General features: G+C 65.1%; 44 protein-coding genes and 1 rRNA gene (1 of these 45 running past the window's edge). 20 read left to right on the top strand and 25 right to left on the bottom strand.

The window, feature by feature from the left end; all coding sequences use genetic code 11:
• The 6 genes from E4P29_RS22845 to E4P29_RS22870 form a co-directional block, all read right to left on the bottom strand.
• Positions 1-123, bottom strand: a 16S ribosomal RNA gene (locus E4P29_RS22845); the annotation flags it as partial.
• A 489-nt stretch (positions 124-612) separates the two neighbouring features.
• Complete coding sequence (locus tag E4P29_RS22850) at positions 613-2,013, bottom strand: plasmid pRiA4b ORF-3 family protein (protein ID WP_135047298.1); 1,401 nt, start codon at positions 2,011-2,013, stop codon at positions 613-615.
• Positions 2,014-2,230: 217 nt separating this feature from the next.
• Positions 2,231-2,779, bottom strand: a complete 549-nt coding sequence (locus E4P29_RS22855; RefSeq protein ID WP_135047299.1) for an LpqN/LpqT family lipoprotein — start codon at positions 2,777-2,779, stop codon at positions 2,231-2,233.
• Positions 2,780-2,949: 170 nt separating this feature from the next.
• Positions 2,950-3,789: an HAD family hydrolase gene (locus tag E4P29_RS22860; RefSeq protein WP_135047300.1), complete on the bottom strand. Its 840-nt coding sequence runs from the start codon at positions 3,787-3,789 to the stop codon at positions 2,950-2,952.
• Positions 3,790-3,817: 28 nt separating this feature from the next.
• Positions 3,818-5,035 (bottom strand): metallophosphoesterase, encoded by a 1,218-nt coding sequence (locus E4P29_RS22865; RefSeq protein ID WP_135047301.1) that lies wholly within the window; start codon positions 5,033-5,035, stop codon positions 3,818-3,820.
• Positions 5,036-5,136: 101 nt separating this feature from the next.
• Entirely contained in the window at positions 5,137-10,071 is a 4,935-nt protein-coding gene (locus E4P29_RS22870; RefSeq protein ID WP_135047302.1) for an AAA domain-containing protein, read from the bottom strand.
• Between the two features lie 216 nt (positions 10,072-10,287).
• On the opposite strand from E4P29_RS22870, the gene E4P29_RS22875 reads away from it, so the two are divergent.
• From E4P29_RS22875 to E4P29_RS22885, 3 genes are all read left to right on the top strand, one after another.
• A complete protein-coding gene (locus E4P29_RS22875) occupies positions 10,288-10,890 on the top strand; it encodes a dihydrofolate reductase family protein (RefSeq protein WP_135047303.1) in 603 nt (200 codons plus the stop codon).
• Positions 10,891-10,904: 14 nt separating this feature from the next.
• Positions 10,905-11,576 (top strand): TetR/AcrR family transcriptional regulator, encoded by a 672-nt coding sequence (locus E4P29_RS22880; RefSeq protein ID WP_032371643.1) that lies wholly within the window; start codon positions 10,905-10,907, stop codon positions 11,574-11,576.
• Positions 11,577-11,990: 414 nt separating this feature from the next.
• Entirely contained in the window at positions 11,991-17,468 is a 5,478-nt protein-coding gene (locus E4P29_RS22885; RefSeq protein WP_135047304.1) for a carboxyl transferase domain-containing protein, read from the top strand.
• Positions 17,469-17,517: 49 nt separating this feature from the next.
• On the opposite strand, the gene E4P29_RS22890 is transcribed toward E4P29_RS22885, so the two are convergent.
• From E4P29_RS22890 to E4P29_RS22905, 4 genes are all read right to left on the bottom strand, one after another.
• Positions 17,518-17,727 carry a hypothetical protein gene (locus tag E4P29_RS22890; RefSeq protein WP_135047305.1) on the bottom strand — a complete coding sequence of 70 codons (210 nt, stop codon included), beginning with the start codon at positions 17,725-17,727 and terminating at the stop codon, positions 17,518-17,520.
• Between the two features lie 96 nt (positions 17,728-17,823).
• Entirely contained in the window at positions 17,824-18,699 is an 876-nt protein-coding gene (locus E4P29_RS22895; RefSeq protein ID WP_135047306.1) for a pseudouridine synthase, read from the bottom strand.
• 3 nt (positions 18,700-18,702) lie between these two features.
• A complete protein-coding gene (locus E4P29_RS22900; protein WP_135047307.1) occupies positions 18,703-19,545 on the bottom strand; it encodes a rhodanese-related sulfurtransferase in 843 nt (280 codons plus the stop codon).
• 18 nt (positions 19,546-19,563) lie between these two features.
• On the bottom strand, positions 19,564-21,216 hold the full coding sequence (locus tag E4P29_RS22905; RefSeq protein ID WP_135047308.1) for an alkaline phosphatase D family protein: 1,653 nt from the start codon (positions 21,214-21,216) through the stop codon (positions 19,564-19,566).
• A gap of 127 nt (positions 21,217-21,343) precedes the next feature.
• On the opposite strand from E4P29_RS22905, the gene E4P29_RS22910 reads away from it, so the two are divergent.
• The gene (locus tag E4P29_RS22910) at positions 21,344-22,816 is read left to right on the top strand and encodes a cryptochrome/photolyase family protein (RefSeq protein ID WP_135047309.1); all 1,473 of its coding nucleotides are present in this window, start codon (positions 21,344-21,346) and stop codon (positions 22,814-22,816) included.
• A 575-nt stretch (positions 22,817-23,391) separates the two neighbouring features.
• Positions 23,392-24,819, top strand: coding sequence for an HNH endonuclease signature motif containing protein (locus E4P29_RS22915; RefSeq protein ID WP_135047310.1), 1,428 nt, complete (start codon positions 23,392-23,394; stop codon positions 24,817-24,819).
• Positions 24,820-24,951: 132 nt separating this feature from the next.
• On the opposite strand, the gene E4P29_RS22920 is transcribed toward E4P29_RS22915, so the two are convergent.
• Complete coding sequence (locus tag E4P29_RS22920; RefSeq protein WP_135047311.1) at positions 24,952-26,013, bottom strand: iron-siderophore ABC transporter substrate-binding protein; 1,062 nt, start codon at positions 26,011-26,013, stop codon at positions 24,952-24,954.
• A gap of 101 nt (positions 26,014-26,114) precedes the next feature.
• On the opposite strand from E4P29_RS22920, the gene E4P29_RS22925 reads away from it, so the two are divergent.
• Both E4P29_RS22925 and E4P29_RS22930 read left to right on the top strand, forming a co-directional pair.
• Positions 26,115-26,939: an SDR family oxidoreductase gene (locus E4P29_RS22925; protein ID WP_135047312.1), complete on the top strand. Its 825-nt coding sequence runs from the start codon at positions 26,115-26,117 to the stop codon at positions 26,937-26,939.
• Positions 26,936-27,430 carry an SRPBCC family protein gene (locus tag E4P29_RS22930; RefSeq protein WP_135047313.1) on the top strand — a complete coding sequence of 165 codons (495 nt, stop codon included), beginning with the start codon at positions 26,936-26,938 and terminating at the stop codon, positions 27,428-27,430. The genes E4P29_RS22925 and E4P29_RS22930 overlap by 4 nt, the downstream gene beginning before the upstream one ends.
• A 2-nt stretch (positions 27,431-27,432) precedes the next feature.
• On the opposite strand, the gene E4P29_RS22935 is transcribed toward E4P29_RS22930, so the two are convergent.
• On the bottom strand, positions 27,433-27,942 hold the full coding sequence (locus E4P29_RS22935; protein WP_135047314.1) for a DinB family protein: 510 nt from the start codon (positions 27,940-27,942) through the stop codon (positions 27,433-27,435).
• Positions 27,943-28,042: 100 nt separating this feature from the next.
• On the opposite strand from E4P29_RS22935, the gene E4P29_RS22940 reads away from it, so the two are divergent.
• Positions 28,043-29,077, top strand: coding sequence for an NADPH:quinone reductase (locus E4P29_RS22940; RefSeq protein WP_167735587.1), 1,035 nt, complete (start codon positions 28,043-28,045; stop codon positions 29,075-29,077).
• A gap of 1 nt (position 29,078) precedes the next feature.
• Here E4P29_RS22940 and E4P29_RS22945 read toward each other — a convergent pair whose 3' ends face one another.
• Positions 29,079-29,552, bottom strand: coding sequence for a phosphoribosyltransferase (locus E4P29_RS22945; protein ID WP_135047315.1), 474 nt, complete (start codon positions 29,550-29,552; stop codon positions 29,079-29,081).
• A gap of 84 nt (positions 29,553-29,636) precedes the next feature.
• Between E4P29_RS22945 and E4P29_RS22950 the strand changes: the two genes are divergently transcribed.
• The 3 genes from E4P29_RS22950 (at position 29,637) to E4P29_RS22960 (ending at position 32,331) form a co-directional block, all read left to right on the top strand.
• On the top strand, positions 29,637-30,305 hold the full coding sequence (locus E4P29_RS22950) for a class I SAM-dependent methyltransferase (protein ID WP_135047316.1): 669 nt from the start codon (positions 29,637-29,639) through the stop codon (positions 30,303-30,305).
• Between the two features lie 10 nt (positions 30,306-30,315).
• On the top strand, positions 30,316-30,678 hold the full coding sequence (locus E4P29_RS22955) for a VanZ family protein (protein WP_135047317.1): 363 nt from the start codon (positions 30,316-30,318) through the stop codon (positions 30,676-30,678).
• A 231-nt stretch (positions 30,679-30,909) separates the two neighbouring features.
• Complete coding sequence (locus E4P29_RS22960; protein WP_032364905.1) at positions 30,910-32,331, top strand: stealth family protein; 1,422 nt, start codon at positions 30,910-30,912, stop codon at positions 32,329-32,331.
• Here E4P29_RS22960 and E4P29_RS22965 read toward each other — a convergent pair.
• A complete protein-coding gene (locus E4P29_RS22965) occupies positions 32,328-33,239 on the bottom strand; it encodes a phosphodiesterase (RefSeq protein WP_135047363.1) in 912 nt (303 codons plus the stop codon). The genes E4P29_RS22960 and E4P29_RS22965 overlap by 4 nt on opposite strands.
• Before the next feature lie 158 nt (positions 33,240-33,397).
• Between E4P29_RS22965 and E4P29_RS22970 the strand changes: the two genes are divergently transcribed.
• Positions 33,398-34,207: an alpha/beta hydrolase gene (locus E4P29_RS22970; RefSeq protein ID WP_135047318.1), complete on the top strand. Its 810-nt coding sequence runs from the start codon at positions 33,398-33,400 to the stop codon at positions 34,205-34,207.
• A gap of 69 nt (positions 34,208-34,276) precedes the next feature.
• Here the strand turns inward: E4P29_RS22970 and E4P29_RS22975 are convergent, their stop codons facing one another.
• Both E4P29_RS22975 and E4P29_RS22980 read right to left on the bottom strand, forming a co-directional pair.
• Entirely contained in the window at positions 34,277-35,404 is a 1,128-nt protein-coding gene (locus tag E4P29_RS22975; protein WP_135047319.1) for an acyl-CoA dehydrogenase family protein, read from the bottom strand.
• A gap of 16 nt (positions 35,405-35,420) precedes the next feature.
• Positions 35,421-36,596, bottom strand: a complete 1,176-nt coding sequence (locus E4P29_RS22980) for an acyl-CoA dehydrogenase family protein (RefSeq protein WP_135047320.1) — start codon at positions 36,594-36,596, stop codon at positions 35,421-35,423.
• Positions 36,597-36,674: 78 nt separating this feature from the next.
• On the opposite strand from E4P29_RS22980, the gene E4P29_RS22985 reads away from it, so the two are divergent.
• The 4 genes from E4P29_RS22985 to E4P29_RS23000 are packed head-to-tail and all read left to right on the top strand — an operon-like array spanning position 36,675 to position 39,999.
• Positions 36,675-37,229 (top strand): histidine phosphatase family protein, encoded by a 555-nt coding sequence (locus tag E4P29_RS22985; protein ID WP_135047321.1) that lies wholly within the window; start codon positions 36,675-36,677, stop codon positions 37,227-37,229.
• Between the two features lie 14 nt (positions 37,230-37,243).
• Positions 37,244-37,726, top strand: a complete 483-nt coding sequence (locus E4P29_RS22990; RefSeq protein WP_135047322.1) for a RidA family protein — start codon at positions 37,244-37,246, stop codon at positions 37,724-37,726.
• 39 nt (positions 37,727-37,765) lie between these two features.
• Positions 37,766-39,256, top strand: a complete 1,491-nt coding sequence (locus E4P29_RS22995; protein WP_135047323.1) for an ABC transporter permease subunit — start codon at positions 37,766-37,768, stop codon at positions 39,254-39,256.
• Positions 39,253-39,999, top strand: coding sequence for an amino acid ABC transporter ATP-binding protein (locus E4P29_RS23000; RefSeq protein ID WP_135047324.1), 747 nt, complete (start codon positions 39,253-39,255; stop codon positions 39,997-39,999). The genes E4P29_RS22995 and E4P29_RS23000 overlap by 4 nt, the downstream gene beginning before the upstream one ends.
• Positions 40,000-40,034: 35 nt before the next feature.
• Here the strand turns inward: E4P29_RS23000 and E4P29_RS23005 are convergent, their stop codons facing one another.
• From E4P29_RS23005 to E4P29_RS23020, 4 genes are all read right to left on the bottom strand, one after another.
• The gene (locus E4P29_RS23005; protein ID WP_135047325.1) at positions 40,035-42,107 is read right to left on the bottom strand and encodes a xanthine dehydrogenase family protein molybdopterin-binding subunit; all 2,073 of its coding nucleotides are present in this window, start codon (positions 42,105-42,107) and stop codon (positions 40,035-40,037) included.
• Positions 42,104-43,117 (bottom strand): xanthine dehydrogenase family protein subunit M, encoded by a 1,014-nt coding sequence (locus E4P29_RS23010; RefSeq protein ID WP_135047326.1) that lies wholly within the window; start codon positions 43,115-43,117, stop codon positions 42,104-42,106. Before E4P29_RS23010 ends, E4P29_RS23005 begins: the two co-directional genes overlap by 4 nt.
• A complete protein-coding gene (locus E4P29_RS23015; RefSeq protein WP_032401318.1) occupies positions 43,114-43,614 on the bottom strand; it encodes a 2Fe-2S iron-sulfur cluster-binding protein in 501 nt (166 codons plus the stop codon). Before E4P29_RS23015 ends, E4P29_RS23010 begins: the two co-directional genes overlap by 4 nt.
• A gap of 108 nt (positions 43,615-43,722) precedes the next feature.
• Entirely contained in the window at positions 43,723-45,525 is a 1,803-nt protein-coding gene (locus E4P29_RS23020; protein WP_032364895.1) for a DEAD/DEAH box helicase, read from the bottom strand.
• Between the two features lie 277 nt (positions 45,526-45,802).
• Between E4P29_RS23020 and E4P29_RS23025 the strand changes: the two genes are divergently transcribed.
• On the top strand, positions 45,803-47,590 hold the full coding sequence (locus E4P29_RS23025; RefSeq protein ID WP_167735588.1) for a long-chain fatty acid--CoA ligase: 1,788 nt from the start codon (positions 45,803-45,805) through the stop codon (positions 47,588-47,590).
• 90 nt (positions 47,591-47,680) lie between these two features.
• On the opposite strand, the gene E4P29_RS23030 is transcribed toward E4P29_RS23025, so the two are convergent.
• Positions 47,681-48,298, bottom strand: a complete 618-nt coding sequence (locus E4P29_RS23030) for an alpha/beta fold hydrolase (RefSeq protein WP_027498000.1) — start codon at positions 48,296-48,298, stop codon at positions 47,681-47,683.
• Positions 48,299-48,379: 81 nt separating this feature from the next.
• On the opposite strand from E4P29_RS23030, the gene E4P29_RS23035 reads away from it, so the two are divergent.
• The gene (locus E4P29_RS23035) at positions 48,380-51,829 is read left to right on the top strand and encodes a bifunctional RecB family nuclease/DEAD/DEAH box helicase (RefSeq protein WP_135047327.1); all 3,450 of its coding nucleotides are present in this window, start codon (positions 48,380-48,382) and stop codon (positions 51,827-51,829) included.
• On the opposite strand, the gene E4P29_RS23040 is transcribed toward E4P29_RS23035, so the two are convergent.
• Together E4P29_RS23040 and E4P29_RS23045 are read right to left on the bottom strand one after the other, a co-directional pair.
• Positions 51,799-53,013: an alanine racemase gene (locus E4P29_RS23040; protein WP_135047328.1), complete on the bottom strand. Its 1,215-nt coding sequence runs from the start codon at positions 53,011-53,013 to the stop codon at positions 51,799-51,801. The two genes, E4P29_RS23035 and E4P29_RS23040, sit on opposite strands and share 31 nt — an antisense overlap.
• A gap of 83 nt (positions 53,014-53,096) precedes the next feature.
• Positions 53,097-53,738, bottom strand: a complete 642-nt coding sequence (locus E4P29_RS23045) for a helix-turn-helix domain-containing protein (protein WP_135047329.1) — start codon at positions 53,736-53,738, stop codon at positions 53,097-53,099.
• A 75-nt stretch (positions 53,739-53,813) separates the two neighbouring features.
• On the opposite strand from E4P29_RS23045, the gene E4P29_RS23050 reads away from it, so the two are divergent.
• The gene (locus E4P29_RS23050; RefSeq protein WP_135047330.1) at positions 53,814-55,127 is read left to right on the top strand and encodes a D-arabinono-1,4-lactone oxidase; all 1,314 of its coding nucleotides are present in this window, start codon (positions 53,814-53,816) and stop codon (positions 55,125-55,127) included.
• A 61-nt stretch (positions 55,128-55,188) separates the two neighbouring features.
• The gene (locus E4P29_RS23055; protein ID WP_135047331.1) at positions 55,189-56,676 is read left to right on the top strand and encodes a molybdopterin-dependent oxidoreductase; all 1,488 of its coding nucleotides are present in this window, start codon (positions 55,189-55,191) and stop codon (positions 56,674-56,676) included.
• Position 56,677: 1 nt separating this feature from the next.
• Here the strand turns inward: E4P29_RS23055 and E4P29_RS23060 are convergent, their stop codons facing one another.
• Complete coding sequence (locus E4P29_RS23060) at positions 56,678-57,619, bottom strand: adenosine deaminase (RefSeq protein WP_027498006.1); 942 nt, start codon at positions 57,617-57,619, stop codon at positions 56,678-56,680.
• A 10-nt stretch (positions 57,620-57,629) separates the two neighbouring features.
• Positions 57,630-57,671 carry the final stretch of an enoyl-CoA hydratase/isomerase family protein gene (locus E4P29_RS23065; RefSeq protein ID WP_135047332.1) on the bottom strand. Its footprint extends 750 nt past the window's final position, so 42 of the gene's 792 nt are visible here — the last part of the coding sequence; its start codon lies off the right edge, out of view; the stop codon is at positions 57,630-57,632.

Genomic DNA, 57,671 nt, shown 5'->3' on the forward strand with positions numbered 1-57,671 from the left:
GATCACCCACGTGTTACTCACCCGTTCGCCGCTCGTGTACCCCGAAAGGCCTTACCGCTCGACTTGCATGTGTTAAGCACGCCGCCAGCGTTCGTCCTGAGCCAGGATCAAACTCTCCGTAAAAGACCTGCGAAACAACAACCCCCGAAGAGGCTGCGAATCAGTCAAAGACATCAAGTCAAATCACTAGCAAATAAACTCAACTAGCATTTTCAAACAACACCCGACAACAACCACCACAAGCGGATGGCTGACACATCGAATGCTTTCACCAAATAAAATTCGGCACTGACATTCATCGACACACTGTTGAGTTCTCAAAGAACACGCACACACTCGAACCCCACGAACACACGATCCGTAGGCCTCAAGGGCAACTGTTCCAGCCTATCCCAGCTTGGTCTCGGACACAAGGCCCGACTCTTGGGGGATAAAACCTGCCGAGCCACACGTCCAACCTCGTTCACCCAGTCCGTGAAGACCGGGTCGGTGTCCGTCGCTCTGACTCGACAAAAGTTACGCCACCAACCCCACACACGCAAATCGGCAGGTCAGCGCGCTGGAGACGCGCAGAGCCGGCCGAAACAGCACCGAAGACCTCCGAATCGGCGGTCAACTGGACAATGCGTCGCGAGCAAAGCGGCGGGACCAACTCGGTGAGTCCGATACGCCTTCCCGAAAATAGAAGCTCGGACCATGGGCACCGATGAGGTCGAGAAAGCTCATGGTCGTCTGAGCTGCGAACTTGGCGTCGAACACACCGGAATCCTCACTGGCCCAGCCTAATTCGGAGACCGTCTCGATCAGCATCTCGTTACGGTGGACCGCTGAGGCCGATGCGGCCAGGGAGATCAGGAACAGTGTCGCGGCATCGGTCTCGTATGCCTCTCTCCCCAATGGCAGTCGAGAGGCCGCATGTCGCCACATGCCGATCGGGTCGTCGGCCAGCGATTCGCCGAGCTTCGTGCGCAGCAGTCGCCCCTTGGCGATGCGGGTCAACCCGAGAAGTCGAGCTGCCTCTCGCAAGTCGGTGACCTGATGATGGTCGATCTCGCGGCTGCTCGACCCCACCCACCCCAGGCCCCAATCGAGCTCGTCGCGGATCGCTGCCACGAACGCGGGCTTGAGATAGCCGGCATCGGTGAGGACAGCCCCGCCGTCGCCGACCTTGCGGAGAAACCAGGTGAGCTTGGCCATCGCGATCTCGGCAACCGGCAGGTCCACCGAGCTCTCGACGGTGAGCTCGCACCGGGGCAGCAACGCCATCAGCGACGGCACCTGTGTGGGTCGTACTCTGTCGAACAGTCGCCCAATGGCCGGTGCGGCCGCGACAGCTTCGGCAAGCGTCGTCCTACCGACATCTGCGGAGTGCAGCACGCGGTTGACCGCATCGACCTCGAACCTGGCCGGGTCGAACGTCGGACCCCATTGGGAGAGAAGTTCGGGGTCGGACGAATCGGCGGCGATGTCCAACGCCTGGTTATAGCGCGACGGACCGCCCGAAGACTCGGGAGGACACGCGCGGGCACCGTCGAGACAGATCGATCGAAGGTCGTCGATATCGGAGTCCTCGTGTTCGAGCTCGATCGTGTGGGTCCACCCGTCACCGAAATCGTATTCGTACGTCATGACGGATCCCGGGTGCGTCAACACCTCGTCGACGCGTACCCGCTCCTCGCTGGAGGCGTCGTCGTCCGGCTCGTCGTCGAGAATCTCCTGCATCTCGAACCGTCGGGTTGCCCCCGCGGTTCTGACGCTGAATGCGTGCAGGTGTCGGTCTTCCCAGCCCATGGCGATCTGCAGCACCGAATGCAATTCCGACAACAGCAGATCCGATCGCACTCGCACTCGTCGCCAGATCGACGGCCGTGTGTGATCGATACTCACCCTCAGCACCAGATTCGCCAGGCCACGCGCGGTGCCCTCCCGAGTGCCGTGTTCGGCCGGCTCGTCGGCTTCGGGGATATCCGGTACCACCGACAGGTGCCGAACGCGGCCGGTTCTGATCGACATGCAAACGACCCTAGCCGGATCGGACCGGCAGACCCAGGTGTCGGTACCCGCCGCAACCGAGCACCGTCCGAGGCGATGGAGCGGACAGGCATCGCCTTCCCTCATGCGACACCGACTCTGCGCACCGTGGAGTGCTTCGCCTCGGTCACGGTGGCGTCCGCCCGACCGCATCTTTCCTAGCCTTACAACAAGGCGTAGCCCTGGAAAATCGGAGTGTCTACGCCGTGGGAAGCGTCAGTCCGTCGTTGATCGCGGAGACGTCGAATGCAAGCGCATCCAGCTGGGATTCGAGCGTCGTCACAGTCAACTGGACCAAATACTGAGTTCCCTCGCCCACCACTGCGTAGCGCGTCGTCACCGCAGCGTCGAGCCCTTGGGCGACATAAGTGCCCCGGATGAACCGTGACGGCCAACCGACCCACGACGCCGCACTCGCCTCCTGCTCGACCCACCCGGGCATCGCACGCCCGTCACCGAAACCCAACGCCATCAGCGCTTCCGGGTCGATGGCGCGAGAGAGCTTCCCGACCAGCAAGACAGCGTTCGGCGCGAAACCGTTCTCCACCAGGTTCGGCTCGACGGTCACTTGGGTCGCACCGGGAAACTGCGCCGGATCGAGCGTCTGCCACCCCGCGGGAACCGGCACCGTGATGCCGAGTTCGGCCGCCGCAGCGCCGTCCATCGGCAACACCTGAAGTGCATGAGCGTCGAGATACTCGGCGATCGTGGTGGGTTCGGACGGTCGGGACGTGGGAGAGTCGTTCACTGCAGGCCCTTCGTGGTCGTCGATTCGGCACGACCGAGGCTACCGGCGTCCACCGAACCTTCCTCGACGACTCCGTCCAGCAGCGCACTGTTGTTCGGAGACAACGCCATCCGTGATGTCGGACCCAGGTGGGTCGAAGGCCGGTCGACCGAGAACAGTATCGCGAACGACTACCGCTGCACTCGACGCTCGGTGAGTTCTTCGAGATAGCGAGCAACCGCATCGTCCTCGTGCGAATGCAGTACACGATCGGCCACAGCGCGCACCGGCTCCGCAGCATTCGATGGACACAGCGCGGTACCGGCCCACGCGAGCATGGGAAGGTCGTTGCGCGCATCTCCCACCGCTGCCACGTCGTCCTGAGCTACGCCCCACTGTTCGCACAACTCCGCCAGAGCAGTGGCCTTGGATACCCCGGCGGCGGACATCTCGATGTACGGTGCCCCGGAGTGCGTCAGCTCCACACCGACGAGACCTGCCTCGGCCACCAACGCGTACAATTCCTCGCTCGGCGTATCACTGTGTCGTGCAACAATTTTGACTGTCGGCTCGATGTCGGCCGACAAACCGTCCTCCGACAGCTCCATCTCGTTCGGGTGGCGGTGATGGTCGGCGAAGACGCACAGCTCCGCGTATCGCGACTCGGCGACAAAACGAGTGGCACCCACGGTTGCGAACGCCACACCGGGAACCAGAGATCGAACGGCGGAGGTGACAGCCGCGACCGTCTCCGTCGGCACCGACCTGGTCGCGACGATCACCGGGCTGCCATCGGCAAGATCCAGCACCACCGCACCGTTCGCTCCCACTGCCGTACCGGTGAACCCGCACGACGCCGCGAGCTCGGCGATGGAGTGCCGCGCCCGCGCCGTCGCCCACACCACTCGAATGCCTGCAGCTTCGGCCGCTGCCATCGCAGCTGCCGTCCGCGCCGACACCGTTCGGTCCGAACGAAGTAGTGTGCCGTCGAGATCGGTTGCGACTACCTGGATCTCTCCCGTGTGCCTCACCCGTCCGATACTGCCAGGTGCCGACGCGTCAGCCTGCCACCAACGTCAGGACCGAGATCTCACTCGGTGCGAACACTCGGAACGGCGGTCCCCAGAATCCCGACCCCCGGCTGGTGTACAGCTGCGTTCGCGCACCGTGCTTGCTCAGTCCGTGCACCACCGGCTGGTCCAGGCGAACCAACGCCGCGAACGGCCAGATCTGACCGCCGTGGGTGTGGCCGGACACCTGCAGATCGACGCCCGCACGTACGGCGTCGCCGATCTGTTTGGGTTGGTGGGCCAACAGCAACACCGGGATCGACGGATCGGCCCCGGCCAGTGCCCCAGCCAGATCGGCACCGTGGCCGGGGGCACCCGACCCTGCTGCCGTGGCGTCGTCAACACCGGCGATGACCAAGGCATCGTCACCTCGATGCAGCACGACATGACGATTGTGCAGCGCGTTCCACCCGATGCTCTGCATGTGGTCCAGCCACTCCTGCGCCTCACCGAAATACTCGTGATTACCGGTGACGTAGACGCGGGCGGCGGACGCGCGCATCGATTCCAGCGGCGCAGCCTGTTGCCTGCGCGTGGACACGGAACCGTCGGCAATGTCGCCGACGTGCGCGAGCACGTCCGGTTCGAGCGCGTTGACGGCGTCGGTCAGTCGCCTCGACCACACGGTTCGGTTCACCGGACCGAAGTGGGTGTCGGTGACCAGGACGACTCGCAGGCCGTCGAATCGGGCACCGAGCCGGGCAATGCTGATGCTCGTGTGCCGAACGCGCGGAGTGCGCATGGCCTCGTAATGGCCCCAGAGGGCAAGGCCGACGATCACTGTTACCGTCGCCGCCGCCGTGATTCGCGACCGCAATGGATCGTCGACACCGGCCGCCCACAGCCCGAGCCTGAGCAACAGTGAGAGCGCCGACCATACGAACGCGATCCAGGCGAGACCCAGCAGGACGTCGCCGAGACGCGCCCAGGCGTCCTTCCTGTCCCCCTCGATGCCGGGCCGGTGACCGAGATACATCGCGGTGGGCAAGGCGAGCGCGGCAGCGATCACCAGTGCCGCGCCGAGCAGCCGAACCACCGGCGGCCACTGCGCACCCGCGAACAGCACGGTCCACATGGGCAGCCCGAACAGCACCGCACACAGGGCAACGACCGTGGCCGGCACCATGATTCGCCGACGAAGTGTTCGGTCGGGCCGTTCGGGCACCGCCCTGTCGGCGTGCAGCCCCTGCGTCTGTCGATCTGCCATCGGCGGAGACCCTCTTTGCTCGAACGTGCGCGAATACCGCGAACCAGACTACGACGGTAACGAGCTGCACGCTGACGGGCCGCGACTCCCGCGGACTACACCTACGGGCTTCGGCGCGAGGTGTATCCCCGCAGTCCGTTGAGAGGCAGTTGGTGCTCGGCGACCACCTCGTCGACCGAGCTCTCGGACTCCTCGACGCCACCACTCGATTCGACTCCGTCGACCGCGCCCCGCACTTCTTCGGAGCTGTCGACCGAATCGGATGCACCCGGTCCGTCCGAGTCCGCAGCTGCAGCAGGCTCTTTCGGTGCTGTCGGGGGTGTGGACGCGCGCGGAGCTCCGGTCGCGTCGATCGTGCTCGAACCGTTCGCAGCACTGGTTCCGTTGGTCAACCCCGACCGTCTGGATGTGCCGGTTCCGTTCGTGGTGTCGGTGTCGACGGTGTTGTCGGTAGGTATGTCGAGGCGGGGCATCGTCCACAGAGACAGCACCGAATCATGCCGAACGGGTGCGTTCGTTCGTGTCGCAGCCTCGAAAGCCCCGGAATCGTCGAACTGCGAGGACTCGAGCGGTACCGGTGTCCAGGTCTCCTCGGACGCCGTTCCGCCTTCCGCACCAACGGCACCGGGCTTGATTCCCAATCGCGCGAGGGTGAACCACAGACTGTCGAGAGCACCGTCACGATCGAGGTGGTACTCCGATTCCCGCACGCGCCAGAACGTCCACCCGCATCGCTTGAGTTCCTGCTCGCGTTGCAGATCCGCCGATCGTTGCGCGGGGGTGGTCGAGAACGAATCGACGTCGCATTCGACGGCGAGGCGAGAGGACTCCCCCGTGACGACGAGCGCGATACGCCGATTGTTCACTTCGACACCGGGATTGACGTGGAAGCCACGCTCGACGAGGTCGTTGAACAGCTGCTGTTCCAGCAGCGTCTCGAACGGGGCTTTCCTGATCTCGCGCGAGACGTTCTGGGGCATCGGATCGGCGGGAGCGGGTGAGACCGACGTGACGTAGGAGAGCAGAGAGTTACGCAGGTCTGCTCGTTTGAGGCGATCGACGGTGACCGAATGGAACAGCCACAACTGATCCTGCGCCCGCGACGCGGCCACGTTGAACCGACGCTTGTACTGGTTCGAGGTCAGGGTGGCGAAGTTCTGATCCGGTGCCACCACCATCGACAGGAACACGACGTTGCGCTCGTCGCCCTGGAAGTCCGGTGGCGTGCCCACTCGCAAGCGGCGTTGTTCCCACTGTTCGATGCCGATACGTTTGATCAGCTCGTTGCGAATCTCGTCGACCTGCGACTGCCCCTGCAGCACAACGACTCCGAAGGTCAGGTCGTCGTACGCGGCATCGGCGAGGCACTCGGATATCTGCTCCGCGATGGCAATGGCCTCGGTCCGGTTGACGAGCGAGGCGTTCTTTCCGGTGACCGTCGCCCCGCGAACGTACGTGTGCCGAAGCGGCGGCAGTCGATCGGAACCGAACTGCCGCACCGGCACGAGTGGCGAGTCTCCGTAGAACTGCTGACTCGACCAATTGATGATCTCCGGCATCGAACGGAAGTGCTCTCGTAGTCGCACCACCTGACCGAACCGCGTGCGTAGCATGGAGAACAGACTCGACCGCGGTGTCAGCGTCGCCCGCACGTGCTCCGGTAGATCCGGGAGATATACATCGAGGCGGTCGAACACGTCCTCGAGCGTGCCGGCCTGAGGGACATCGGCGGGCGCGCACTGCCGGTCGTCTCCCACCACGATCACCCGAGGCGCGAGGTACAGCAGGAACAGGCTCGTGATGTCGGCCTGGCTGGCCTCGTCGACGATGACGACGTCGAAGCTACCCGGCACCGGTGGAATCGACGCGAGCACCTGGGAGAGCGGCATGACCCAGGCGGGCACCGCGCTCTGCGCCTCTCGCATCGCCGATCGTGCTGCACTGCGGTAGGTTTCGGCGTACTTGCCGGCACCCGAACCGATACTGGAAATGTGCTCGCGGTAGGTCTGCAGTGCGCGAACCTCGACCGCCGTCATCCGCTGCAGGCTGTTGAGCCAGGCACTCGCGGCAGCGAGACGCGTCGTGAGATAAGCGAGGTCGACATCCGCGGCGGCCAACTCCGCTTCGAGTTGCTGCTCGAGACCCCCGTGGTGCTGCTCACCGACCCATTCGCGCGCACGACGCCACGCCCACGCCTTGGACAGCTGCCAACTGAGCTCGTCCCATTCCGGGTCTGCCGCGGTGTCCTTGACCAACTCGAACAGGGCCGGCGCGACTGCCGACAGTGTGGCCGACATCGACTCGAGCAGCAGCTGATTCTCCTGCTCCGCGCAGGCCTGAGCGTAGGCGGAGACCGCGCCCGCCAATTCCGCAGGATCGGCAGCGCCGAGGGCCGTCACCAGATTCAGACCTTCGGGCGACGGTCCCGCGTCGATACGAGTGGCCACCGCGAACTGCAGAGCGTCCAGCTCGGCGCGGGCGATGTCGATGTCGACGCGCGCGGAGATGGCCGCAGCGGCTCCGGCTATCTCCTGAGCTTCGGCGAGGCTCCGAATCCACGGCGCCGCAGGCGACACCGTGTAGAGCCGGTGTACCAGTGCGTCACGAGCGGCAACCACTGCCGCTACGGAACGGAGTCGATCGGCAATCTGCGCAACGGTGTTGACGCGAATCGATCGCGGGCCGTCGAGCGGGACGACGATCGCCAGATCTGCCAGCAACACCGCCGCCGTCTGCACGGTGTCGAGAGCCCGGATATGTTCCGCGACAAGGCGAGCAGCCACAGCAGTCGTCGCCGGTTGCCCGTCCACGGTGGCGACGATGCCGAGAGCTTCGACGGTCTTCTGCTCCTCGCTACGCCGAAATCGCGGCTTCCATTCGATTCCCGATTCCAGCGCAGCTGCGAGCGCATCCATAGCCTGCAGAGTCGCAGCAGACGTGGACGAGCACTGCACGTCGTGCGCGCCGATGTACCGGTCGGACGCTGCGGCAGTGGCAACGAGGTCGTCGATTCCGCTGACCCGCGACCACAGGTGAGACGCTTCGCCGGACAGCACCGAGTCGGTCACCCGCGCATACGTGGCATCGAGCTCCGCGACCACTCGCACGCGAGCCGCCAATTCCTCGCAGAGAGAACGGATGTCGGACGAGACCGCTGGTTCGACGCCGCCCAGCAACGTGATCAGGTCGGCAGCCAGCGGCGAGACGGCGTCTATCGGCGTATCCACACGCCGGCACAGCGCTGCGAGTTCGGCCGAATTCGGCAGCATCGTTTCGGGACGCGGCAGCACCTGGCGCGATCGTTGCTCGCGGGCTCCGTCGGAGGTCGCAATCAGCGCTCGGAGTTGATCGACCTGGGCACCGTCGAACGGTGGCCGGTCGGCGAGCAACGGCCCGGGCACCCACTCGTGGGCGCCTTCGGCTGCTTTGACCTTGCGTACGATCGACGCCACCGTGCCGTCGTACCCATCCGAAACATATTCGTGCACAACGGTTTCGGATTCACGAAGGGCGCTGACACGGTTCCGTAGTTCCGTCCGACGAGCGAGCGCGGCCGCGCGGCGGGTGGTGAGCCCGTCGATCTTCTGCTGCTCACTGGCTTCGTCGAACGAGGTCTTACGCTCGGCGATCTTGGCGACGCTGCGATTCAACTCGTCCGAACCACCACGGGAGAGGTCGGTGATCGAGACGCAGAGCTCCTGCAACTCGGGCGGCAGCTTGTCGCGCAGGACCCGCAAAGCTTGTGACTTTTCACTAGTGACCAGAACCCTCTGACCACGCGCCAGCAGCCCGGACATCAGGTTGGCGATGGTATGGGTCTTTCCCGTCCCGGGCGGCCCTTCGACCACGACACCGCTGTCGCGTCCGAGCCGTTCGATGATCTGCGACTGCTCGGCGTTGGCCGGCAGCGGAAACAGAGGATCTTCGGCCAGCGCCGCCGACGCGCCCGCTCCGGTCCGTTCGAGCCATGCCATCCGATCGGCCGGCTCGATCGCGTCGACCAGTTGCGCGAGGCCGAGCGGAACCGGTGAGTCGGGGGCGTCGAGATCGGCGATCATCTGCTCGTAGTACTCGATCAGCGCGAACGAGTCGCGGGTACGGAGCACGAGCGCAGGCGAGACCGTCAGCGTTCGATCGTCGTCGATGTACGCGAGAGCTCCCGGGGGCCCGAGACGATCGAGCACCTCGATCTCGTGACGGGGAACTCGCGTCGCCCATTCCCGCAAGAAATCTTCGACGCCCTCACCGAGGGGCGAGCCGACGTTGCCGTGCAGCTTCTCGGCCAGAGCCACCGAGCCGGAGGTATCGAAGTCCTTCGATCCGGTGAGCAGCTGACCGTCCTCGAGACGCGGGGCACTGCCGGCGACCAGTCGAACCAACAGGTCGCCGGTCCGCACATCACGTTCGATTCCGGCCGACTGGGTGAGGAGGTGAGTACGCACGCTGTGCTGCGGATCGGGGTTGCTCGACGTCAGCAGGCCCGACGCCACGACCAGTTCGATCGACTCGGGGCGCGAGGCGAGCTCTTGCATCATCAGCTGCAGCGCCTGGTAGAGCGCTGCCTTGGGCCGCCGGTCTCGATCCTCCTGAGCCCACTGCTTCCAGGACTCCGAGTACTTCTCGAAAGCCTTCTTGATCTCGTAGGCCCTGCGAATATCGAAGTCGGCGTCGGACTCCGCCGCCTCGCCGCGCCGTCGTGATGCCGCCGTCGACGCGTCGGCGAGCTCGATCTCGCGGTAGCGACTGTCTCCGACGACCTGAGGATCGAGCCAACCCGTCAGAAGCGCCGGTGGCTCGGGCGGGTCGTCGACGGCGATGCGCGGCGCCCGAAGCACGACCCCGCCCTGGCCGGCCTTCGGGTCGAGACGAACCGGAATCTCACTGGAGTACAGCCACTCGACCTGGACGTGGTCGTCGAACCTCAGGACCGGATTCGACCGCGCCTCGACTATCTCGCGCAGGAAGCGCAACAGGCGCGCAACCCTGCTCTTGAGCTCGTCGTCGTATTCACGACCGGTAGCCGCTGCAGCCGTCACAGTTTCCCCACAAATGCTCGAATGGCCGTCCCGCCAGGGGACAGTGCTTACGCACCCGCGTCACAGTAGCCGTTGAAAAGCAGTTGTTCACCGGGGTCCGAGCACACAGAATGCGTTCTAGTGCTCGGTCACAAAGACCGACTCGGTTGCTTGGAACAACAACAGAAAACGCGGCCCGTCCGGACACGCACCGGCCGCCGATCGCAGGAGCGTCGCATGCGCAAGCTGGTCTACTACATCGCCGTCACACTCGACGGATTCATCGCCGCGCCCGACGGCACCTACGACTGCTTCGCGACCGAGGGTGATCACCTCGAGGCCATCGTGACCGAGCTGCCCGAGACGCTGCCGGTGCACGTGCGCGCCGCGCTCGGCATCGATGCCCCGCCGGCGCGGTTCGACACCGTGGTGATGGGCCGGGCGACCCTGCAACCCGCACTCGACATCGGCATCACCAGCCCGTACCCCCATCTGCGGCAGTACGTGCTCTCCCACACGTTGCCCGACGCGACGGACCCGACCGAGCCGATCGTCGGCCGGAACCCGATCGACCTGATTCGAGAACTCAAAGCCGAGGACAGCGACGCCGACGTGTGGCTGTGCGGCGGCGGCCACCTCGCGGGGCAGCTCGTCGACGAGATAGACGAGCTGTTTCTCAAGGTCTACCCCGTCGTGCTCGGCCGAGGCATCGGGCTGTTCGCGCCCGAATCCGGACCCGAGCCGCCGATCGCACGACGGTTCGAGCATCTGCACTCACGCCAGTTCGACAGCGGCGTGCGGTTCACCCGGCTGGTTCGCCCCGACGGTGGTGAGCGATGACGTATAAAGACTGAATGCCTGCCGCACCGGTGTCCGAAGGGGAGCAGCCGACTCGCCGGCCGACGACCCAGCGCGGACTACGGACACGATCCGCACTGGTGGCAGCCGCCCGACGCGTGTTCGAGGACAGCGGCTACCTCGATTCCCGGCTGATCGACATCACCAGAGCCGCGCACTGCTCGGCTGGGACCTTCTACACGTATTTCACCAGCAAGGAAGAGATTCTGGCCGCGGTGCTCGAACAGGCCAGGGACGACATGCTGCACCCCGGCACGGAACGGGTGGACCCGCACGACGATCCCGCTGCCGTGATCGCAGCCAGCAACCGGGCCTACTTCGAGGCATATCGGCGCAACGCCAAGCTGATGGCACTGCTCGAGCAGGTCTCCAACATCGATCCAGACTTTCGCCGCCTGCGCCGCGAACGCGCCGACGCGTTCGTTCGACGCAATGCACGCAGTATCGAGAGCCTGCAGAAACGCGGAGTGGCGGATACCGACCTCGATCCCCTGCTCGCCTCCCGCGCGCTGTCGTCGATGATCAGTCGTCTCGCGTTCAACCACTTCGTCGTCGACGCCGAGGACGGCAATCCCGACGCCGACTACGAGGCGCTGCTCGCCACTGCGACGAGGCTGTGGGTCAACGCGTTGCGGATACCGGACAAGAGCGTCGGACACACCGGATGAACGCCTCCTCGGCAACCTGCTGCTCGTCCGAAACCGCCTTCGTCGACCTGTACCCGTCGGTAATGTACTCGCGGGTAGCCAGAGATGGTGAGGAATCACGAATTATGCGTCCCGACAACGCTACTCGTGAGTACGAATCCGACGTGAGGCAGAGCAAAGAAAATGTCCAGTACGGAATGCGTTGTCACAGAATTGAATTGGCTCGTTCGTGATCAATCACACTCACCCCGAACGCCGTTGGCACGGCACAGGGCCCGGTTGCCGCTAGAATAAGTCGACCGGAGTGCTGCATGGGCGCAGGACCGGAGCCTGCGCAACGACCCGACAACCATCAAACGGACATGCCCAGCCGGACCCACCTCCCATCGAGTGCACCGACGCGATGTGCGCCTACACCGAGCGAAGAGAGATACGTTGTTCAAGCGGATTGCAGTAGTCAACCGAGGCGAGGCAGCAGTACGGCTGATCCGAGCCGTCCGAGAGCTCAACGCCGAACACGATTACGGCATCCGCACCGTAGCGCTGCACACCGAGGCAGAGAAGCGGGCCATGTTCGTCCGCCTGGCCGACGAAGCGGTCACGCTGCGCAAGCCGGCGAGCGGTTCGGCCTACCTCGATTACGGCGTGCTGGAAGCGGCGCTGGTGGAATCCGGGGCCGACGCCGTATGGGTCGGCTGGGGCTTCGTCGCCGAGGACCCGACGTTCGCCGACCTGGTCGCCCGCCTGAACATCACCTTCATCGGCCCGTCCGCGGACGCGATGCGCCTGCTGGGTGACAAGGTCGAGGCCAAGATTCTCGCCGAGAAAGTCGGCGTTCCCGTCGCACCGTGGTCCGGCGGCCCCGTCGAGACCCGCGCCGACGCCCGTCGCCACGCCGCGGCGATCGGTTACCCGTTGATCATCAAAGCCCGCTCGGGCGGCGGTGGCCGCGGCATCCGCAAGGTGTTCCACGAGGACGAACTCGAACTGTCCCTCGAACGCACCCAGGGTGAGGCCGAGCGCTCGTTCGGCGACCCCGTCGTATTCCTCGAGCGTCTGGTCACCGATGCCCGGCACGTCGAGGTCCAGGTCATTGCCGACAGTCACGGCAACGTGTGGGCCCCCGGTGTGCGCGACTGCTCGATTCAGCGTCGCAACCAGAAGGTCATCGAGGAGTCCAGCTCCCCGCTGCTGACCAAGGAACAGTCCGATCAGCTGCGCACCGCGTCGGCCGAGCTGGTCAAGGCCGCCGGATATCAGGGCGCGGGCACCGTGGAGTACCTCTACCAGCCCGAGCAGAAGATCTTCACGTTCCTCGAGGTCAACACCCGCCTGCAGGTCGAGCACCCGATCACCGAATACACCACCGGCATCGACCTGGTGAAGCTGCAGATCCTCGTCGCCGACGGCCAGGCACTGCCCGGCGACTGCCCGCCCGAGTTCGGTCACGCCGTCGAGGCCCGCCTCAACGCCGAGGACGCCGACAACGGCTTCGCACCGGCCCCCGGCACCGTCGAGCTGCTCAAGTTCCCCCTCGGCACCGGCATCCGCGTCGACACCGGCATCGCCCAGGGCGACGTCATCCCACCCGACTACGACTCCATGGTCGCCAAGGTCATCGCCTGGGGCCGCGACCGCAGCGAAGCGCTGGCGAGACTGCGCAACGCACTGCGCGAGACCACGGTCGTCATCGACGGCGGCACCACCACCAAGTCGTTCCTGCTCAGCCTGCTCGACCGCGAGGAAGTCATCTCCGCCTCCGCCGACACCGGATGGCTCGACCGCACCGAAGCCGGTTCCCAGGTGGGGCCGACCGCCGTCGCCGACATCGCCATCATCGCCGCAGCGATCGACGCCTACGACGCCGAAGAAGGCCGCGAACGCACCTCGTTCCTCAACTCCGCTCGCGGCGGCCGCCCACGCGCGACACACGCCATCGGCCGCACCGTCGAGCTGAACTACCAGGGCCAGGCCTACAAGCTCGAGGTCGGCCAGACCGGTACTCACCGCTACAGCATCGAAAGCGACGGCATCGGCGAACTGCAGGTCGACGTCGAACGCCTCGGCACCTACGAGAGCCGCCTCGTCATCGGTGACCGCCGCTACCAGGTGGTCACCGTCGCCGGAGCCGCCCACTTCCTCGTCGAGGTCGACGGCATCAGCCATCAGATCTCCCAGGACGAGGCCGGGCTGGTCCGTGCGCCTGCACCCGCTGTCGTCGTCGCCGTCCCGGTCGCCGTCGGCGACGAGGTCGAAGCAGGACAGACCCTCGTCGTCCTCGAATCGATGAAGATGGAAACTGCCGTCCGGTCCCCGTACGCGGGCACCGTGCGTGAGGTCCTGGCCTCGGTCAACGGACAGGTCGACGCGGGAGCTGCACTGCTGCGCGTCGATCAGGCCGGAGAACAGAAGGTCTCCGAGCAGGCACCTCGGGTGCAGTTCCGTGGCGTCGACGACGCCGCGCAGCGCTCGCCGCAGCGTCGCGCACTGGATCGGCTCGACGAACTTGCAGCCCTCATCACCGGCTTCGACGTCAGCGGTGCCCGGGCTCGAAACCTGTTGTTCACCTACGAGACTCTGCGTGCCGAGGTGCCACGCGACGATTCGGAGCTGGTCACCGCCGAACTGGCGTTGCTGAACACCTTCGCCGACATCTGCGAGCTCTCCCGCAACCGTCCGACGATGGACGAGGAGACGGGCGACGAGCGAGTCCACTCCCCGCGTGAGCACTTCCACTCGTTCCTGCACTCGCTCGACGCGGACGTTCAGGGTCTGCCGGAGTCGTTCCGCGCCAAGCTCACTCGCGCGCTCGCGCACTACGACGCTGCCATCGACGAGGGCCGAACCCCGGCTCTCGAAGAGGCCGTCTACCGCGTCTTCCTCGCACTGCAGCGCATGGAGAATCAGGTTCCGGTGATCGCCGCGCTGCTCGGCCACTGGCTCAGCGACTCCTCCGCCCAGCCCGAGGCCACCCCGGCCATGGCCGAGGTACTCGAGCGCCTCATCGGTGCCACTCAGGCCCGCTACCCCGTCATCGGCGACGTCGCCCGCAACCTGCGCTTCCGGTTGTTCGACGAGCCGCAGATCCGGATCGCCCGCGAGAAGGTCTACGACGGCGTCCGTGGCAGCCTGCAGTACCTGGCCGAGAACCCCGACGCAGCCGACTACTCGGCTCGTGTAGCCGCTCTCGTGGCGACACCGGAACCGCTGATCGAGCTTCTGGCACAACGGATCACCGATCCCGGTGCTCTGCTCGAGGTGATCACCCGTCAGTACTACGAAATTCGCACCCTCGAGGATGTCAAGGCCTTCGACCGCGACGGTAAGCACTTCGTCACCGGCAACTTCGAGCTCTCGGGCGAACGACTGCATCTCATCTCGACCGCGACGGACTTCGATTCCCTCGCAACGACTCTCGACGCCGTCGAGGACATCGCCGGCCCGTCGCCCGAAAACCTGGCCGTCGACCTGTACCTGTCGTGGCCGGACGCCCCCGCCGACGGCGACGTGCTCTCGGCCCGACTGCAGGAAGTTCTGGCCGCCCACTCCGGCTCCGGCCGCTGGCGCCGGGTCACGGTCACCGTGTTCGGCGCGGTCACGCGAAAGATGACGTACCGCCGCACCACGGTCGAGGGATCCGAGCCCCTCGCCGAGGACACCATCATCCGGGACATGCACCCGCTCACCGGTCAGCGACTCGACCTGTGGCGACTGAAGAACTTCGACGGAGTTCGTCTGCCCGCCAGCGCCGGGACCTACCTGTTCCACCTGACGTCCAAGGCCAACCCGTCCGACGAGCGACTCGTCGCCCTCGCCGAGATCCGCGGCATCACAACACAATTGGATGACGTCGGAAACATCGTCGCCGTGCCGGAGATCGAACGAACCGTCGCAGCCTGCCTCGACGGCATCCGCCGCGCACAGGCCGGACGCGGCAAGAAGCGTCTCGACGCCAACCGCGTCGTGCTCTACGTCTGGCCGGTGCTGAACGTGCCCGCGGACCGCATAGCCACGATCGCCCGGCACATCGCTCCGCTGACCATCGGAGCCGGACTCGAAGAGATCACGCTGATCGCACGCCTGGCCGAAACACCGGGCGCGACGCCGCGCGAGGTGGCTCTGCGCCTGTCGTACCGGTCCGGTGCCGGCATCGTCGCCAAGGTGACCCCGCCGCCGACCGAGCCGATGCGCCCACTCGACGAGTACACCCAGAAAGTGCAGCGGTCCCAGGCCCGCGGCACCGTGTACCCGTACGAGCTGATTCCGTTGCTCAGCAGCAACGGCGGCACGTTCACCGAGTACGACTTCGACGCCGACGGCGTGCTCGCCCCGGTCGATCGTCCCTACGGACGCAACTCCGCGGGCGTCATCGTCGGTGTGGCCACCACCCCGACCGCCAAGTACCCCGAGGGCATCACCCGCGTCGCACTCTTCGGTGACCCCACCAAGGCGCTCGGCACCGTCGCCGAGGCGGAATGCTCGCGGATCGTTGCGGCCATCGACCTCGCCGAACAACTCGGTGCCCCCGTCGAATGGTTCGCATTGTCCTCCGGCGCAACGATTTCCATGGAATCGGGCACCGAGAACATGGACTGGGTCTCGCGCGGCCTGCGCCGCATCATCACCTTCACCCAGGCCGGCGGAGAGATCAACATCGTCGTCGCGGGCATCAACGTCGGCGCGCAGCCGTACTGGAACGCCGAAGCCACCATGCTCACCCACACCAAGGGCATCCTGGTGATGACCCCCGACAGTGCGATGGTGCTCACCGGAAAGCAGTCCCTCGACTACTCCGGCGGCGTTTCGGCCGAGGACAACTTCGGTATCGGTGGCTACGACCGCGTCATGGGCCCCAACGGCCAGGCGCAGTACTGGGCACCGAACCTGCGGGCTGCATGCGACATCCTGTTCGCTCACTACGATCACGCGTATGCCGCACCGGGAGAACGCTTCCCACGCCGTGCAGCCACGGCCGACCCGACCGAGCGCGACGTGCGTACCTACCCGCACGTCCACCCGTCGAGCGACTTCACCACCGTCGGCGACATCTTCTCCTCGGTCACCAACCCGGATCGCAAGAAGCCGTTCGACATTCGCACCGTGATGCGCGCCGTGGTCGACCAGGACCACTCCGTGCTCGAGCGGTGGGCCGACATGGCCGACGCCGACACCTCGGTGGTGTTCGACGCCCACCTCGCCGGAATCCCGGTCAGTGTGATCGGTATCGAATCGCGAGCCATCCCCCGCAAAGGTTGGTTCCCCTCCGACGGCCCCGATCAGTGGACCTCGGGAACCCTGTTCCCGAACTCGTCGAAGAAGACGGCCCGCGCCATCAACGCCGCCAGCGGAAGCCGGCCGATCGTGGTGCTGGCCAACCTCTCCGGCTTCGACGGATCGCCGGAATCGCTGCGCAACATCCAGCTCGAATACGGAGCCGAAATCGGCCGCGCCATCGTCAACTTCGACGGACCGGTCGTGTTCTGTGTCGTCTCGCGCTACCACGGCGGCGCGTTCGTGGTGTTCTCCGGAGCACTCAACGACAACATGGAGGTCCTCGCGGTCGAGGGCTCCTTCGCCTCCGTACTCGGCGGTGCCCCGGCAGCCGCAGTGGTGTTCACCCGCGACGTCAACGCCCGCACCGCAGCGGACGCCGACGTCAAGGAGCTCGAAGCACGACTGAACGCAGCCGAGGACGACGCCACCCGCTCGGCACTGCGCGTCGAACTGGCCACCGTGCGAGCTAACGCCCGCAACGCCAAACTGGGTGAAGTGGCCGCCGAATTCGAGGCCATCCACAACATCCAGCGTGCACAGAGCGTCGGATCGGTGCACCACATCGTCCCCGCCGCCGAACTACGACCGCAGCTGGTGGCCGCCGTCGAACGCGGAATGGCGCGGTCGTTGGCCAAGTAGGGCCTGGGGTTCTCGCAAACGCGCGCGCGTTTGTCGGTTGGGTTGGTGTCTACACCTGGGGCTGGGTCACGACACCGCCACACTGGCCGGTGAATACGAGCAGTCCACACTCCTGCCAGATCGCGGGCAGTGCACCGAACAAGGCCGCGAGGTTGTCGGAGCTACCGGTGCTCGCGCTTCCGGTATCGGCCACCGCGACCGCTGGCGACGCTATGGCGATGACGGCAGCTCCCAACACAACAGCAATACGACGCTTCACGCAGTTCTTCTCTGTGCTTCCATCGGACATATCTGCTCGACACGCTAACCTCGCGTCCGAATTGTCACCATCGTCCGAACGAACGATTCCTGGGCGTCAGAGCTGGAGTTCTCGGGCGCTGGCGAATCGCCGCTGTTCGCCGGTGAGCGGGTCGGTGAAGTCCAGTGCCCGGGCCAGGAGTTGCAACGGCCGAGTGAAGTCGTCGACGGGAGTCGATGTGTACACCGGATAGTAGGGGTCGTTCACGATGGGAATCCCCAACGACGACAGATGGATTCGTAGCTGGTGAGTCTTGCCCGTTTTTGGGAAGAGTCGATAGCGGGCGAGGTCGCCGAGAGTGTCGATGAGCTCGATTCTGGTCTCGCTGTTCGGCTCCCCCGGCTCCTCGTACGCCGTCATGACCCCGTGTTCCTTGAGGATCCTGCTCTGCACGACGCGCGGAAACTGCAGTGCTGCATCGAAACCCGCGACGGCCTCGTATTCCTTGGTGACGTTGCGCGTCGAGAAGAGTTCCTGATACGGCCGTCGGGCATGCTTGGTCTTGGTGAAGAGCAACACCCCGGCGGTGGCGCGATCGAGTCGGTGCGCAGGGGTGAGGTCGGGGCAGTCGAACTGTTTGCGCAGACGCACTGTCGCGGTTTCGGTGACGTGCCGACCACGCGGGATGGTGGCGAGGAAATGCGGCTTGTCGACCACCAGCAGATTTTCGTCCTCGTGCAGGATGCCGATCTCGAACGGCACCGGAACCTCGTGCGCCGGAACGCGATAGAAGTACACCTGGCTACCGGCGCGGTAGCGAGTGTCCAAAGTTATGGGCCGACTCTTCTCGTCCACCAGTTCGGCGTCGCCGATTGCCCGACGCCAATCGTCCTCGGGCATCTCATGTTCCAGATATTCGACGATGGTGGCGGCCGGATCACCATGCGGTAGAAGCAGTCTGAGTGGTGCGAGACCGTCTCGGAAAGGCAGCATCGCTCAGGCGCAGTCGAGACAGATCAACCGAAGCCCACGGCCGGCATCACCGTCGAAGTCCTGGTATCGCGAGGTCGGGTTGCCACAAGAACTGCAGCGCCCGATGACGGCGGTGTGGTCGGAGAAGTTCTGTGCCATCCGCTTGTCGAAGACGAAGAGCGAGCCCTCCCAGAGCGCATCGTCGCCGAAAGTCTCTGCGTATCGGACGATTCCGCCGTCGAGCTGATAGACCTCCTCGAAACCGCGAGCCACCATCAGCGAGGACAGCACCTCGCACCGCACTCCCCCGGTGCAGTACGTGACCACCGGGGACTTCTTCAGATGGTCGTAGGCACCGGAATCGAGCTGGGATACGAAGTCTTTCGTCGTCTCGACGTCGGGGACCACCGCGTTCTTGAACTTTCCGATCTGCGCCTCGAAGGCGTTGCGACCATCGAAGAAGACGACGTCGTCGCCGCGGGAATCGACGAGCTCGTGCACCTGCTCCGGACTCAGATGAGTTCCGCCGCCGACCACGCCGTCCGCGTCGACCTTCAGTTCCCCGGGAGCTCCGAACGTGACGATCTCGTCGCGCACTCGCACGCTCAATCGCGGAAAGTCGTTGCCGAGGCCGTCGGACCACTTGATGTCGGCCGACTTGAAGGCCGGATAACTGCGGGTGCCGCGGACGTACTTCTTGACGTCGTCGACGTTGCCGCCCACCGTCGCGTTGATGCCGTGTTCGGAGATGAGGATGCGTCCGGTCAGGTTGTTGGACGCGGCCAGCGTCTGTTGCCACAGCCGGATCGCCTCGGGATCCGGCAATGGAGTGAACACGTAGAACAGGACGATTTTCGGTACAGCCACGCCGTCCAGTATGGCGGGTCAGCCCAGCGGTGGTGCCGCCGCCCGAAGCCGCTGGGTGCCGGAGTCGACGGTGAAGCCCGCTCCCCAATACACGCCCGTCTGCGGATCCTCCTTGGCGGTGAGGAACCAGTGGTCCATCCGAGCCGCCGTCTTGGTGACCTCGAAGACGCCGAAACCGTGACTGTCGAGGTCCACGAACTTCACGTGGTGGTTGAGCGCCTTGAACGCTTCCTCGGCGACCCGGCCCAGCGTGTGCGGCGGGGTGTGCGTCAGATCGTCGATGTTGGCCGAACTCACCGACGTGACGACCAACTCGGTGGCAGCCGGTTCCGTCGTGGCGTAGTGCGCTGCGTCGAGGGGTACCTCGCAGGCCCACGCGGAGTGGATGTCGCCGGTGATGAAGACGGTGTTGTCGACGCCTGCGTCCACGATGGCACCGAGCAGCTTGCGGCGGTCGGCCGTGTATCCGTCCCAGGGATCTGCGTTGTAGGGCAAGCCGCCCTCCGGGATTCCGAGAAGCGAGGTGACGGCCTTCGCTGCGTCTCGATCGAGCGGTGGGATCAGAGTGGGCGTGATCATCACCGGATTGCCGACGATCTTCCATTGCGTCGGCGACGACACGATGCCGTCGGTGAGCCACTGCATCTGCTCGGCACCGGTGATGGTGCGGTTCGGTGAATCGACCTCGGGGCCGTTGAACGGCAACACCTGCTGCGAGCGGTAGGTCCGCAGGTCCAGCATCGACAGCTCGAGCAAGTTGCCGAACCTCAGCCTGCGGTACAGGTGACGGTTCGTCGCGGTTCCCGCTGCGCGGACCGGCATCCACTCGTAGTAGGCCTTCTCGGAGTTGGCCTTGCGCGTGTACCAATCGCCCTCGGTGGCCGGAGTGTGGTTCTCGGCGCCGCCGTCGTACGCGTCGTTGGCCGACTCGTGGTCGTCCCACGTGCAGATCCACGGGACGTCGACGTGGGCGGCCTGCAAATCCGGGTCGGACTTGTACTGACCGTGCCGCTGACGGTAATCGGCGAGCGTAACTATCTCGTGCGTGGGCGAATGCTGCCGAACGACGCCGTCGCGCCCCGGGAAGCCGCCCGTCTCGTACTCGTAGATGTAGTCGCCGAGGTGCACGATGGCGTCGAGGTCTCCCCTGGCCGCCAGGTGGCGATAGGCACCGAAGTAGCCCGATTCCCAGTTGGAGCACGAAACGACGCCGAAACGCATGGCATCGATATCGGCATCGTTGGCCGGGGCGGTGTGCGTCGTCCCGACTGCCGACGCCGCGTCGTTCGTGCGGAAATCGTAGAAGTACGTAGTGTCTGCACTGAGGCCGTCGACGTCGACCTTGACGGTGTGATCGGTATCGGGGCCGGTGGAGACGGTTCCGGAGGCGACGACGTCGCTCATGTCTACGTTCCGGGCGATGCGCCAGGTCACTGATACCTGCGGGCCGACGCCGGAGCCCGGGGTGGCGTCGGGCGTGGGGGTGATGCGGGTCCACAGGATGATCGCGTCGGGCAACGGATCTCCTGATGCCACCCCGTGCAGGAAGCCTCGATCGCTGCCCTGGGCGTGGGCGACCGCGGGCAAGGTCGTGACGACTCCGGCCACGGCAACAGCGACCGACGACGAGCGAAGAAACGTTCTTCTGGACAGCGCAGAATCAGCGGGCATCGGGTCAGTCCATGCGATGGATCGTCGGTGGTCAAGTAAGGCGCGCCTGGGTCGGCCACAGTGTTCACCAGCCGGCCATGCTGCGGACGCTGGTTTGCCGTCGTCGCTGCGGGAGAACACTCCGAGAATGGACGCTCTGTGGTTGTTCGGTGATCAGCTCGGCCCGCACTTCCACTCCGTGGACGAGCATGCCGAGCGAGACGTGCTGATGATCGAGTCCCGGCGCGTGTTCCGCCGTCGGCGATACCACCGGCAGAAGCTCCATCTCGTGTTGTCCGGGATGCGTCATCTGGCCGACGAGCTGGGTGATCGCGTCACCTACCTGCAGACCGAGACGTATCGCGAAGCCCTGGCCGAGTACGGCAAGCCCGTGGTGGTGTTCGAGCCCACCTCGCACGCGGCGGAGAAGTTCGTGGCAGGCTTGCACGAGGAGGGTCTGGTCTCGGAAATTCTGCCGACTCCGATGTTCGCGCTCCCCCGGGCCGAGTTCGCCGACTGGGCGGCCGAGCGCGGCACCTTCCGCATGGAGACGTTCTACCGCGAGCAGCGCAAAAGATTCGATGTACTGATGGACGGTGCCGACCCGGTCTCGGGCAAATGGAACCTCGACGCTGAGAATCAGTCGCCACCCCCGAAAGGTCGGCTGACCCTGGGCGTGGAAGAACCATGGTGGCCGACCGAGGATGCCATCGACGACGAGGTGCGTGCCGATCTCGATACGTGGGAGCTGGACACAGTCGGAGTCGACGGGCCCCGAGTGTTCGCGGTGACCGCTTCCGAGGCCTCGGAAGCGTTGTCGCACTTCGTGAATTACCGCTTGGACGACTTCGGCAAATACGAGGACGCGGTGATGGCCGACGACTGGACGATGTCGCACTCGCTGTTGTCGGTCCCACTCAACCTCGGTCTGCTGCAACCGTTGGACGTGGCGCACGCCGCCGAGGACGCCCATCGCGACGGCACCCCGCTGGCGAGCGTGGAGGGTTTCGTTCGGCAGATCCTCGGCTGGCGCGAATACGTGTGGCACCTCTACTGGCATATGGGGCCGGAATACCTCGAACGGAACAAACTCGAAGCCCATGAGCCACTGCCGGATTGGCTACTCGAGTTGGACGGCGACGCCGTGGTGGCGAAATGCCTGTCCAGTACCGTCGACGGCGTACGCGACCGCGGCTGGGTGCACCACATTCCGCGGCTGATGATCCTGGGAAACTTTGCGCTGCAACATGCCTGGGACCCACGAGCGTTGACCGAGTGGTTCGCCACGGCATTCGTCGACGGATTCGCCTGGGTGATGCCGGTGAACGTCATCGGCATGAGCCAGCACGCGGACGGCGGACTGATCGCCACCAAGCCCTACGCCTCGGGCGGGGCGTACCTGAACCGCATGACCGACTACTGCAAGCCGTGCGAGTTCAACCCGAAAAAGAGGCTGGGTGACGACGCCTGCCCCTTCACCGCGGGCTACTGGGCCTTCGTCCACCGACACCGCGAGATGCTGGCACTGAACCACCGCACCGCGCGACAGGTGTCGTCGATGAACCGATTGAACGACCTCGAGCAGGTGCTGGAACAGGAACGCCAACGCGAGGTGTACTGACGCGCCCTCGACTATCGCGAGTATCGACTCGGGAGGAGGCTCGGCGGCAGTGAGATCAGCCCTGCCTTGCGCGGCGTCGTGGGCACCGACTGCGCGACGCCCACCACGCCGGCTGAGACGCTGCCACGAGGACCGAGCGTGTTCCACCTGTCGCAGCCGACAGTGCATTCAGTCCGCCGCGCACAGAGGATCCCCGAACAACTGAGTAGAGCAGCAGAATTGGCAGATCGCTCGAGCGCAGGTTCGGGCGTCGCCGTCGGCGATACCGAGCGGACTCTTTGGGGGCATTGCGCTCCGCACCGAATCGTCATCGCGAGATCACACCGCCGCAGAATTTGACGTCTCACCCCGGCTCGGTACTCGGGCAACGTTCGGGGTCGATGGGTCCGGTCCACATGCACCGATGCTCGGGTGTACTTCTCGTCGAAGTATCGCGGTCTTGTGCGGTCGCCGGAGAGATCGAGCCTTTACCATGCGCCACCGACAGGTTCGGGTTATCGAATCCTTATGCACAGCAATAGTTTTCGATTGCACCATCATTGCGTATCGAACACCCGTTCGATACACTTCTTCCTATGACCACGGAGATCTGGCGACTGAGCGAAGCAGAACTGCTCGCCGACGCTGCCGCGGTCTCTCATGACATCCAACTGCTGGAAGCCCGGCGGATCGCATTGGTCGCTGAAATCGACACCCGCGTGAGCCGGGAGAAGCTCGGCTTCCCCGGGCCCGCCGGTTGGCTGACCTCTACCACCCTGCTCACCCCCAGCAAAGCAACCAAGATCGTTGCCCTCGCCCGCGGACTGAAGAACTTCCCCGACATCGCCGACGCTGTGAACACCGGCGTCATGTCCGTCGACCACGCCGCCCTGATCCTCACCTTCGCCGAAACACCACCGAAGAACCTCCCGCAAGAGGGTCGCGATATCGCCCGCACCGCGATGATCACCGCCGCCACCGGGCCTGGGGCACGCACCGACAAGATCCGTGAAGCGATCACCAAACTCGAAGACACCTACGGCAGCGACAAGCCGCCCCCTGAGGACACCGACCGCAACGAACTGTTCGCATCGAAGATGCTCAACCAACGCCTCTGCCTCAAAGCCGACTTCGATGCCGTCACCGCAGAAAAGCTCTTCACCGCACTCTCACCGCTGACCGAACCTCGGCCCGCAGCCGACGGCACCCCCGACGAACGCAGTCCTGCGAGGCGACGCGCCGACGCATTCGGGCAGATCCTCGACCACTACCTTGCTACCAAGGATCGCCCCACCGAAGGCGGCGAAAGACCGCACATCAACCTGCACATCCGGTTGCAGGACCTCCACAGCCTGAGCGGTCAGAACACCGACGACATCACCGACGACGAAACCACCCGCACAGCAGCAGAATCCGACAACGCCGATCCAGCCAACCCGGTGGACATCGACGCCGGCAACCCGATCCACTCCGACCCAATACACTCCGACCTGACCGAGTCGGACGCGGCGGATGAACTCCAGACCGGCAGCGCTGCCGGACCGAGCCAGGATCGCAGCGCGTATCGGGATCTGTTCGGTGATGGCACCACCGTCGGATGGCTGCCCTGGATGGGACCACTCTCCCGCAATACGTCCCGCCAACTCGCGTGCGATTGCCTCCTCACCGCCATCGTCATGGACGAGAACGGCAACCCGCTCAACCTCGCCCGCACCGCCCGCACCGTCACCGCGAAACAAAAGCGCGCGTTGACAGCCCGCGATCACGGGTGCGCGTTCCCCGGCTGCGGCAAACCCGCCGCCTGGACAGAGGGGCATCATATTTGGCATTGGACCGACGGCGGCCCCACGGACATGAACAACCTCGTCCTACTGTGCGGATTCCACCACCGACTCATCCACCACAGTGACTGGGAAGTCTTCATCGGTACCGACAACCACCCGTGGTTTATCCCGCCGGCCACCGTCGACCCGTACCGAGAACCCCGACAATCCCACGCCCGAGCCGGCCCCCACATCGCGTAACCAGCTGAACGCACACCAGCCCCGCACCGAGAACACGATGCGGGGCTGGAAAAGGTTGTTCGACAGGTTGATTCGAGTGACTCGAGAGTGCCGTCGCCCTAGGTCGGCCCATCTTGTTCTTTTACGCTCCGCTCAATTGGTCGAAGCCATGCCGGCGTCGACCTTCGCAACAGCCTCGTCGATCATCGGCACATATCGCTCGAGTGCCCACGGCACCGTCAGCGGATTGATGATCGACGACCCGGTGACGAAGGACTGATCCGTCGGCGCAACGACCGAACCGCGGGACACAGCTGGAATCTGCTTGTAGGCAGGCTGATTCTCGGTGTCGGTGCGGTTCTGCGGATCGGAGTAGAAGGTGAAGATCAGGTCGGAATCGTTCAACAGATTGGCGTTCTCCAAGCCGATCACCGACGAGTCGGTGCCCTCGGTCTCGTCGAGCGTGTTCACCACCGGATCGACCTGCAGCCCCAGACCGCGCACCATCGCGACGCGCTGCTCGTCGGCGAGGAACACTCCGAGCGTTCCGGGACCGGTGTTGTAGATGTACGAAAAGCTCACGTCCGCATACTCGGGGTGCTGCGCCGCGGCGTCGGCGAAGCGGTTCTCGATCTTGTCGATCTCCTCCGCAGCCTTCTGTTCCTCGCCCATTGCCTTGCCGATGACGGTGATCTGGTCCTGCCACGTCGTGGTCCACGGCTTTTCCTCGTAGGCGACCACCGGGGCGAAGGCACTGAGCTTGTCGAACTGATCCTGCGTGACCCCGGACCACGGTGCGAGAATCAGATCCGGTTCGAGCGCCGCGACGGCCTCGACGTTCAATTCGGTTCCACCCGTGAACTGCTGGGGAAGTTCGGCCCCCAATTCGGTGACCGCGTCGTGCACCCACGGCAGGTAGCCGGTGTCGTCGGCACCCCACGAGTACTCCTCGACACCGACAGGGACGGTGCCCAGCGCGATGGCCGTCTCCGCCGAGCCCTGACCGAGTGTCACGATGCGCTCCGGCTTCTCGGTGATGACCGCCTGCCCCAGCGCGGAATCGATGGTGACAGCCGCGAAGTCACTTCCCGCCTGCGGCTCGTCGGCGGTATCGGTACTCGAGCATGCGCCGACCACAAGGGCCGACACCGTGAGCGCGGACAGCAGGGTTGCGCGGCGCGCAGTCCGTCGACCGGCCGGTGAAGCAGAAAACATGATTACCTTTCGACAAGCAAAGGGACGTTAAAGTAACCCTAGGCTAACCTCTCATTCAGTTTCAAATGCGCTGCACAGCGGGCGTTCGCTACGGTGGAGGCATGAGCCTTCCTCGCCCCGCACCCGACCGGACTGCCGTCGTGACCGGAGCATCTTCCGGAATCGGTGCTGCCATCGCTCGCGAACTTGCCTCCCGGGGTCACGGAGTCACCCTCGTCGCCCGCCGCGCCGACAAGCTCGACGAACTTGCGGACGAGCTCCGCTCGCGGGGAGTTCGCGCCGAGGTGCTGGCAGCAGACCTGTCCGATCGCAGCGCCCGCGCCGAATTGCTCGGGCGCATCACCGAACTCGGCCTGATACCGGACATACTGGTGAACAACGCCGGGCTGTCGACACTCGGCCCAGTCGTCGAATCCGATCCGGAAGCAGAGATGAACATGATCGAGGTAGACGTGGTTGCCGTCGCCGATCTGTGCACTCGCTTCCTCCCCGGTATGACCGAGCGACGACGCGGCGCTCTACTGAACGTGGCCTCCACCGCCGCGTTCCAGCCGCTTCCCGGCCAGGCCGGATACGGCGCATGCAAGGCGTTCGTTCTCTCCTACACACAGTCCTTGACAGGAGAGCTGCGCGGAACGGGAGTGACCGCCACCGCGCTGTGCCCCGGACCGGTGCAAACCGGTTTCGGCGAGGCCGCGGGCTTCGCGAAAGACGACGCCGAGAAGGCACTGCCATCGATCATGTGGGTGTCTGCAGAAACGGTGGCCAAGACTGCCGTCGACGACATGACCAAGGGACGCATGGTGTCGATCCCCGGGCCCGCCAACCGCATCGGATCGATCTTCGCCCAGATCACCCCGCGAACCTTGTTGGTGCCCATGCTCACTCGTATTCATCCAGGCCTGAAGAACGGCGCATCCTCATGAGCCGCGAATTCACAGTGTCCGACAGCGTCATTGTCAACGCCGACGCCGACACCCTCTACGCTGCGATCAGCGACCCCACCAAGATGGGCCAGTGGAGTCCCGAAAATACCGGTGCCACCGTGCACGATCCTCGCGAGAGCGCCTACGTGGGAATGGTATTCGACGGAACCAACAAGCGCGGCAGGGCGAAGTGGATCACTCGCTGCACCGTGACCGCAGCCGACCCAGGCAAGACCTTCGAGTTCCGCGTCCACGCCATCGGCAAGAGCGCTCCGAAGATCAAGGGCGCGAACGCAACCTGGCGATACGACTTCGAGCCGGTCGCGGGCGGCACAAAGGTCACCGAAACCTGGACCGACGACAGAACGAAATGGCCCGATGCCCTGGCGCTCGCGTTCGACAAGATCGTCACCAGCGGCAAGACGTTCCCGCAGTTCCAGCGTCGCAACATCCGAAAGACGCTGGAGAACCTGCAGAAGCGTTACGCCTGACGCTAGGCCTGCCGGGTGTACAGGCCGAGAACGTACGACGCCTGCCCGGCATGCTGAAGGTTGTCGGAGACCACGGACACCAAGCGCGCACCCAACGTGACCGGCGGATCCCAGTTCTCGTCGACGATCCGGTCCAGGTCGTCGGTCGAGATACCGCTCAGGTACGCAACGGTTTTCGAGTGCACGGCGTCGTGGTATTCGCGCAACAACTCGGGGCTCGAGGTGACCTGAGCGACGTCGGAGGACGATTGGCCGTACCCGATGTCGGACTTGTCGAACGGCAATCCGAAACGCTCGAACCACGAGTCCGACGTCCAGACCTGTTCGCTCCCGGCCACACCCGCGATGTGGTCGTCCTGCACTCGCGTCAGGTGCCACAGCAACCACGCGATGCTGTTGGCATCGGCGTCGGGCCGATAGGTCAACGCGGCAGTGGGGATGTCGTCCAACACCGAGTGAACGAGTTCCTTGATCCGGCCGAACGCGTCGGTGAGCAGGTCGTTGTGATTCATGAAAGATCCATCTCTTCTCTGACAGCACTGATAACCCCTCATGCATACCCCGATGCGGCCACGGGGAACATCGAGCCGGGCCGAGCGCGTTGGACCGAATATGACTTCTCCAGCAATTGTGTACACCCGCACCGGCGATTCGTCCGTCCTCGAGCCGAAGGATCGCGAGGTGGCCGAGCCGGCCGCAGGCGAAGTGCGCGTGCGCGTCGTGGTCTCGGGCGTCAATCCGACGGACTGGAAGAACAGAACCGGTTCCGGACCGGGCGAGAAGCTGGCGTTCGACGAGGTGGTTCCGAACCAGGACGGTGCCGGAGTGATCGACGCCGTGGGCTCTGATGTCGACGGCGTCTCCGTAGGAGATCGTGTCTGGGTGTACCTGGCCCAGCATCAGCGTCCGACCGGAACGGCGCAGAAGTTCACCAACCTTCCCGCGTCACGAGTCGTTCCTCTCCCCGACGGCGTCAGCTTCGACGTCGGCGCGAGCCTTGGCGTACCCGCGATGACGGCGCACCGCGCACTGACGGTGTCCGAGGACGGCCCGTCTCGCTTGCATCCCGGCGCGTTGGAAGGCAAGTCGGTTCTGGTCGCCGGTGGCGCCGGTGCCGTCGGCCATGCCGCGATCCAGTTGGCCCGCTGGGCAGGCGCGACCGTGGTGACGACCGTCAGCGGACCGGAGAAGGGCGCACTGGCCACCGCTGCCGGCGCGCACCACGTGGTGAACTACAAGACCGGAGACGCCGCCGCCGAAATCCGCGAATTGGTGCCCAGTGGAATCGATCTGGTGGTCGAGGTCGCTCCCGCACAGAACGCCGCACTCAACGCGGCCGTGGGAGCGAACCGAGCATCCGTTGCCGTCTACGCCAACAACGGCGGCGACACCATCACCCTCGACGTCCGGCCGAACATGGTGCTCAACACTCGCTACCAGTTCGTGCTGCTCTACACCGTGGGCGACGAGGCTCTTCGCAACGCCGAGGCGGACGTCAGCGCAGCGGCGGCAGCAGGTGTGCTGGAGGTGGGCGAAGCCACCGGCCTGCCACTGCACCGCTTCCCGCTGAGCGAGACCGCGGCTGCTCACGACGCCGTGGAGAACGGAACCGTCGGCAAAGTGCTGATCGACGTCTCCACCGAATAACTCAGGTGATGACCGGCAACGTGGACCACGGGAAATTGATCCACTTGTCGGTCTCTTGCCACGAGTAGTCCGGCTGCACAATGGTTCTGGGCTTGGTGTAGATCACGGCCGACCGCACGTCGGCCGTGTGCGCCTTCAGTAGATCGATCACCAGAGCCAGGGTGCGGCCGGAGTCGGCGACGTCGTCGACCACGAGCAGCTTCTTGCCGACGATCGCGTCGGTATCCAGAAGTGGTTCGAGCACAACGGGATCGGGCAGGGTCTCTTCGATGTCGGAGTAGAACTCGACATTGAGGGTGCCCGCTGCCTTGACGCCCATCGCATAGGAGATGGCACCGGCAGGGATGAGTCCGCCGCGGGCGATTGCGATGACGATGTCCGGAACGAACCCGTCGTCCACGATCTTCCTCGTCAGGTCGCGCGAGGCGTCTCCGAAGGTCTCCCACGTCAGTACTTCGCGTTCCGGTTCGGTCATGACGGATTACTTTACCCAAGGCCTATTTTTGCCGAATGAGCAAATTCGTTTGCGCTCGGGGACGACAGCGGGCAATCTCGAACCATGGCCGACCACACACCTGCGCACACCCATCCCGCCGACCCGACCCACCCAGAACCCGATTTCGAGAACGGCACCTTCGACGAATCGTTCTGGGACAACCTCTACAACCAACGCACCGCCATCTGGAGCGGAAATCCCAACGCCGTGTTGGTACAGGAAGCGTCCGAGCTGACTCCGGGCCGCGCCCTGGACATCGGCTGCGGTGAAGGTGCCGACTCACTCTGGCTGGCCGGCGAAGGATGGAACGTGACCGGCGTCGACATCTCCGATGTCGCCCTGGGCCGCGCTCGCGCCGCACAGCAGGCACTCGGGTCACAGACGCTCGCGGTGGATTGGCGTCAGGAAGACGTACTGGACTGGACTCCCCCGGCCGCGGCGTTCGATCTGGTGTCGGTGCACTTCTTGCAGGTGCCGCCGGACGAATTGGAACTGACCACCCGCAGGTTCGCCGCGGCGGTCGCGCCGAAGGGCCGTCTACTGATCGTCGGGCACAGTCCCAGCGACAGCCACGCCTCGCAGCACCCGGCCAAGCACCGACTGTTCGCACCGGAGCCGGTCGTCGCTGCGGCGGGCGACGGGTTCGAGGTGATTCACGCCGAACACCGCACCCGGACGACGCCGGACGGCGACGAGCGAATCGACACAGTGGTGGTGCTGCAGCGCCGGTAAACTCTTCGCAGTGATCTCGCAGTCGACGTACCGAATTCCCCTGGCCGTCACGTTCGTCGTCGCGCTGATCGTTCTCTTCACCCCCGCGTCCGGGGTGCCGTCCGGCTTTCAGCACAGCGACAAGATCATTCATTGCATCCTGTTCGCTGCTCTCGCCTACACCTCCCGACTCGCCGGCATCGGCTGGGTGAAGACCGCACTGTGGGTGTCGGCGTTCGCAGTGGTATCGGAGTTCCTGCAGGCGATCCTGCCGTTCGGTCGCTCCGGATCGGCCGCCGACGCACTCGCCGACGTCGTCGGTATCGCACTGGGCCTGGTCGCAGCGAGCAGGGTTCTACCGCAGCGCGTCCGAAAGGCACCGCACCTGCACTAGACTGAGAGGGCACCGGGGTTCCTCGGCCAGCGCGAACACTCCGGAAGGAACGTCATCACCTCGTCTTCTGCCCCGCACGATATCTACCTCGTTCCACCGGAGCACGAGACCAACGATGCCGTCACCCGAGAATCCGACGCTGCCGCCGCGCGCTTGAGCGAACGGTCCGACGTCGTCAGCCACGACGGCCGCTACGCACTGACCATCACCTCGACCACCCCGCACCAGGCGATGGTGGAAGATCTGCTGTTCGTGCGCGCCGTGCTCGACGCCGCGCGGATCAAGTACCTACTGGTGCGTGGCAACGACGAGCGTCCCGTCATCGCCATAGAACTGGCCGCTCGCGAGGCACTGACCACGGCCCTGGTGCATGCCTGCCGCGCCGAGCCCTTCTACTCCAAGACCGTCGACGCCCGCGGAAAAGCGGTACTGGTAGCCGATGGCACCTTGTCGCCGTCGTCGAACGCGCGCATCGTGCGGCTCTACCGCCCACGTGTCGAGCCGTTCAGCGGGCTCTACTACGGCGCGTCGACCGCGGTGCAGATCGAGCTGTGGTCGTTCTCACCGTCCGAGATCGTGCTGCCGATCGAGAACTCGCTCACTCGCCGCAACATCCGGCCCGACGAGGCCGTCCGCGGCACCGTCGAGCGCTTCGGCCGGACCTGGCCGACCATCGAGAACATGTTCGCCGACCACGCGTCGGACATCAATTTCGACATCGACATCGTGTTCTCGTGGGTCGACGGTTCGTCCGCGGAATTCCAGGCTCAACGCGCCCGTCGGATGGCGAACTACGTCGTCGGCGAAGGCGACGATTCGGCCGCCCGGTACCGGCAGATCGACGAGCTGAAGTACGCACTGCGGTCGATTCACCTGTACGCACCGTGGATCAGGCGCATCTTCGTCGCCACCGACTCCCCGAGGCCGGCGTGGCTCGCCGACCATCCCAAGGTGACGTTCGTGCCGAGCGAGGCGTTCTTCGTCGATACCTCCGTACTGCCGACGCACAATTCGCAGGCCGTCGAATGCCAGCTGCACCACATCCCCGGGTTGTCCGAGCACTTCTTGTACTCGAACGACGACATGTTCTTCGGTCGCCCCGTCAGCCCGTCGATGTTCTTCTCCCCCGGCGGAATCAGCATGTTCATCGAGGCGACGACGCGAATCGGATTGGGCTACAGCGACGCCGACCGCAGCGGCTTCGAGAACGCGGCTCGCGTGAACCGTCGGATCCTGCAGGACCGCTTCGGGATGACGACCACCCGGCACCTCGAGCATGCGGCAACGCCGTTGCGCCGCAGCGTGATGCAGGAAATGGAGAACGAGTTCCCCGACGAGTTCGCCTCCACCGCTGCCAGTGCATTCCGCGCGAGTACGAACATCTCGGTCACGAATTCGCTGTACCACTACTACGCGCTGATGAGCGGACGCGCCGTGGTCCAGAAGGATGCGAAGGTTCGGTACATCGACACCACGTCCGTCGCGGGTCTCGAGTTGATGGAGAAGCTGCTGCCCAAGCGATCGGTCGACTTCTTCTGCCTCAACGACGGCAGCTTTCCGGAGGTCGACCTCGATCTGCGCACGCGCACCGTGACGCAGTTCCTGGACAAGTACTTCCCCATCGTCGCGCCGTGGGAACGCACCCCGAACTAGGCGTCGCTGAACAACTTTCGACGGGCGCTGTCGGCAATGGTCACTCCCGCTGCGTCGAGCCGGCGCGCGGTCTCCTCTGCCGACACTGCCTCTCCCACAGTGTCGTACGAGCCCGTCGGTACCACCGAGTGGACGACGGTGTCGTCGTAGAGGTGAACCAGGTTGTAGCCCTGGGCTCCGTCGCGACCGCGTAACCCGCCGGCGGGAACATTGAGATCCTGGGTGTAGCACGTGGCCGAGGCGACCGAGACGGGGATGCCCGCGAACGTCGCTGTCGTCGAATAGTGCAGATGCCCTGCGAGTATCGATCGCACGTCGCTGCCGCGCAGCACGTCCGCCAGGCGCGGCTGATCGATGAGCTCGACCAGAACTGCGAGATCGAGCACGGTCGGCACCGGCGGGTGATGCATCGCCAGAATGGTGCCGAACTCGGCAGGGGTTGCGAGAGTGTCCGCGAGCCAGGCCAATTGCTCGGCGGCGAGCTCACCGTGATGCTTTCCGGGGACCGTCGTATCCAGGGTGACGATGCGAAGCCCGTCGACGTCGTGCACGCGATCGATGGACTGCCCGCTCGGTTCGGCGTCGAGCAGGGTCCGACGGAACGTCGCGCGGTCGTCGTGATTGCCCATCGCCCAGACGATCTGCGCGCCGAGCTCCTCGGCCACCGGCTCGACCAGAGCGCGGAGCTTCTCGTAGGCACCCGCCTCGCCCTTGTCCGTCAGATCACCGGTGAACACCAACGCATCGGGCCGCACCCCCGAGTTCCGAACATCGGTCATCACTTGTTCGAGCCGCAACTCACTGTCCACGCCGCCGTACAAGCGACCGCCGCCGTCGACGAGATGCGTGTCGCTGATGTGCAACAAGCAGTGATGGGGACGTGGGTACTCGGCCATCCGAGACTTCATCGAACTCTCGCTCACGATCGGACCTACCGTTTCACGATCACCCGGTCGGGCGAACGCCACTGCCACAAGCCAAGCATACGAGCGTTCACTGAGAAAAAGCTGGTCGAATCCGGACGGTGAACACCGTGGAAACTCCTGGCGTGTGGCAGGTTGAGAACATGACGTCTTCCAAGTGGACCTCCCTGCTCGCAGCCGCGGCACTGACCGTGGGCACGATGCTCGGGATCGGGGTGGCTCCGGCCGCCGCGCAGGGCCTGCCGACCGTTGTCCTCGTGCACGGTGCCTTCGCCGACAGCACCAGCTGGGACGGTGTCGCGGCCGACCTACGCGGCCGCGGCTACCCCGTCGTCACCGCCGAGAACTCACTGCGCGGCCCGGCGATCGATGCGGCCTCGGTGACCGACGTCGTCGAGAACATCGACGGGCCCGTGGTGCTGGTCGGCCATTCCTACGGCGGCACGGTGATCAGCAACGTGCACGCGGACAACGTGGAGGCTCTGGTCTACGTCGCGGCGTTCATGCCGGTCGAAGACGAACCCGTCGCCCTCGAACTCGACCCGTTCCGATTCCCCGTGACGGCTCTGGTCCCACCCGTGATCGGGCTGTCGATCGTCGACGATTCGACCAACCTGATCGGCAAGAACGTCGACTCGTACATCACGCCCGCGCTCTTCCGTCCGTTCTTCGCCCCCGACGTCACCGAGGAGCAGGCCGCCCGCATGGCCGCTCACCAGAAGACCATCGCTGCCGGTGCATTGCTGGAACCGAGCGGTCCGCCGTCCTGGGCGCACACCCCGTCGTGGGCGCTGATCCCCCAGCAGGATCAGATCATCCCGACCTCTGCCGAGCGGTTCATGGCGCAGCGGGCCGGGGCCCGGGTGACCGAGGTTCCGGGCTCGCACGCGATCCTGGTTTCCAACCCCGCAGCTGTGGCCGACCTTGTGGTGCAGGCGGATTCGGGTAGCTGACGCGTCCGAGAGACGAGATCGGGCCCGACCACCTGGACGAGGTGGCCGGGCCCGTGTCCTTTTACCGGATCAGATTCCGATGAGGTCGTGATCGGCGACCTTGTCCGACAGGATGCGCAGGTGCTCGTCGGCCCCACCGAGGGTGTGCTCGATGGCCACGAGCCGACTGGTGTAGTGCCCGACGGGATATTCGGCCGTGACGCCGATTCCGCCGTGCAGCTGAATTGCCTCCTGGCCGATCTTGCGACCGGAACGCGAGATCTGCAGCTTGGCGCGCGAGGCGATGGTCGTGTCGACATTGCCGTCCGCCAACGACATCGTGGCGTAGAGGCTCATGCTGCGGGCCAGCTCGAGTAGCACGTACATGTCCGCCGCACGGAAGGTGAGCGCCTGGAACTTGGCCAGCGGAACCCCGAACTGCTTGCGCTGCTTGAGGTAATCGGTGGTCAGCCGCAGCGCCTCCTCCATTGCTCCCACTGCCTCGGCACACAGTGCGGCCTGTGCGCGCACCTCGGCACCGGTGATCGCCGCGGCTGCGTTCTCGGCCGAACCCAGCGGTTCTGCAGCAACGTCGGACAATTCGATCTGCGCGGCGCGCTGACCGTCGTGGGTGGCGTACGACTTGCGGGTAAGCCCGGTCGCGTCGCCGTCGACGACGAACAATCCGGTTCCACCGCCGGGGAGCACGGCACTGACGACGATGACGTCAGCGCTGCCGCCGTGCGGAACCGGGTTCTTGACGCCGCTGATCGACCACGATCCACCGTCCTCGGTCGCCGTGGTGGCGACCTCGACGTTGGGCCAGCGGCTGCCGGATTCGTTGTGCGCGAACGCCAACATCGACGAGCCCTCGGCCACGGGTGGCAGAAGTCGCTTGCGCTGATCGGCTGAGCCGAGCTCGGAGATGAGCCCGCCGGGCACCAGAACGGCGTCGAGAATGGGCTCCGGCGCGAGCCGTCGTCCGACCTCGGTCATGACCGCCATGATCTCCACGGGACCGGCGTCCATACCGCCGTCGTCCTCGCTGAACGTCAGACCCAGCAGACCGACCTCGGCCAGCTGCTTCCAGACGTCGGTGCTCCACCCCAGCTCACCGGCCACGATCTTGTTGCGCTTCTCGGTGTCGTAGGCGCGCGAGAGAACCTCACGGGTGGTGTCGCGCAGCAGTTTCTGCTCTTCGTTGAGTTCGAAATCCATGTCTTCAGATGCTCCCTTACAGTCCGAGAATCGCCGACGCGATGATGGTGCGCTGAACCTCGTTCGAGCCGCCGTAGATCGAGACCTTGCGATAGTTGAGGTAGTTCGGTACCGACCGCTGCGCCCAACCGTCGCTCTCGATGTCCTCGCCTGCCTCGTAGGGCAAGGAGTCCGGCCCGGCGATGTCCATCAGCAGTTCGGTTGTGGTCTGCTGCAATTCGGATCCACGGAGCTTGAGAATCGACGACGCCGGGTTCGGCTTGCCGTCGTCCGAGCTCGAGACCATCCGCAGCTGAGTCAGCTCGAGGGCGAGCAGTTCGTTCTCCACCTCGGCCAGCTTGGCCGCGAACAGTGGATCCTCGAGCAGCGTCCCGGTGCCGGCCTTGGTCTGCGCGGCGTGCTTCTTCGCCTGTCCCAGTCGAACTTTGGTGTGCCCGGCGCGGGCGACGCCGGTGCGCTCGTTGCCGAGCAGGAACTTCGCGTAGCTCCAGCCCTGGTTCTCCTCGCCCACGAGGTTCTCGGCCGGGACGCGGACGTTGTCGAAGAACACCTCGTTGACCTCGACGCTGCCGTCGACCAGCTTGATGGGACGCATCTCGATGCCGGGGGTGTTCAGATCGATGAGCAGGAACGAAATTCCGGCCTGCTTCTTCGGTGCATCGGGGTTGGTGCGTACCAACGCGAAGATCCAGTCGGCGTACTGGCCGAGGGTGGTCCACGTCTTCTGGCCGTTGACGATGTAGTCGTCGCCGTCCCGAATGGCGGTGGTACGCAGCGAAGCAAGGTCCGATCCGGCCTCGGGCTCGGAGAAGCCCTGACACCACCAGATGTCCAAGTTCGCCGTCTTCGGCAGGAACTTCTCCTTGATCTCCTGCGACCCGAACGTCGCGATGACCGGGCCGACCATCGACGCGTTGAATGCCAGCGGCTCGGGTACCGAGGCCAGCTGCATTTCGTCGAGCCAGATGTGGCGCTGCACCGCAGACCAGTCGCGGCCACCGAACTCCGCAGGCCAGTGCGGTACTGCCAGGCCGTTCTCGTTCAGGATTCGCATGGTCGTGACCACTTCGTCCTTGCTCAACTCCTGACCCGTCGCGTTCTTCTCGCGAATCTCGGCGGGGATCTTCGTGGTGAAGAACGTCCGCATCTCGTCGCGGAACGCGGCCTCTTCTTCTGTCAGGGCAAGATTCATCGACAATCCTCCGTGCTCGTTCGCTTATCTCGGTATCGACCGTACTCCCTGGTAACTCTGGGATATTCTCCGCTCACTATGACTTTTCTGGCGCTGGTTCGGCACGGTGAAACGAACTGGAATTTGCACGGCCGCCTGCAGGGCTCCTCGGACATCCCACTCAACGACACCGGGCGCGCTCAGGCCCGCGAGGCGGGCTACGAACTGGAGTTTCGTACGTGGGATCACCTGGTCAGTTCGCCGCTGGTCCGGGCCGCGGAAACCGCGGACATCATCGGGGCTCATCTGGGCATGACCCGTACCGCCGAATTCCCGGATCTGGCCGAGCGTCACTTCGGTGACGCCGAGGGATTCACCGACTGGGACGCGTACTCGCATTGGCCGGACGGGCGATACCCGGGCCTTGAGCCGCGATCGAATCTGATTGTCCGGGGCGTGCGAGCCGTCGACGAGATCGCCTCTCGCTATCCCGACTCGGCGGTGATCGCGGTGGCCCACGGCGGCGTCATTCGAGCCATCTTCGATGCCATCCGTCGACGACACTCCCCCCGAATACTCAACGCCGGTGTCTCCACACTCGAACACGACGGCACCCGATGGACGGTTCGCACCATCAACGGCGTTGCGGTCTGACAGGATTTTCGTCCATGGAGATCGAACGTCGCATCGCCGAACTCGGCTTCGAGCTGCCCGGTGAACCGAGCGCGCCACCGGGATTCGAGTTCTCCTTCGACTGGGTTCGCGTGCGCGGCAACCGAGTGTTCGTCTCGGGTCACTCGCCCCTCGCACCGGACGGAACCCTTGCCGGCCCGTTCGGTGCGGTGCCGTCCGAGGTGAACCTCGACGCCGCCACCGACGCCGCGCGTGACACCGCGCTCGCGGTATTGGGCAGCCTCGCCCGAGCCCTCGGCGACCTGGACCGCATCAGCGCGTGGCTGACCGTCACCGGCTCGGTCAACGCCGATCACGGCTTCACTCAGACCACCACCGTCGTCAACGGGTTCTCCGATCTGGTGTTGGCGATCTTCGGACCGGAGGTCGGTGCGCACGCGCGGACTGCGTTGGGAGCGGCCGCATTGCCGATGAACAACACCGTCGTCGTGTCAGCGGAACTGGAGATCGACGGGTAGGTTTTTCTCCACTCGTCTTTACAGCGAAAGCAGGCCTAGATGGTGCGCAGATCCTCTCTGGTTCTGGTCGCGATTCTGATCGGCATACTCGGGTTGTCCGGGTGCAGTTCGTCGTCGCAGTCCCTCCTGGACCGAGTACGCGACGACGGTGTGCTCGTCGTCGGCACCGAGGGCACGTACAGCCCGTTCAGTTATCAGGGCGGGGACGGCCAACTCACCGGCTACGACATCGACGTCATCAACGCGGTCGGCGACGAACTGGGCGTCCGCGTCGACTTCGTGCAAACCCCCTTCGACTCGATCTTCGCCGGCCTGCAATCGCAACGCTTCGACCTGATCGCGAACCAGGTGTCGATCACCCCCGCCCGGCAGTCGGCCTACGACCTGTCCAAGCCCTACACGGTGTCCGAAGGCCAGATTCTCACCGCCGCGAACAACACCACGATCACCTCGACAGCCGATCTGGCCGGCAAGACCACCGCCCAATCGTCGACGAGCAACTGGGCCGAGGTCGCTGCCGACGCGGGCGCGAACGTCGAGGCGGTCGAGGGATTCGTCCAAGCAGTCGCCCTCGTCAAGGACGGCCGGGTGGACGCCACCGTCAACGACTCGCTCGCCATCGCGGAATACCTGCAGCAGACCGGCGACACGGGAGTGCGGGTGTCCGGAAACACGGGCGACACGACGCTGCAGTCCTTCGTGGCCCGCAAGAACAGTGGCCTGATGGACGAGGTCGACGCCGCCATCGACACCCTCCGGGACAACGGCACGATCGCGGAGATCTCGAAGAAGTATTTCGGCAGCGACGTCGCGGCACCGACCGCCGACACCGCGGCACCGGTGAGCGAGGACGCAGGAACCACTGCGCCGTCGAAGATGCAGTTGGTGCTCGACAACCTGTGGCCGATGCTGAAGGCGACGGTCACCATGACGATCCCGTTGACCGCCGTCAGTTTTGTTGTTGGACTGGTCATCGCCCTCGCCGTGGCACTCGCCCGAATCTCTTCGATCAAGCCACTGGCCGTAGTGGCTCGGTTCTACGTCTCGATCATTCGCGGCACTCCCCTACTGCTGCAGCTGTTCATCATCTTCTACGGCCTGCCGCAATTCGGCATTGTGATCTCGCCGTTTCCGGCGGCGGTCGTGGCGTTCTCGCTCAATGTCGGCGGCTACGCGGCCGAAGTCATTCGCGCTGCGATACTGAGCGTGCCCAAGGGCCAGTGGGAGGCCGCGCAAACGATCGGCATGGGATACCGAACCACGTTGCAGCGCATCGTGCTTCCGCAGGCACTGCGCACTGCCGTGCCCCCGCTGTCGAACACGTTGATCTCGCTGGTCAAGGACACCTCGCTGGCGTCGACCATCCTGGTGACCGAACTGCTGCGCGTCGCACAGCTGGCGGCGGCTCCGACCTTCGACTTCTTCACGCTGTACTCCGTTGCCGCCCTGTACTACTGGGTGATCTGCATAATTCTCTCGTTCTTCCAAGGCAAACTCGAAGTCCGACTCGACAGGTACGTGGCCAAATGACAGACCTGCTGGAAGTTTCCGCACTGAAGAAGTCGTTCGGACCGATCGAAGTACTGAAAGACGTCTCGTTCACCGTGCCGTCGGGCACCGTCACCGTCATCATCGGGCCGTCCGGCTCCGGCAAAACCACGGTGTTGCGAACGCTCAACGCTCTCGACCGAGCCGATGCCGGCCTGATCCGCATCGGCGACGTGTCGGTCGATTTCGCCGAGCCCGTGGACGCCGCGCGATTGCGCCACTTCCGCGCACAGAGCGGCATGGTGTTCCAGAGCCACAATCTGTTTCCCCACAAGACCGTGCTGCAGAACATCATCGAGGGACCGGTGATCGTCCAGAAACGGGCCAAAGACGACGCCACTCGCGACGCTCACGCGATCCTCGATCAGATCGGTCTCGACGGCAAGTCCGACCAGTACCCGTTCCAGCTTTCCGGCGGCCAACAGCAACGCGTCGGAATCGCCCGGGCCCTCGCCCTGCGCCCCAAACTGATGCTGTTCGACGAGCCGACCTCCGCGCTCGATCCCGAACTGGTCGGCGAAGTACTGGGCGTCATCAAAGGCCTTGCCGCCGAAGGCTGGACGATGGTGATCGTCACCCACGAGATCCGCTTCGCCCAGCAGGTGGCCGATCAGGTGCTGTTCCTCGAGAACGGCGTCGTCGTCGAACGCGGGACGCCCGAGCAGGTTCTCGCGAACCCGACCGAGCCCCGTACTCGACAGTTCCTGCAGCGGATATTGGCCTAGCGGCCAGTGGAGTGGTTAAGTGCCGCCTGGGGCACTTAACCACTCCACTGCGTCAGCACCTTGTCCAGGGTGATCGGGAGGTCGCGGACTCGGACGCCGGTGGCGTTATAGACCGCATTGCCGATGGCTGCCGAGGAACCGACCGCGCCGATCTCACCGATTCCCTTACCGCCCATCGGTGCCAGCTCGGTGTCGACCTCCTCGATCCAGACGGCGTCGAGATCGGTGACGTCCGCGCACGCCGGGATGTGGTACTCGGCGAGGTCGTGGTTGGCGAAGCCGCCGAATTCGTGATCGACGATGCCGCTCTCCATCAACGCCATTCCGAGTCCGAACGTCATGCCGCCGATGAGCTGCGACCGGGCCAGCCGTGGATTCATCACCTTGCCGATGCCGAACACACCCAGCATCCGGCGCACGCGTACTTCACCGGTGTCGACGTCGACCGCCACCTCGGCGAACTGGGCACCGAAGGCCATGCGCGCCAGCTCTTTCTGCGCTTCGACGTCATCGGTTGTATCGGCCTCGGCGGAGTTACCCGGCTGCAACGGTCCCTGGTCCCGCAATGCGTTACAGACCTTGGTGACCGCCCAGCCCCAGGAGGAGGTGCCCGAGGATCCACCGGCACCGGGGGCCTTGGGCAGAGCGCTGTCGCCCAGTTCCAGTGTGACGGCATCCGCGTCGACCTCGAGCGCATCAGCGGCAATCTGCCGCAGCACGGTCCGCGCACCGGTTCCGATGTCGGATGCAGCGACGGACACCGTGATCGTGCCGTCCTGCTCGACACGCGCCGCCGCGGTACTCGGCGAGATCAGCACCGGGTAACTCGCTGTCGCGACGCCCATTCCGAGCAGAGTGTTGCCTTCTCGGCGGCGGCCCGGCGTGGAGTCTCGACGATCCCAGCCGAATTTTTGAGCGCCCTCGCGCAGGCACTGCACCACGCTGCGGGAGCTGAACGGATTTCCACTCGCGGGATCGACGTCGGGTTCGTTGCGGATCCGGAGCTCGATCGGATCGATTCCGGTGGCCGTTGCCAATTCGTCGATTGCCGTCTCGACGGCAAACATCCCGGGCGCTTCTCCGGGGGCTCGCATCCAGCGCGGGGTGCCGACATCCAGGGTGGCGAGCCGATGCGTGGTGGCGCGGTTGGGCGAGGCGTAGATGTGCCGGGTCGATTCCGACGTCTGTTCGCAGAACTCGAAAATCGTGCTGGTCTGCTGAAAGGAATCGTGAGCGATGGCCTGCAGCTTGCCACTCGAATCCGCACCGAGGCGAACGTGATTGAGCGTCGGGGTGCGGTATCCGACGACATCGAACAGGGCCTGCCTCGGAAGGACCAGCTTGACGGTCTTGCCGGTTGCTCGCGCCGCCATGGCCGCGAGGACCGCATTGGGCCGTGTACTGCCCTTCGCTCCGAAGCCTCCGCCGACGTTCTCTGCTATCACGCGAACGTTCTCGGGTTCCAGTCCGAACGCCGTGGCGAGATCGCCCTGAACTCCTGACGGTGCCTGCGTCGAATCCCAGACCGTGAGTACACCATCGGACCATCGAGCCGTGGTGGCATGCGGTTCCATCGGACTGTTGTGCATCGGAGCCGTCGAGTACCAGTGGTCGACGACGTGCTCGGCCGTCGTCAATGCAGCGTCCGGATCACCGACCGTGACGTCGGTGGGGAACCCCGCGTTGACGGACTCGGGCGCGTACAGCGAGCTGTGATCGGCGCTCAGGGTGTTGTCGGGTGAGCGAACGTCGGCGTAACGCACCTGTACTGCGGCCGCAGCCGCGCGGGCATTCTGGAGGGTGTCGGCCAGAACGACGGCCACGATCTGGCCGCGGTAAGCAACGGAATTCGATTGCAGCACGTGCAGTTCTGCATCTTCCACGTCGCCCAGCTTCTCGGCGTTGCCGTGCCACAAGAGCGCGTGCACCGACGGTCCTCCGTCAGCGAGTTCGACGTTCTCGACCGTCCCGGCGGGAACCGTCGCGGGCACGTACCAGGCGTACACCTGGCCGGCGATCGGCGGCTGCTCGGCTGCGTAGCGCGCTCGGCCGGTGACCTTGTCGACGGACTCGGTGCGCTGAATCGACTGGCCGATCGATGCCGTCATGACCGATCTCCCGACTCTTCGTGTGTGCCCAGCTCTGCCAATTCCACCAGAGTGCGCGTCACCAGGTTCGTGACCAGCGAAACTTTGAAGGCGTTGTCTCGCAACGGCTCTGCCGCGTGCAGTTCCTCGGTGATCGCAGCCCGGAACGACGCCTCGTCGGGAGCGGTTCCGAGCAATGCATGTTCGGCGGTTCGGGCCCGCCACGGTCGGTGCGCCACGCCGCCCAGCGCGATCGACACCCCACGTACGATTCCGTCCTCGACGTCGAGCACAGCGCCGATCGACGCGACCGCGAACGCGTACGACTGTCTGTCCCGTACCTTCCGATACGTCGAAACGGTGCCGTCGGCAGCCTTCGGAATTTCGATGGCGGTGACGATTTCGTCTCGGGCGACAGTGTTGTCCCGCGTCGGATCATCGCCGGGCAACCGATAGAACTCGTCCATCTCGAGTTTCCGTTCACCGTCGACTCCGCGAACGACGATGCGCGCGTCGAGAGCCGACAGCGCGACGGCCATGTCGGACGGATGCGTCGCCACGCACGACGACGAGGCTCCGAGGATGGCGAGGTTTCGATGCTCGCCGTTACGTGCCGGACAGCCCGAACCGGGTTCGCGCTTGTTGCACGGCTTGGATGCGTCCATGAAATAGACGCATCGGGTGCGCTGGAACAGGTTTCCGCCGGTGGTGGCCATGTTGCGCAACTGGCCCGAGGCCCCGGACAACACTGCCCGTGAGAGCACCGGATACCGCTGGCGGACGACCGGATGCACCGCGAGATCGCTGTTGGACACCCCGGATCCGATCCGAAGCGCTCCGTCGTCAGCGACATCGATGTCGTGCAGCGGCAATCGCGTCACATCGATCAACGCCGATGGTGCGGCCACACCCAGCTTCATCAGATCGACCAGATTGGTGCCGCCACCGAGCAACATTGCGTTCTCGTCCCCCGCCAGGCGTTCGAGAGCGTCGTCGATCGCAGTGGCGGTTCGGTATTCGAATGTTTTCATGACGCGTCCTGCACTGCGGGCACGATGTTGGCGTAGGCACCGCAGCGGCACAGATTGCCGCTCATGCGCTCACGCACTTCGCCGGAATCGAGCTCGACGTCGGTGGCCTCGAGGTCCTCGGTGACCGCACTGGGCCAGCCTTGTTTGGCCTCTTCGATCACCGCGACCGCCGAGCAGATCTGCCCGGACGTGCAGTATCCGCACTGGAATGCGTCACGGTCGACGAAAGCCTGCTGCACGGGATGCAGCGTGTCGCCATCGGCGAGGCCCTCGACCGTGGTGATCTCGCGGCCGCCCTGCGCGACAGCGAACGTGAGGCAACTGTTGATCCGTCGGCCATCGACCAGGACGGTGCAGGCACCACACTGACCGTGGTCGCACCCCTTCTTGGCCCCGACGAGATCCAGGTTCTCGCGAAGTGCGTCGAGCAGTGTGGATCGGGTGTCGCAGTCGATCTCGCGATCGGTTCCGTTGACACGCAGAGTGACGTTGGTCATGCAGGTGCAGATACCCCGGCCCGGGGCCACCAAACGCTCGAGCCTGCGGGTCGTGCGCGGAACTTCGTAGTGGGCTACGAAGTTCCGTGCACGTGCGGCGAAGCCGCTCTAGCGCTTGCCCTTGAACTTTCCGCCGCCGCGCGGACCGCCGCTACGTCCGGGAGGACCGGAATCGGGCTGCAACTGAATCAGCACGCCACTGATGCGGGTACGGCGTAGCGCCTCGACCGTCTCGTCGGCGAGGTCGGCAGGCAACTCGACCAGCGAATGGTCGGGGCGAATGCTGATGTGCCCGAAGTCGCTTCGACGCAGACCGCCTTCGTTGGCGATGGCACCGACGATGGCACCGGGGGCGACGTGATGACGCTTCCCGACGCTGATCCGGTACGTCGCCATCTCCTGGCCCGTCTTGCGGTGATGCGAACTGGCTGCATCCTCGTCGAACGTCCGAGGGGGCCGCGGCTCACGAGGCTCGCGGGGTGCCCGCGGCGGGGCAGGTGGCTCGGGCTTGAGCAGAAACGCTTCGCCGTCCCGCGACTGGATGGCCAGAGCTGCTGCGATATCGACCAGCGGCACGTCGTGCTCGCGCTCGTAGTCCTCGATGAGACGGCGGAACAGCGCCAGATTCTCGTTGCCGAGGCTCTCGGTGATGGAGTCCTTGAACTTCGTGACGCGCTGCGCATTGACGTCGTCGACGCTGGGGAGCTGCATCTCGGTGATCGGCTGCCGCGTCGCACGCTCGATGGCCTTGAGCAGGTGACGCTCGCGGGGCGCAACGAACAACAGGGCCTGACCGGCGCGACCCGCGCGGCCGGTACGGCCGATGCGGTGTACGTAGGACTCGGTGTCGTGCGGGATGTCGTAGTTGATGACGTGCGAGATGCGGTCGACGTCGAGACCACGAGCCGCAACGTCGGTGGCCACCAGAATGTCGATCTGGCCATTTTTGAGCTGGCCGATGGTGCGTTCACGCTGTGCCTGCACGATGTCGCCGTTGATCGCGGCGGCGGAGAATCCCCGTGCGCGCAACTTCTCGGCGAGCTCTTCGGTGGCCTGCTTGGTGCGCACGAACATGATCATGGCCTCGAACTCTTCGACCTCGAAGATTCGAGTGAGCGCCTCGAGCTTGCGCTGATGGGCCACCTGAACGTAGCGCTGCGTGATGTTCGGTGCCGTCGACGTCTTGGTCTTGACGGTGATCTCCACCGGGTCGTGCAGGTACTGCTTGGAGATCTTGCGAATCGCGGCCGGCATCGTGGCCGAGAACAACGCGACCTGCTTGTATTCGGGAGTGTCGGAGAGGATGCGCTCGACGTCCTCCTGGAACCCCATCTTGAGCATCTCGTCGGCCTCGTCGAGCACGAGGTATTCGAGCCCGGAGAGGTCGAGTGTGCCCTTCTCGAGGTGGTCGATCACACGGCCCGGGGTTCCGACGATGATCTGGGCACCCTTGCGCAGGCCGGACAACTGGATCCCGTACGCCTGACCGCCGTAGATGGGCAGAATGTGCAGACCTGGAATGTGGGTGGCGTACTTGCCGAACGCCTCGGCCACCTGGAGCGCCAGCTCGCGGGTCGGTGCCAACACCAAGGCCTGCGGCGTCCGACGCGAGACATCGAGACGAGACAGGATCGGCACCGCGAACGCGGCGGTCTTACCCGTTCCGGTCTGCGCGAGGCCGACGACGTCGTTACCCGCCATCAACGGCGGGATGGTGGCCGCCTGGATGGGCGACGGGCTCTCGTATCCGACGTCGCGCAGGGCCTTCAGGACCCGCTCGTCTATTCCGAGATCGGCAAAAGTGATGTCGTCATCCGCTGTCGAAGAAGACTCACCTGCGTGGACGGGAGGGGACGAACTCGTCTCGTCAGACGTCACGGCGGCATCCTGATCAGATTCTGAAGTGCTCATATACACCCGAGTTTAGTACCTGCCCGGCCCCCGCGACTCCTTCTGCGCTGATCAGGTGACGAAAACAGCGGTGATGGGGGCACGCACACGCGGCCCTGCGAGGGCGACCCGACGGAGACACACGACCGGACACCGTTATGTTGTACCCCGAGTCACACTCACCTCCCCCGAAAAACGACCGAAAATTCACAAAGCGGACAACCTCGGTGGTGCGTTACGGACTCGGGTGTGATGAAATGCACAACTACCACGCTATTTATCCGTAAGGGGTCCAGCAGTGCGCGAATATTCTGTGCCGGCGTCATTCACCATTCCCGACGACGCATCCATGGCCGACACCGTCTTCCGGTACCAGAAGGAATCACCGAACTTCGTCCCGTTCCAGCGCCTGGTGAACGGCACCTGGACCGACGTCACCGCGGGTCAGTTCGCCAAAGAGGTCATAGCCGTGGCCAAGGGCCTGATCGCGTCGGGCGTCGAACTCGGCGACCGCGTCGCGATCCTCAGCGCGACCCGCTACGAGTGGGTCGTCCTCGACTACGCCATCTGGACCGCCGGCGGGTGCACCGTCGCGATCTACGAGACCTCGTCGCCCGATCAGGCCCAGTGGATCCTCGAGGACTCCGCTACCAAGCTGCTCGTAGTCGAGACCGCAGCGCACGTCTCGAACCTGAAGGACGTCACCGAGGGTGCCGCCGAACTGCGCGAGGTACTCCAGATCGACGGCGGAGCCATCGACGAACTGACCACCCGAGGCGCGGGAATCAGCGACGAGGACGTGCACACCCGTCGACACCAGGTCACTGCCGCCTCCCCCGCGACACTGATCTACACCTCGGGCACCACCGGCCGCCCCAAGGGTGTCCAGCTGACACACGCGAACTTCTACGCCGAGGTCCAGGCCACCCAGATCGCGCTGCACGACTCCATGCGCGAGGGCAACCGCACCTTGATGTTCCTACCGATGGCGCACGTGTTCGCCCGCGCGGTGTCGTTCGGCTCGTTCGAGTCGAAGGTGACCGTGGGCCACACCTCGGACGTGTCGACACTGGTGGATCAGTTCGCCGTCTTCAAGCCGAACTTCATCCTGTCGGTGCCGCGCGTGTTCGAGAAGGTCTACAACTCGGCCAAGCAGAAGGCACACGACGGCGGCAAGGGCAGCATCTTCGACAAGGCCGCCGCGACGGCCATCGAGTGGAGCGAGGCCCAGGAGAAGGGCGGCGCAGGCCTGGTCCTCAATCTCAAGCACACGGTCTTCGACAAGCTCGTCTACTCCAAGTTGCGAGCTGCCCTCGGCGGTAACTGCGATCGTGCGGTCTCGGGCGGTGGCCCCCTCGGCGCTCGCCTGGGCCACTTCTTCCGCGGCGCGGGCGTCCCGGTCTACGAGGGCTACGGACTGACCGAGACCAGCGCGGCCGTCACCGTCAACACCACCAAGGAACAGCGCGTCGGCACCGTCGGCAAGCCCATCGACGGTCACGCGGTCAAGGTCGCCGAGGACGGCGAACTGCTGCTCAAGGGCCCGGTGGTGTTCAGCGGCTACTGGCACAACGAGAAGGCCACCGCCGAAGCGATCGTCGACGGCTGGTTCCACACCGGCGATCTGGGGTCGATCGATCAGGAAGGCTTCGTCTCGATCACCGGCCGCAAGAAGGAAATCATCGTCACCGCAGGTGGCAAGAACGTTGCCCCCGCGGTGCTCGAGGACGCGCTGCGCGCCAACGCGATCATCAGCCAGTGCCTCGTCGTCGGTGACGCCAAGCCGTTCATCGGTGCGCTCATCACCCTCGACCCCGAAGCAATGCCGGGCTGGCTCGAACGCCACAACCTCGCTGCCGACATCCCGTTCTCGGAGCTGTCGAAGAACGCCGACCTCGTCGCCGAGATCGACAAGGCCGTGGCCGAGGCCAACAAGAAGGTCTCCAACCCCGAGCAGATCAAGAAGTACACGATCCTCGAGAACGACTTCACCGTCGAGACCGGTGAGCTGACCCCGACGATGAAGCTCAAGCGCAACATCATCCACACCGAACGTGGCAGCGACATCGAGGCCATCTACTCGTAGATCGCCCAGCACGAGTGCCGAAGGGCCCGACGCGAGCAATCGCGTCGGGCCCTTCGTCGTACAGCATGTGATCGTCAGTGCATGTGATCGTCAGTGCATGTGATCGTCGAGGAATTCGGCGACCACCGTGGTCACGGCTTGGTGGATCTTCTCGTGCAGCAGATCGTGGCCGCCGTCCTCGAACTCGCGCAAGCTCGCGTGCGGAACGCTCCCGATCCACTCGCGGACGGCATCGACCGGTGCCAGACGATCGTCGACGCCGTGCACGGCCAGCAACGGAATGACGTTGTCGGACAGGTCGTCGGCGGACCCGGTCACGGACTTGGGTGTGCCGCACAGAATCGCGCAGCGGACCGCCTCGGGGTGCGCGCCCAGCGCTGCGATGGCCGTCGCAGCTCCGAGCGAATGGCCCATCAGAGCGAACGACAACTCGGGGTGCTCGGCCTCGGCGATGTCGATCAACTGCAGCGCGTTCTGGGCGAGACCGGGGATCTGTGCTGCGTCGGTCAGTTCCCCCTCGGTCAGGCCGTGCCCTACGTGATCGACCGCCCACACGTCCACCCCACGCTCGTTCAGTAGCCGAGCGAAGCGGTGGTAGTGGGCGCTGTTCTGGCCGAGACCGTGCAGGAAAACGAGACCGAATCGAGCGTCGGCGACGGTCCAGGTTCGATAGTGGACAGCACCGGTGGCTCCGTCGAAAAAAGGCATTGAATCATTTTGCCTGTTCCCGCCGGCTTCCGCGCGCAACGTGACCGGTGCCGCTGTCGCGGGTCGCTAGGGTGGACGCTTGTGTTCCTCCTCGGCGATCAGGTCGTCTACAGCGCCAGCGACCTCGCCGCTGCCGCATCCTGTGAATTCGGACTGCTCCGAAGACTGGACGCTGTCACCGGCCTGATCCCCCGGCAGAGCGTCGCAGCCGACCCGATGCTGGACCGCACCTCCACACTCGGATTCGAGCACGAACGACGCCAACTCGAGGCGTTCGAGCAGCGTTTTCCCGGTGGCGTCCTGACCATGGACCGACCGGGCCGCACCGCACAGGAACTGGCGAACGCGGCGTGGGCGACCTTCACCGCCCTGACCTCACGCACGCCGGTGCTCTATCAGGCCACCTTCTTCGACGGACGATTTCTCGGTTTCTGCGACTTCTTGGTTGCCGACGGTTCTCGTTACACCGTCTACGACACGAAACTGTCGAGACACGCGAAGGTGCCGGCGCTGCTGCAATTGGCCGCGTACGCCGACGCCCTGCAGGCCGGGGGTATCACTCCGAGCGAGCAGGTCCATCTGATGCTCGGCGACGGCAGCGACTCCGCGCACGCGCTGGCCGATATTCTCCCGGTCTACCGGCAGTCGCGGGCACACCTGCAGCACATTCTCGACGAGCATCACGCCGAGGGCACCGTCGTCGATTGGTTCGATCCGCGGTATTCGGGATGCGGGCAGTGCGATGCCTGCACCGCCGAGGTGGAGCTGCATCGCGATCTGGTGCTCGTCGCCGGTATGCGCGGCAGCACCAGGGACCGCCTCCTGGACGCGGGGATCTCGTCGATCGACGAGCTCGCCGAGTCGAGTACCCCGGTGGACGGCATGTCCACTCGAACACTGGAGAACCTGCGCGCGCAGGCGGCTCTACAGGTGCGCCAAGAGCGCAGCGGGGCAGCCGAATTCGAGGTCTTCGACGCCGAGGCACTGGGGGTGATTCCCGAGCCCGACGACGGTGACATCTTCTTCGACTTCGAGGGAGATCCGCTGTACGCGGAATCCGGTTCGTCCGACTGGGGTCTCGAGTACCTGTTCGGCGTCTACACCGCGGACGGCGACTTCCTGCCGTTCTGGGCGCACGACCGTGCGCAGGAACGTCGTGCGCTCCTCGACTTCCTCGACTATGTCGCCGCCCGCCGAGCCGAGTATCCGAAGATGCACGTGTATCACTATGCGCCGTACGAGAAGACGGCCCTGCTGCGGCTGGCCGGCCGGTACGGAGTGGGCGAGGACGCCGTCGACGATCTGCTGCGGGAGAACGTTCTCGTGGATCTCTACCCCGTCGTGCGGTCGGCTGTTCGGATCGGTGCCCGCTCGTACAGCATCAAGAAACTCGAACCGCTGTACATGCCCGCGGCCCGTGACGGAGACGTCACCGACGCGGCGGCGTCGATCGTCGAATACGCGCACTGGTGCGAACTGCGCGATCGAGGCAAGGACGCCGAGGCGGCAGCTCTGCTCGCCGACATTGCCGAGTACAACCGCACCGACTGCGAATCGACACTGCGACTGCGTGATTGGCTGCTCGATCGGGCATCGGACGCCGGGGTGGCACCGCGGTCCCCGCAGCAGCTGGACCTCGAGGACGTCGTCGACCGCACCGCGACCCCACTCGAACTCGAACTGGCCGAGCACGCCGGACTGCCGTGGGGTCGCACGCCGACGCAGCACGCGCTCGGATTGTTCGCCGGTGCCATCGGATATCACCGACGAGAGAACAAGCCGTTCTGGTGGGGCCACTACGACCGCCTGACCCATCCGCTCGACGAATGGGCCGACGCCGCGGACGTTTTGAAAGTCGAGCGCGCCGAGCTGGTGCACGACTGGATGAAAACTGCACCCGGACAACGGGTGCTGCGTCGTCAGGTCAAGTTGATCGGGCACCTGAGCAACGGTGTGCTGTCCGGCTCGAAGGTGAAACTGCTGTACGAGAACCCAGCCCCGGAGGGGTTGACGAAGCAGCAACCGACGCATCGGGCCACCACATCGGTGGAGATCGTGCAGACCGGGTACGAGGGGACCCTGAATGTGGTTGTCGTACAGGAGAATCTACGGAAGGGCGTCGAGGAGTACACCGATTTCCCGGTTGCCACCGCCCCCGAGCCGCCGCCGAACACCAAGCATCTCGAGCAGGCGATCGTCTCCGTCGCGACCGAGGTTCTCGGCGGGTTGCCGGAACTGCCGCTCACGGCCGTCGCCGATCTGCTGACGCGCTCGACGCCTCGAACCCTTTCCGGCTCCGGCCTTCCCGCGGTCCACGACAACGACTACGCACATGCGATCACGGACGCGCTGCTCGATCTCGATAATTCGTACGTCGCGGTGCAGGGCCCGCCCGGCACCGGGAAGACCTACACGGCGGCGCGCGTCATCGAACAGCTCGTGAACACACATCATTGGCGGATCGGAGTGGTCGGCCAGTCGCATCACGTGGTGAACAACCTGCTCGACACCATCGTCGGGGCCGGGGTCGACGCCACGAAGGTGGGCAAGAAGGCCCCGACCGCGCACACCGTCGTGGACATCACCGGATACTCGCATTTCGTCACCGAGGCAGACGAGGGCTGCGTCATCGGCGGCACCGCCTGGGATTTCTCCAACCCCAGCCGAATTCCACCCGGCTCTCTCGATCTACTCGTCGTCGACGAGGCAGGTCAGTTCTCCCTCGCCAACACCATCGCCGTCTCGGTATCGGCACGTAATCTGCTGCTTCTCGGCGACCCGGCGCAGCTCCCCCAGGTCAGTCAGGGCACCCACCCCGAGCCCGTCGACGAATCCGCACTGGGATGGCTGACGAACGGGCATGCCACGCTGCCCGCCGACCGCGGTTACTTCCTCGCGACGACGTGGCGGATGCATCCGGATCTGTGCGCACCGGTGTCGACGCTGTCGTACGAGGGCAAGCTCGAATCGAACAAGGATGTGACACAGTCTCGTTCGCTGTCGGATCTGGAACCGGGCCTGCATGTGGTCTACCTGGACCATCACGGCAATTCCACCGACTCGATCGAGGAAGCCGACGAGATCGTCACGCGGGTCCGGTCGTTGCTCGGTCGGCCGTGGGTGGACCCCGCACACGGCGGCGACCCGCGGCCGATGCAGCAGGCCGACTTTCTGGTGGTCGCGGCCTACAACGCACAGGTCGCCGTCATCGTCGAGCAACTCGCGGCCGCCGGTCTCGACGAGGTGTCGGTGGGAACCGTCGACAAGTTCCAGGGGCGTCAGGCACCGGTGGTCCTCATCTCCATGGCAGCGTCGGCCATCGAGGACGTGCCCCGCGGAATGGGATTCCTGTTGTCGCGCAACAGACTCAACGTCGCCATCTCTCGCGGTCAGTGGGCAGCGATTTTGGTACGCTCGCGCGCGCTGACCCACTATCTACCGTCGACCCCGGACGGACTCGTCACGCTCGGCACGTTCATGCGGCTGTGCGAGAACGCCCGTCAGCCGAACGCCATACCCTCGCCGCGGTAAGTGGGAACGGCGTCGACCGATCCGTCGGAATGCACCAGCGACAGAGTGTCGAACCGCTCGCACAACTCCCCGGCCTTGGCGTGGCGGAACCAGATTCGATCGCCGATGCGCACCTCGTCGGCCCCGCTCACCGGGGTCTGCACCTCCCCCGCGCCCTCGTTGCGCAGCAGTTTCAGGCCCGACGTGACAACACCCGCGGCCCTCCTGGACCAGCCGACCGGTCGGGGTGATCGCGACCAGGACGCCGGGCCCGACGCGATGTAGCCGCCGCCGAACGCGGTGGCGATCCGCGGAGTCGGCTTGCGCACCACCGGCAGTGCGAAGAACAGCGAGGGTTCTGCCGAGAAGGCGCGATACCGATCGAACAGGGTCGGCGCGAACAGACCCGAACCCGCGGTGACCTCGGTGACGGCCGGATCCGCAGCGGAGAAATCGATCGACCCGGTACCACCGCTGTTGACGATCTCGAGCGGGCCGATCGCCGCGGTCACGGCGTCGACCACTGCTGTTCTCCGCGCACCGATCTCACGAGACGACAACGACTTCATCAGCTCGACAGCGACGTTGGCGTCGGGAACACCGGCGATCTGCGCCTCGTAGAACATCAACCCCACCACCCGGAACCCCCGCGAGCGAGCCTGCCGGGCGAAGCGCGCCACCTGCTCCGGATCCCGTAGCGGCGAGCGGCGGACCCCGATGTGCAGCGGCCCCACCCGCAACGATGCGTCCACGTCGATACAGATGCGGGGCTTGAGCAGGTCGCTGTGAGCGGCGTCGCGTATCAGGTCCAACTGCGCAAGGTCGTCGACCATCAGCGTGATGCGGCCCGACAGTACGCGGTCGTTGACCACCTCGGCGAGCGCCGTTCGATCGACCGTCGGATACCCCATCAGAACGTCGTCGACGCCGGACCGCGCCAACCAGATCGCTTCGCGCAGCGAATAGGCCATCACTCCGGATACACCCTCCGCCGCGAGCACCCGATTCAACACGGCTCGACACCGCACCGACTTGCTGGCGATCCTGATCGGTACACCGTTCGCGCGTGCGCGCAGTGCTGCAGCATTGGCATCGAGAGCTGTCAGATCGACTGCTGCCGAGGGAGATTCGAGACCCTCGGTGGCTGCGACAATGCGAGACAGCGGGGTCGTAGCGGTGGTGGTGTCACCGGCGATCGAACTCATTGGGCACATTCCTTCGTCGTCGTTGCCGGGCCGACACAGTCAAACACTGAGCAGCCGAAAAGTCCCGTCGAGCGTCTTTCTACTCAGCGGTCTTCGGCCTTCGCGGCGATCAAACCCGACAAGTCGTCGATCTGGGCCAGCACTTCGAGATCGTTACCGTCGACCAACCACCGCAGCACCAAACCGTCGAGAGTCGCCATCCCGAAGCGGGCGATCGACTCCACCGGTTCGAGCCACCGCGTGCCGGTGTGGTCGGAACAGTTCTCGAAGAACAGCTGCGCCTCGGAATCCCTGATTCGATACTGCCCGCTGGCGATCTCGGCGGCCGTGGCCGAACCCAGTGCGCGGTGCCGCAACAGATACGTCTTGATCTCGTACGCCAACAGCTGCCGACCGGGCGATTTCTCGATCAGCAACCACACCGCACTCAGCCCGCTGTGCACCAACTCGCGCAGCCCCCGAACACCGGGTAGTTCGTGTGTTCCGACCGCGCTGTCCAACGCGGCGTGCAGTATCTCGGTGACGTCGACGATGAGGTGCTCGCCCATCGCGATCACCAGATCCTGCTTGGTCTCGAAGTGGTATTGCACGATGCCTTTGGTGACGTCGGCATAGTCCGACAGCGCCCGTACGGTGAGCGACTCGATGCCGACCCGCTCGGCGACGTCGATGGCCGACTGCACCAGTTGTGCGCGGCGCACGTCGGCGGGCAGCCTCAATTGCATGACCCGATCCTAGGTCGCGGTCGACATCTGTGCCTTGGATTGCCCCACCGGAGCGCGCTGCGGGATAGTGATTCGATGATCGAGCGGTCGTGGCAGAACTGGGCGGGCAACCAACACGCATTCCCGGCGCATCGCGCCGAGCCCTCGTCGGTCGAGGAGCTGCGTGCGGTTCTGTGCGATGCCGCCGAACGGTCTCTGCCGGTGCGCTGCGTCGGGGCAGGGCATTCCTTCACTCCCATTGCCGTCACCGACGGTATCCAGATCGGCTTGGATGCACTGAGCGGTATCGAATCCGTCGAACGCGCCGACGACGGGTCTGCCCAGGTGACGGTGTTGGCCGGCACCCGACTCCGAGAGTTGTCGACGCGGCTCTGGGAGCTCGGTCTGGCGATGACCAATCTGGGCGACATCGACGAGCAGTCCGTCGCCGGGGCCATCTCGACGGGCACTCACGGAACCGGTGCCCGATTCGGCGGCATCGCCACCCAGGTGCATGCGCTGGAGCTGATGACCGCGGACGGACAATCGGTTCAGTGCTCTCGCGACGAGAACACCGAACTGTTCGACGCAGCCCGCATCGGTCTCGGCGCTCTCGGCGTCATCACCCGGGTCACGCTGCACTGCGTCGCGGCGTTCGCGCTGCAGGCCGTCGAGACGCCGTCGACGCTGACAGCGACCCTGCGCGATCTCGATGCCACCGTCGCCGGCGTCGACCACTTCGAGTTCTACTGGTTTCCGCACACCGATCGGGTGCTCACCAAACGCAACACCCGCCTGCCCGGTGACGCCGATCTGCGGCCGCTGGGCAAGGTGCGCTCGTACCTCGACGACGAACTGCTGTCCAACACGGTCTTCGAGGGCCTCAACCGAGTGGTGACGCGAGTGCCTGCGTTGATTCCCAGGGTGAACGCGGTCTCGGCCCGAGCACTGTCGGCTCGCGAGTACACCGACCGCTCGTACCGGGTGTTCGCGTCGTCGCGGACGGTCAAGTTCGTCGAGATGGAATACGCTGTGCCCGTCTCCGAGATCGCCTGGGTGCTGCGCGAGGTGGATCGCTGGCTCGAGCGTTCTGCAATCTCCATCGCGTTCCCCGTCGAGGTTCGGTTCGCGGCCGCCGACGACATCTGGCTGTCCACGGCATCAGGACGTGCGACGGCGTACATCGCCGTGCACCAATACCACCGGCGCGATCACCGTGAGTATTTCGACGCGGTCGAATCCATCTGCCGCAGCGTCGTTGGTCGGCCGCACTGGGGCAAACTGCACTCCCTCGGCAGTGCCGAGCTGCGCGATTCGTACGAACACTTCGACGACTTCCTGCGCATCCGCGATTCCCTGGACCCGACGCAGCTGTTCCGCAACGACTACCTGGACCACCTGCTGTCGTGAGCGGTATCTCGTACCCTGCTACGAAATACCGCGCACGACGAGTTCGCTTACATTGGACTCGGTGAGCACAGGAAAACGCGCGCTGTCCGGCATCATCGCCGCCGGAGTCGTCCTCGGCGTCGGCGAATTGATCGCCGTCCCCATCGGACCGAACTCGTCACCACTGACCGCCGTCGGATCCTCGGCCGTCGACAACAGTCCGGCCCCGGTCCGTGAATGGGCCATCGACACGTTCGGCACCTCCGACAAGCTCGCCCTGTTCGTCGGCATGGCCGTGGTCATCGGTGCTATCGCCGCCGCGGCAGGAATCGCTCGCAAACCGATCGGTGCTGTGGTGTTCGCCGTCTTGGGCGTAATCGGCGTCCTCGCGGCAGTGACTCGACCTGGTGCGACGGTGTTCTACGCAGTCCCGACCATCGGCGGCGTCATCGTCGGTATCGTCGTGCTGCACGCCCTGATCGGAGCTGCAGCCCCGGTGAGCGACGGGATGAACCGTCGCAGCTTTCTGACCCTGGCCGCCGGTGCCGCAGTACTCGGAGTGGTCGCAGGGACGGCCGGACGAATGCTCACCTCGGCGCGAGCGGTCACCGCCGATCGACTGGGCTTCATGCTTCCGACCCCGTCGCCACAAACGCCGATACCGGCGGGGGCGGACCTGAAGATCGACGGCCTCGCGTCGTACATCACCCCGAACGAGGACTTCTACCGCATCGACACCGCGCTGGTCGTGCCACGCGTGGCGTCCGATACGTGGTCGCTGCGGATCCACGGGATGGTGGATCGTGAGATCGAGTTGACTTTCGCCGATCTGGCGCAGCGTCAGGCAGTGGAGAAGACAGTCACGTTGACGTGCGTGTCCAACATCGTCGGCGGCGACCTCGTCGGCAACGCGACGTGGATCGGCTACCCATTGAAGGACATCCTCGAAGAAGCGGGCATCTCCCCCGACGCAGACATGGCCCTGTCGTCCAGCAGCGACGCCTTCACCGCGGGCACTCCCCTCGACGTGCTGCTCGACGGTCGGGACGCGCTGTTGGCCGTCGGAATGAACGGCGCGCCGCTACCCGTCGAGCACGGTTACCCGGCGCGACTGGTCGTGCCCGGACTGTACGGATACGTCTCGGCCACCAAGTGGGTCACCGACATCGAGATCACCCGATTCGACAAGGTGACGGCGTACTGGACCGACCGCGGCTGGGGCGCACTCGGTCCGATCAAGACCGCTGCACGCATCGACACTCCGCGGTCGGGCAGCTCCGTATCCGTAGGTAAGACCGTGTTCGCGGGCGTCGCCTGGGATCAGCACACCGGCATCGAGGCCGTGGAAGTGCAAGTGGACGAGGGCAATTGGGTGCCGGCAACCCTGTCGGAGGAGTACTCCAAGGACACGTGGCGGCAGTGGATGATCGAGCTCGACCTGCCGGCGGGCCAGCACGCGATCCGCGCCCGGGCCACCAACTCCGCCGGGGAGCTGCAGACCAACAAGACTGCAGACACCGTCCCCGACGGAGCAACCGGCTACCCGAAAATCTCGGTGACGGCGAACTGATTCAGGAACTCGCGAAGCTGGCGCGAACCGAGTTCTCCGCCAACTGCTTCCGTTCGTCCGCGGTGAGGCCCATGCCGGCTTCGAGGGCGGTGAAGTTGTCGTCGACGTAACCGCCGAAATAAGCGGGGTCGTCGGAATTGATCGACACCGACAGACCGCGGTCGAGCATCTGCCGTAGCGGCAACTGCGCGACGTCGTCGATCACCTTGAGCCGCACATTGGACAACGGGCAGACGGTGAGCGGAATCTGTTCCTCGACAAGTCGATTCACCAGCGCCTCGTCTTCCAGGCATCGCACGCCGTGATCGATGCGCTCGACCTTCAGCAGATCCAGTGCCTGCCAGATGTAGTCGGGCGGGCCTTCCTCACCGGCGTGGGCGACCACGTGCAGGCCCTCGGCGCGCGCCTTGGCGAACACGTCGACGAACAGCGACGGCGGGTAGCCGACCTCGGCGGAGTCGAGACCGAGGCCGATGATCGGAGCCTTCATCGCCAACAGATCGTCGAGCAATTGGTTGGCGTGCAGCACCGGCTTGTCTCGCAGGATCGACGCGATCAACCCGCTGGTGACGCCGAATTCGCGCTCGCTGGTCGCGCACGCGTCTGCCAATCCCTCGACGACAGCCTGGAGCGGGACACCGCGCTCGGTGTGCGCCTGCGGATCGAAGAAGATCTCCGCATGCGTCACCCCGGCCTGCGCGGTGCGGCGGAAGTACGCGCGCGCCAGATCGGCGAAGTCCTCGGCCGTGCGCAACACGGCCATGTTCGCGTAGTACAGATCGAGGAAGGACTGCAGGTCGGTGAACTCGTACTTCGCCTGCAGTTCGTCGATATCGTTGTACGGCAGCGTGATTGCGTTGCGCTCGGCGAGATCGAAGATCAGCGGCGGTTCGAGCGACCCTTCGATGTGCAGGTGCAGTTCGGCCAGTTGATCGTTACTCACTCATACGATTCTACTTGCCGGTGTACGTCGCCTTACCCGGGCCGACCTCGAG

The sequence above is a fragment of the Rhodococcus sp. 1R11 genome (genome assembly GCF_004563845.1).
In the GTDB taxonomy this organism is placed as follows: Bacteria; Actinomycetota; Actinomycetes; order Mycobacteriales; family Mycobacteriaceae; genus Rhodococcoides.

What these genes read in the sequence shown, in the direction of transcription:
- E4P29_RS22850 (WP_135047298.1), bottom strand. Translation starts at nt 2,013, where the DNA reads ATGTCGATCAGAACCGGCCGCGTTCGGCACCTGTCGGTGGTACCGGAT.
- E4P29_RS22865 (WP_135047301.1), bottom strand. Translation starts at nt 5,035, where the DNA reads ATGGCAGATCGACAGACGCAGGGGCTGCACGCCGACAGGGCGGTGCCC.
- E4P29_RS22875 (WP_135047303.1), top strand. Translation starts at nt 10,288, where the DNA reads ATGCGCAAGCTGGTCTACTACATCGCCGTCACACTCGACGGATTCATC.
- E4P29_RS22880 (WP_032371643.1), top strand. Translation starts at nt 10,905, where the DNA reads ATGCCTGCCGCACCGGTGTCCGAAGGGGAGCAGCCGACTCGCCGGCCG.
- E4P29_RS22895 (WP_135047306.1), bottom strand. Translation starts at nt 18,699, where the DNA reads ATGCTGCCTTTCCGAGACGGTCTCGCACCACTCAGACTGCTTCTACCG.
- E4P29_RS22905 (WP_135047308.1), bottom strand. Translation starts at nt 21,216, where the DNA reads ATGCCCGCTGATTCTGCGCTGTCCAGAAGAACGTTTCTTCGCTCGTCG.
- E4P29_RS22910 (WP_135047309.1), top strand. Translation starts at nt 21,344, where the DNA reads ATGGACGCTCTGTGGTTGTTCGGTGATCAGCTCGGCCCGCACTTCCAC.
- E4P29_RS22915 (WP_135047310.1), top strand. Translation starts at nt 23,392, where the DNA reads ATGACCACGGAGATCTGGCGACTGAGCGAAGCAGAACTGCTCGCCGAC.
- E4P29_RS22920 (WP_135047311.1), bottom strand. Translation starts at nt 26,013, where the DNA reads ATGTTTTCTGCTTCACCGGCCGGTCGACGGACTGCGCGCCGCGCAACC.
- E4P29_RS22925 (WP_135047312.1), top strand. Translation starts at nt 26,115, where the DNA reads ATGAGCCTTCCTCGCCCCGCACCCGACCGGACTGCCGTCGTGACCGGA.
- E4P29_RS22930 (WP_135047313.1), top strand. Translation starts at nt 26,936, where the DNA reads ATGAGCCGCGAATTCACAGTGTCCGACAGCGTCATTGTCAACGCCGAC.
- E4P29_RS22935 (WP_135047314.1), bottom strand. Translation starts at nt 27,942, where the DNA reads ATGAATCACAACGACCTGCTCACCGACGCGTTCGGCCGGATCAAGGAA.
- E4P29_RS22940 (WP_167735587.1), top strand. Translation starts at nt 28,043, where the DNA reads ATGACTTCTCCAGCAATTGTGTACACCCGCACCGGCGATTCGTCCGTC.
- E4P29_RS22945 (WP_135047315.1), bottom strand. Translation starts at nt 29,552, where the DNA reads ATGACCGAACCGGAACGCGAAGTACTGACGTGGGAGACCTTCGGAGAC.
- E4P29_RS22950 (WP_135047316.1), top strand. Translation starts at nt 29,637, where the DNA reads ATGGCCGACCACACACCTGCGCACACCCATCCCGCCGACCCGACCCAC.
- E4P29_RS22960 (WP_032364905.1), top strand. Translation starts at nt 30,910, where the DNA reads ATGGTGGAAGATCTGCTGTTCGTGCGCGCCGTGCTCGACGCCGCGCGG.
- E4P29_RS22965 (WP_135047363.1), bottom strand. Translation starts at nt 33,239, where the DNA reads ATGAAGTCTCGGATGGCCGAGTACCCACGTCCCCATCACTGCTTGTTG.
- E4P29_RS22970 (WP_135047318.1), top strand. Translation starts at nt 33,398, where the DNA reads ATGACGTCTTCCAAGTGGACCTCCCTGCTCGCAGCCGCGGCACTGACC.
- E4P29_RS22975 (WP_135047319.1), bottom strand. Translation starts at nt 35,404, where the DNA reads ATGGATTTCGAACTCAACGAAGAGCAGAAACTGCTGCGCGACACCACC.
- E4P29_RS22980 (WP_135047320.1), bottom strand. Translation starts at nt 36,596, where the DNA reads ATGAATCTTGCCCTGACAGAAGAAGAGGCCGCGTTCCGCGACGAGATG.
- E4P29_RS22985 (WP_135047321.1), top strand. Translation starts at nt 36,675, where the DNA reads ATGACTTTTCTGGCGCTGGTTCGGCACGGTGAAACGAACTGGAATTTG.
- E4P29_RS22990 (WP_135047322.1), top strand. Translation starts at nt 37,244, where the DNA reads ATGGAGATCGAACGTCGCATCGCCGAACTCGGCTTCGAGCTGCCCGGT.
- E4P29_RS22995 (WP_135047323.1), top strand. Translation starts at nt 37,766, where the DNA reads ATGGTGCGCAGATCCTCTCTGGTTCTGGTCGCGATTCTGATCGGCATA.
- E4P29_RS23000 (WP_135047324.1), top strand. Translation starts at nt 39,253, where the DNA reads ATGACAGACCTGCTGGAAGTTTCCGCACTGAAGAAGTCGTTCGGACCG.
- E4P29_RS23005 (WP_135047325.1), bottom strand. Translation starts at nt 42,107, where the DNA reads ATGACGGCATCGATCGGCCAGTCGATTCAGCGCACCGAGTCCGTCGAC.
- E4P29_RS23010 (WP_135047326.1), bottom strand. Translation starts at nt 43,117, where the DNA reads ATGAAAACATTCGAATACCGAACCGCCACTGCGATCGACGACGCTCTC.
- E4P29_RS23015 (WP_032401318.1), bottom strand. Translation starts at nt 43,614, where the DNA reads ATGACCAACGTCACTCTGCGTGTCAACGGAACCGATCGCGAGATCGAC.
- E4P29_RS23020 (WP_032364895.1), bottom strand. Translation starts at nt 45,525, where the DNA reads ATGAGCACTTCAGAATCTGATCAGGATGCCGCCGTGACGTCTGACGAG.
- E4P29_RS23030 (WP_027498000.1), bottom strand. Translation starts at nt 48,298, where the DNA reads ATGCCTTTTTTCGACGGAGCCACCGGTGCTGTCCACTATCGAACCTGG.
- E4P29_RS23040 (WP_135047328.1), bottom strand. Translation starts at nt 53,013, where the DNA reads ATGAGTTCGATCGCCGGTGACACCACCACCGCTACGACCCCGCTGTCT.
- E4P29_RS23045 (WP_135047329.1), bottom strand. Translation starts at nt 53,738, where the DNA reads ATGCAATTGAGGCTGCCCGCCGACGTGCGCCGCGCACAACTGGTGCAG.
- E4P29_RS23050 (WP_135047330.1), top strand. Translation starts at nt 53,814, where the DNA reads ATGATCGAGCGGTCGTGGCAGAACTGGGCGGGCAACCAACACGCATTC.